General features: G+C 46.5%; 55 protein-coding genes, 1 tRNA gene and 1 pseudogene (1 of these 57 running past the window's edge). 16 read left to right on the top strand and 41 right to left on the bottom strand.

The window, feature by feature from the left end; all coding sequences use genetic code 11:
- A pseudogene (locus FOT42_RS18050) lies at positions 1-653 on the top strand (hypothetical protein); the annotation flags it as partial.
- Positions 654-1,011: 358 nt separating this feature from the next.
- Here the strand turns inward: FOT42_RS18050 and FOT42_RS06235 are convergent.
- The 15 genes from FOT42_RS06235 to mraZ form a co-directional block, all read right to left on the bottom strand.
- Positions 1,012-1,085: transfer RNA gene (locus FOT42_RS06235), tRNA-Arg, on the bottom strand.
- A gap of 11 nt (positions 1,086-1,096) precedes the next feature.
- Complete coding sequence (locus tag FOT42_RS06240) at positions 1,097-1,549, bottom strand: GatB/YqeY domain-containing protein (protein WP_151889725.1); 453 nt, start codon at positions 1,547-1,549, stop codon at positions 1,097-1,099.
- A 103-nt stretch (positions 1,550-1,652) separates the two neighbouring features.
- Complete coding sequence (gene ftsZ, locus FOT42_RS06245; RefSeq protein WP_151889726.1) at positions 1,653-3,635, bottom strand: cell division protein FtsZ; 1,983 nt, start codon at positions 3,633-3,635, stop codon at positions 1,653-1,655.
- A 29-nt stretch (positions 3,636-3,664) separates the two neighbouring features.
- Positions 3,665-4,996, bottom strand: coding sequence for a cell division protein FtsA (ftsA, locus tag FOT42_RS06250; protein WP_151889727.1), 1,332 nt, complete (start codon positions 4,994-4,996; stop codon positions 3,665-3,667).
- A gap of 3 nt (positions 4,997-4,999) precedes the next feature.
- Positions 5,000-5,719: a cell division protein FtsQ/DivIB gene (locus FOT42_RS06255; RefSeq protein WP_151889728.1), complete on the bottom strand. Its 720-nt coding sequence runs from the start codon at positions 5,717-5,719 to the stop codon at positions 5,000-5,002.
- A complete protein-coding gene (gene murC, locus FOT42_RS06260; protein WP_151889729.1) occupies positions 5,709-7,058 on the bottom strand; it encodes a UDP-N-acetylmuramate--L-alanine ligase in 1,350 nt (449 codons plus the stop codon). Before murC ends, FOT42_RS06255 begins: the two co-directional genes overlap by 11 nt.
- Positions 7,055-8,143: an undecaprenyldiphospho-muramoylpentapeptide beta-N-acetylglucosaminyltransferase gene (gene murG, locus FOT42_RS06265; protein WP_151889730.1), complete on the bottom strand. Its 1,089-nt coding sequence runs from the start codon at positions 8,141-8,143 to the stop codon at positions 7,055-7,057. The genes murC and murG overlap by 4 nt, the downstream gene beginning before the upstream one ends.
- Positions 8,130-9,335 (bottom strand): FtsW/RodA/SpoVE family cell cycle protein, encoded by a 1,206-nt coding sequence (locus FOT42_RS06270; RefSeq protein WP_151889731.1) that lies wholly within the window; start codon positions 9,333-9,335, stop codon positions 8,130-8,132. Before FOT42_RS06270 ends, murG begins: the two co-directional genes overlap by 14 nt.
- 3 nt (positions 9,336-9,338) lie before the next feature.
- Positions 9,339-10,673, bottom strand: coding sequence for a UDP-N-acetylmuramoyl-L-alanine--D-glutamate ligase (gene murD / locus FOT42_RS06275; RefSeq protein WP_151889732.1), 1,335 nt, complete (start codon positions 10,671-10,673; stop codon positions 9,339-9,341).
- Entirely contained in the window at positions 10,674-11,894 is a 1,221-nt protein-coding gene (mraY, locus tag FOT42_RS06280) for a phospho-N-acetylmuramoyl-pentapeptide-transferase (RefSeq protein ID WP_151889733.1), read from the bottom strand.
- Positions 11,895-11,982: 88 nt separating this feature from the next.
- Positions 11,983-13,446, bottom strand: coding sequence for a UDP-N-acetylmuramoyl-L-alanyl-D-glutamate--2,6-diaminopimelate ligase (locus FOT42_RS06285; protein ID WP_151889734.1), 1,464 nt, complete (start codon positions 13,444-13,446; stop codon positions 11,983-11,985).
- Positions 13,443-15,452, bottom strand: coding sequence for a penicillin-binding protein (locus FOT42_RS06290; protein ID WP_151889735.1), 2,010 nt, complete (start codon positions 15,450-15,452; stop codon positions 13,443-13,445). The genes FOT42_RS06285 and FOT42_RS06290 overlap by 4 nt, the downstream gene beginning before the upstream one ends.
- A complete protein-coding gene (locus tag FOT42_RS06295; RefSeq protein WP_108424287.1) occupies positions 15,452-15,769 on the bottom strand; it encodes an FtsL-like putative cell division protein in 318 nt (105 codons plus the stop codon). The genes FOT42_RS06290 and FOT42_RS06295 overlap by 1 nt, the downstream gene beginning before the upstream one ends.
- A 4-nt stretch (positions 15,770-15,773) precedes the next feature.
- Positions 15,774-16,676, bottom strand: coding sequence for a 16S rRNA (cytosine(1402)-N(4))-methyltransferase RsmH (gene rsmH, locus FOT42_RS06300; RefSeq protein WP_151889736.1), 903 nt, complete (start codon positions 16,674-16,676; stop codon positions 15,774-15,776).
- Entirely contained in the window at positions 16,669-17,124 is a 456-nt protein-coding gene (gene mraZ, locus FOT42_RS06305) for a division/cell wall cluster transcriptional repressor MraZ (RefSeq protein ID WP_151889737.1), read from the bottom strand. The genes rsmH and mraZ overlap by 8 nt, the downstream gene beginning before the upstream one ends.
- Before the next feature lie 266 nt (positions 17,125-17,390).
- Here mraZ and FOT42_RS06310 point away from each other — a divergent pair, with 266 nt between their 5' ends.
- The 6 genes from FOT42_RS06310 to FOT42_RS06335 all read left to right on the top strand — a co-directional run bounded on the left by FOT42_RS06310 (position 17,391) and on the right by FOT42_RS06335 (position 22,226).
- A complete protein-coding gene (locus tag FOT42_RS06310) occupies positions 17,391-18,155 on the top strand; it encodes an alpha/beta fold hydrolase (RefSeq protein ID WP_151889738.1) in 765 nt (254 codons plus the stop codon).
- Between the two features lie 109 nt (positions 18,156-18,264).
- Entirely contained in the window at positions 18,265-18,876 is a 612-nt protein-coding gene (yihA, locus tag FOT42_RS06315; protein WP_151889739.1) for a ribosome biogenesis GTP-binding protein YihA/YsxC, read from the top strand.
- 62 nt (positions 18,877-18,938) lie between these two features.
- Positions 18,939-19,805, top strand: coding sequence for an AraC family transcriptional regulator (locus tag FOT42_RS06320; RefSeq protein WP_151889740.1), 867 nt, complete (start codon positions 18,939-18,941; stop codon positions 19,803-19,805).
- A gap of 90 nt (positions 19,806-19,895) precedes the next feature.
- On the top strand, positions 19,896-20,624 hold the full coding sequence (locus FOT42_RS06325) for a pirin family protein (protein ID WP_151889741.1): 729 nt from the start codon (positions 19,896-19,898) through the stop codon (positions 20,622-20,624).
- Positions 20,625-20,766: 142 nt separating this feature from the next.
- A complete protein-coding gene (locus tag FOT42_RS06330; RefSeq protein ID WP_151889742.1) occupies positions 20,767-21,426 on the top strand; it encodes an SH3 domain-containing protein in 660 nt (219 codons plus the stop codon).
- Between the two features lie 239 nt (positions 21,427-21,665).
- Positions 21,666-22,226, top strand: coding sequence for a hypothetical protein (locus tag FOT42_RS06335; protein WP_151889743.1), 561 nt, complete (start codon positions 21,666-21,668; stop codon positions 22,224-22,226).
- Positions 22,227-22,241: 15 nt separating this feature from the next.
- On the opposite strand, the gene gldC is transcribed toward FOT42_RS06335, so the two are convergent.
- Both gldC and gldB read right to left on the bottom strand, forming a co-directional pair.
- Positions 22,242-22,577 (bottom strand): gliding motility protein GldC, encoded by a 336-nt coding sequence (gldC, locus tag FOT42_RS06340; protein ID WP_151889744.1) that lies wholly within the window; start codon positions 22,575-22,577, stop codon positions 22,242-22,244.
- A complete protein-coding gene (gene gldB / locus FOT42_RS06345) occupies positions 22,578-23,567 on the bottom strand; it encodes a gliding motility lipoprotein GldB (RefSeq protein ID WP_192938339.1) in 990 nt (329 codons plus the stop codon).
- Positions 23,568-23,633: 66 nt separating this feature from the next.
- Between gldB and nadE the strand changes: the two genes are divergently transcribed.
- A complete protein-coding gene (nadE, locus tag FOT42_RS06350) occupies positions 23,634-24,422 on the top strand; it encodes an NAD(+) synthase (protein WP_151889746.1) in 789 nt (262 codons plus the stop codon).
- A gap of 162 nt (positions 24,423-24,584) precedes the next feature.
- Complete coding sequence (locus FOT42_RS06355; RefSeq protein WP_151889747.1) at positions 24,585-25,214, top strand: response regulator; 630 nt, start codon at positions 24,585-24,587, stop codon at positions 25,212-25,214.
- 68 nt (positions 25,215-25,282) lie between these two features.
- On the opposite strand, the gene dnaG is transcribed toward FOT42_RS06355, so the two are convergent.
- Positions 25,283-27,256 carry a DNA primase gene (gene dnaG / locus FOT42_RS06360; protein WP_151889748.1) on the bottom strand — a complete coding sequence of 658 codons (1,974 nt, stop codon included), beginning with the start codon at positions 27,254-27,256 and terminating at the stop codon, positions 25,283-25,285.
- Between the two features lie 220 nt (positions 27,257-27,476).
- Between dnaG and FOT42_RS06365 the strand changes: the two genes are divergently transcribed.
- Together FOT42_RS06365 and FOT42_RS06370 are read left to right on the top strand one after the other, a co-directional pair.
- A complete protein-coding gene (locus FOT42_RS06365) occupies positions 27,477-29,237 on the top strand; it encodes a Xaa-Pro dipeptidyl-peptidase (RefSeq protein WP_417937931.1) in 1,761 nt (586 codons plus the stop codon).
- A gap of 42 nt (positions 29,238-29,279) precedes the next feature.
- Positions 29,280-29,588 (top strand): phosphoribosylpyrophosphate synthetase, encoded by a 309-nt coding sequence (locus FOT42_RS06370; RefSeq protein WP_151889750.1) that lies wholly within the window; start codon positions 29,280-29,282, stop codon positions 29,586-29,588.
- Positions 29,589-29,590: 2 nt separating this feature from the next.
- On the opposite strand, the gene FOT42_RS06375 is transcribed toward FOT42_RS06370, so the two are convergent.
- Positions 29,591-30,259 (bottom strand): 2OG-Fe(II) oxygenase, encoded by a 669-nt coding sequence (locus tag FOT42_RS06375; protein ID WP_226789816.1) that lies wholly within the window; start codon positions 30,257-30,259, stop codon positions 29,591-29,593.
- A gap of 51 nt (positions 30,260-30,310) precedes the next feature.
- Here FOT42_RS06375 and FOT42_RS06380 point away from each other — a divergent pair, with 51 nt between their 5' ends.
- Positions 30,311-30,691, top strand: a complete 381-nt coding sequence (locus FOT42_RS06380) for a 7(1) septoil knot domain-containing protein (protein WP_226789817.1) — start codon at positions 30,311-30,313, stop codon at positions 30,689-30,691.
- Between the two features lie 35 nt (positions 30,692-30,726).
- Positions 30,727-30,969: a zinc-ribbon domain-containing protein gene (locus FOT42_RS06385; RefSeq protein WP_151889751.1), complete on the top strand. Its 243-nt coding sequence runs from the start codon at positions 30,727-30,729 to the stop codon at positions 30,967-30,969.
- 56 nt (positions 30,970-31,025) lie between these two features.
- Here the strand turns inward: FOT42_RS06385 and FOT42_RS06390 are convergent, their stop codons facing one another.
- The 13 genes from FOT42_RS06390 to rsgA form a co-directional block, all read right to left on the bottom strand.
- Positions 31,026-32,096 carry a hypothetical protein gene (locus FOT42_RS06390; protein ID WP_151889752.1) on the bottom strand — a complete coding sequence of 357 codons (1,071 nt, stop codon included), beginning with the start codon at positions 32,094-32,096 and terminating at the stop codon, positions 31,026-31,028.
- Positions 32,097-32,182: 86 nt separating this feature from the next.
- Positions 32,183-32,917 (bottom strand): hypothetical protein, encoded by a 735-nt coding sequence (locus FOT42_RS06395; protein WP_151889753.1) that lies wholly within the window; start codon positions 32,915-32,917, stop codon positions 32,183-32,185.
- A gap of 10 nt (positions 32,918-32,927) precedes the next feature.
- On the bottom strand, positions 32,928-33,497 hold the full coding sequence (locus FOT42_RS06400) for an RNA polymerase sigma factor (RefSeq protein ID WP_151889754.1): 570 nt from the start codon (positions 33,495-33,497) through the stop codon (positions 32,928-32,930).
- Positions 33,498-33,608: 111 nt separating this feature from the next.
- A complete protein-coding gene (locus FOT42_RS06405; protein ID WP_151889755.1) occupies positions 33,609-34,583 on the bottom strand; it encodes a polyprenyl synthetase family protein in 975 nt (324 codons plus the stop codon).
- A 219-nt stretch (positions 34,584-34,802) separates the two neighbouring features.
- Positions 34,803-35,843, bottom strand: a complete 1,041-nt coding sequence (gene rlmN, locus FOT42_RS06410) for a dual-specificity RNA methyltransferase RlmN (protein WP_151889756.1) — start codon at positions 35,841-35,843, stop codon at positions 34,803-34,805.
- A 77-nt stretch (positions 35,844-35,920) separates the two neighbouring features.
- Positions 35,921-36,970, bottom strand: a complete 1,050-nt coding sequence (gene queA / locus FOT42_RS06415) for a tRNA preQ1(34) S-adenosylmethionine ribosyltransferase-isomerase QueA (RefSeq protein ID WP_072878487.1) — start codon at positions 36,968-36,970, stop codon at positions 35,921-35,923.
- 87 nt (positions 36,971-37,057) lie between these two features.
- Entirely contained in the window at positions 37,058-38,287 is a 1,230-nt protein-coding gene (locus FOT42_RS06420) for a 3-phosphoshikimate 1-carboxyvinyltransferase (protein WP_151889757.1), read from the bottom strand.
- Between the two features lie 69 nt (positions 38,288-38,356).
- Positions 38,357-38,683, bottom strand: a complete 327-nt coding sequence (locus FOT42_RS06425; RefSeq protein WP_108424307.1) for a nucleotide pyrophosphohydrolase — start codon at positions 38,681-38,683, stop codon at positions 38,357-38,359.
- 44 nt (positions 38,684-38,727) lie between these two features.
- Positions 38,728-40,701 carry a transglutaminase family protein gene (locus FOT42_RS06430; RefSeq protein WP_151889758.1) on the bottom strand — a complete coding sequence of 658 codons (1,974 nt, stop codon included), beginning with the start codon at positions 40,699-40,701 and terminating at the stop codon, positions 38,728-38,730.
- Positions 40,702-40,707: 6 nt separating this feature from the next.
- A complete protein-coding gene (locus FOT42_RS06435; RefSeq protein ID WP_226789818.1) occupies positions 40,708-42,660 on the bottom strand; it encodes a DUF3857 domain-containing protein in 1,953 nt (650 codons plus the stop codon).
- Positions 42,644-44,554 carry a DUF3857 domain-containing protein gene (locus FOT42_RS06440; RefSeq protein WP_151889759.1) on the bottom strand — a complete coding sequence of 637 codons (1,911 nt, stop codon included), beginning with the start codon at positions 44,552-44,554 and terminating at the stop codon, positions 42,644-42,646. The genes FOT42_RS06435 and FOT42_RS06440 overlap by 17 nt, the downstream gene beginning before the upstream one ends.
- Positions 44,555-44,631: 77 nt before the next feature.
- The gene (dtd, locus tag FOT42_RS06445) at positions 44,632-45,084 is read right to left on the bottom strand and encodes a D-aminoacyl-tRNA deacylase (RefSeq protein ID WP_151889760.1); all 453 of its coding nucleotides are present in this window, start codon (positions 45,082-45,084) and stop codon (positions 44,632-44,634) included.
- Positions 45,085-45,090: 6 nt separating this feature from the next.
- Positions 45,091-46,035 (bottom strand): ribosome small subunit-dependent GTPase A, encoded by a 945-nt coding sequence (rsgA, locus tag FOT42_RS06450; protein WP_151889761.1) that lies wholly within the window; start codon positions 46,033-46,035, stop codon positions 45,091-45,093.
- A 94-nt stretch (positions 46,036-46,129) separates the two neighbouring features.
- Here rsgA and FOT42_RS06455 point away from each other — a divergent pair, with 94 nt between their 5' ends.
- On the top strand, positions 46,130-46,570 hold the full coding sequence (locus FOT42_RS06455) for a hypothetical protein (protein WP_151889762.1): 441 nt from the start codon (positions 46,130-46,132) through the stop codon (positions 46,568-46,570).
- A 70-nt stretch (positions 46,571-46,640) separates the two neighbouring features.
- Here FOT42_RS06455 and FOT42_RS06460 read toward each other — a convergent pair whose 3' ends face one another.
- The 5 genes from FOT42_RS06460 to FOT42_RS06480 all read right to left on the bottom strand — a co-directional run bounded on the left by FOT42_RS06460 (position 46,641) and on the right by FOT42_RS06480 (position 51,416).
- Positions 46,641-47,315 (bottom strand): head GIN domain-containing protein, encoded by a 675-nt coding sequence (locus FOT42_RS06460; protein ID WP_151889763.1) that lies wholly within the window; start codon positions 47,313-47,315, stop codon positions 46,641-46,643.
- A 178-nt stretch (positions 47,316-47,493) separates the two neighbouring features.
- Positions 47,494-48,576, bottom strand: coding sequence for a bifunctional 3-deoxy-7-phosphoheptulonate synthase/chorismate mutase type II (locus tag FOT42_RS06465; protein ID WP_151889764.1), 1,083 nt, complete (start codon positions 48,574-48,576; stop codon positions 47,494-47,496).
- A gap of 8 nt (positions 48,577-48,584) precedes the next feature.
- On the bottom strand, positions 48,585-49,445 hold the full coding sequence (locus FOT42_RS06470) for a prephenate dehydrogenase (protein WP_151889765.1): 861 nt from the start codon (positions 49,443-49,445) through the stop codon (positions 48,585-48,587).
- 1 nt (position 49,446) lies between these two features.
- Positions 49,447-50,589 (bottom strand): pyridoxal phosphate-dependent aminotransferase, encoded by a 1,143-nt coding sequence (locus tag FOT42_RS06475; RefSeq protein WP_151889766.1) that lies wholly within the window; start codon positions 50,587-50,589, stop codon positions 49,447-49,449.
- Positions 50,586-51,416: a prephenate dehydratase gene (locus FOT42_RS06480; RefSeq protein WP_151889767.1), complete on the bottom strand. Its 831-nt coding sequence runs from the start codon at positions 51,414-51,416 to the stop codon at positions 50,586-50,588. Before FOT42_RS06480 ends, FOT42_RS06475 begins: the two co-directional genes overlap by 4 nt.
- A 376-nt stretch (positions 51,417-51,792) precedes the next feature.
- Between FOT42_RS06480 and gldA the strand changes: the two genes are divergently transcribed.
- Complete coding sequence (gene gldA, locus FOT42_RS06485; protein WP_151889768.1) at positions 51,793-52,686, top strand: gliding motility-associated ABC transporter ATP-binding subunit GldA; 894 nt, start codon at positions 51,793-51,795, stop codon at positions 52,684-52,686.
- An 11-nt stretch (positions 52,687-52,697) separates the two neighbouring features.
- Here the strand turns inward: gldA and FOT42_RS06490 are convergent, their stop codons facing one another.
- On the bottom strand, positions 52,698-53,099 hold the full coding sequence (locus FOT42_RS06490; RefSeq protein ID WP_151889769.1) for a group III truncated hemoglobin: 402 nt from the start codon (positions 53,097-53,099) through the stop codon (positions 52,698-52,700).
- A 130-nt stretch (positions 53,100-53,229) separates the two neighbouring features.
- Between FOT42_RS06490 and FOT42_RS06495 the strand changes: the two genes are divergently transcribed.
- Complete coding sequence (locus FOT42_RS06495; protein WP_151889770.1) at positions 53,230-54,681, top strand: pyridoxal phosphate-dependent decarboxylase family protein; 1,452 nt, start codon at positions 53,230-53,232, stop codon at positions 54,679-54,681.
- Here FOT42_RS06495 and FOT42_RS06500 read toward each other — a convergent pair.
- The 3 genes from FOT42_RS06500 to FOT42_RS06510 all read right to left on the bottom strand — a co-directional run.
- Positions 54,678-55,763 (bottom strand): serine hydrolase domain-containing protein, encoded by a 1,086-nt coding sequence (locus tag FOT42_RS06500; protein ID WP_226789819.1) that lies wholly within the window; start codon positions 55,761-55,763, stop codon positions 54,678-54,680. The genes FOT42_RS06495 and FOT42_RS06500 overlap by 4 nt on opposite strands.
- 80 nt (positions 55,764-55,843) lie before the next feature.
- Entirely contained in the window at positions 55,844-56,563 is a 720-nt protein-coding gene (locus FOT42_RS06505; protein WP_226789825.1) for a head GIN domain-containing protein, read from the bottom strand.
- Between the two features lie 125 nt (positions 56,564-56,688).
- Positions 56,689-57,671: the 3' portion of an acyloxyacyl hydrolase gene (locus FOT42_RS06510; protein WP_151889772.1), read on the bottom strand. 118 nt of this gene lie beyond the right edge of the window; the window shows 983 of its 1,101 coding nt (coding positions 119-1,101); the start codon falls outside the window, past its right edge; its stop codon occupies positions 56,689-56,691.

The following is a 57,671-nucleotide window of genomic DNA, read 5'->3' on the forward strand; positions in this document are numbered from 1 at the left end:
ATGCCAACCTCATATTCATTTTTACTAATCAATTTATTTACTTTATGAAAACAACTCTTTTAAATGTATCAAAAATGGCCCTTTATCTTTTCCTGGGCCTGAGTATTGCCCTCGTTTCTTGTTCTGGCGAAGATGGCAAGGATGGAATAGATGGCGAAATGGGACTGCAAGGACCTGCCGGGCAGGACGGTGCTGATGGTCAGGACGGGAATGCCAACGTGATTGTTTCCGATTGGATGCAGATTGTTTGGGATGATGTGAACTCCGATAACCCTCCTACTATAGGAGAAATGTACATTGAAGAAATCCCTGGAATCGATGATATGAATGCCTTCTTGGAGACTGAAGGGGTTGTTCTTGTCTATTTAAGGAGAACTAGTGGCTTTGCAACCATCACAACATTACTCCCGTATGATGATGACTTTTATTACATATATGCTTATACTTCGACTACAACAGATCCAAATTTTTTCAACAATGCATTGGTTATCAGAGGAGAATCAGTTTTTGGTGTGACCGAAATTGAAAACAATGATTCCTATATGGTGAAATACGTTGTGGTCCCAGCTAATATTGCCCAAGCCAATGATTTGACCAACAACATGCCCAAAAGCTTTGGCGAGGCCGCGACTTTGTTTGGGTTGAACCAGTAATTGTTTGTTTTTAAGTTAATATAGTTGAAGCCCGGCGGACGTTCCCATACCAAGCCCTCTTTGTCTGTCGGGTATTTTTTAGGCAATTGGAAAAAAGCAGGCAAAATGCCTGCTTTTGTTTTTGTGAATTGAGGGGGATTGCATTTCCCCGGACGTTCCGTTCTGAAAATCAAAAAGCCCCACTTACAAATTCAAGTTAACTTGATTTGACGTGAAGCCTTTTGATTTATCTGTGACCCAGGGAGCCTACCTATCGGCAGACAGGGATTCGAACCCCAACCCTCAGAGCAGAAACCTGCCTGCCGGCAGGCTGGTCTGATATTTAAAAAAGCCTGCAAAAATTTGCAGGCTTTAAGTGTGACCGCGGGAGGATTCGAACCCCCAACCCTCAGAGCCGAAATCTGATATTCTATCCAGTTGAACTACGCGGCCTTTATCTTATGTTATGAACTCAATTTTGCCTTTACGATGTTGGAAATGGTCTTCCCATCGGCCTGGCCTGCCAATTCCTTGGAGACAATGCCCATCACCTTGCCCATATCCTGCATTCCCGAAGCACCAACCGATTCAATGGTTTTGAGTACCACTTTTTCAACCTCTTCCTCGGACAGTTGTTCGGGCAGGAATTTCTCGATCACCGCCACCTGTGCAAGTTCTGGCCCGGCCAAATCTTCCCTCCCTTGTTGTTGGAAGATGGTGGCACTGTCTTTTCGCTGTTTTACCAGCTTCTGGATCAATTTCACTTCATCTTCCTCCGAAAGTTCGGCACCGGCCCCTGTTTCCGTCTTCGCCAACAAAATGGCCGATTTGATGGCACGCAATGATTCCAAGGCAACGGTATCTTTTGCCTTCATGGCTACCTTCATTTCAGTCATTACCTTTTCCTGCAAACCCATTTCCATCTATTTTGGGCTGCGAAGATAAAAAATAAACCCGAAAGTATTTCAACTTTCGGGTTCATGCTTCCATTTAAAAAATGGATGTCAATTCTAAACACTACTAATCAACATTATCGTGCAAAAATGAGTTGTTGGATCGCAACTGTAAGTCATCGTTGCTGTCCTCGCTCAAAGTGGTCCTAGAGACTTTCTGTTCTTTGGGAACATCGTTCAAATCCACGCCTTGACGCTTATAGGCTGGCTGTTTCTCAATCTCGTCTATGCTGTTCCTGTTGTTCTGGAACTTATAGTTGAAATTTTTCAGTTTTCTTCTTCGCTCATCGGCCCTATCTTTTAAAAGATCGCTGATGGAACTGTTGAAGGGATCCAAACTGTCCGTGGTTTCCTCTTTTTGGTTGGACGCCTCCATTTTCAAGGTCTTTTTCTCGAAAACGAGTTCGTTTTCCACCAATTTGGGTTCGTGGGTCTCGGCCATGGACTTCGCCCCGGTCAATTTGGTTTCCAACTCCATGTACTCTTCCAAATTATAGCGCGTCTCCCCCTGCTTATTGTATTCCAAAACAGGCTTTACCTCCACATATTCGTTCACTTTCACATCTCCAATGCCATCGTCCAAGTTGAAAGTGATCGTGTGCTCCCTTTCATTCTCTTCCTCCTCTTTTTCGCTGTGGAGGGGCATATCAAAACTCAGAGTAAACTGGTCTTCCTGCGACTTGGGAGCAACCACTTCAGGTTCCACGACCTCTATATTGTTGATAATGTTCTTGGCTTCAATGATGATAAAGTCATCCTCCACATATTCAGGGACCACTTCTTCATAAAAAACATTGAAATTCCGGATATAGCTTGTTGTGGGCACCAAATCTGGTTCTTGTATCTTGGCCTTGGGTGCAACGCGCTGCTCCACTTCCTCATCTTTCATCTCCAAAGTGTGCTTCACCACGGTAGGTTCCGGCTCTGGTTCCACCACTGGAATCTTTTCTACCCTAACTTCTTGTACCGCTGTGGCCTCGGGGGTTAAATCTTGTTGAGCGGTCTGCTCGTCCTCCAACGTATAGAATACCTTTTTGGATTCCGTGTTCACTATGTTGTCCTGCTGGTCTACATTGAAACCAGTGGCGATCACGGTGACCGCAATGGCCTCGCCCAAGCTTTCATCCTCACCCACACCCATGATGATGTTGGCGCCATGTCCCGCCTCTATCTGGATATGATCATTGATCTCCCCGATCTCATCGATGGTGATTTCCTGGGAACCGGAAACAATGAGCAACAGCACATTCTTGGCCCCATGGATCTTGTTGTCGTTCAGCAATGGGGAATCCAAAGCTTTCATGATGGCCTCGGTGGCCCTTGCGGAACCTGATGCAGCAGCAGAGCCCATGATGGCCGTTCCACTGTTGGAAAGCACGGTCTTGGCATCCCTAAGGTCAATGTTCTGTGTATAGTGATGCGTGATGACTTCTGCGATACCCCTTGCCGCAGTTGCCAACACTTCGTCCGCCTTTGAGAAGCCGGCCTTAAACCCAAGATTGCCGTACACTTCACGAAGTTTGTTGTTGTTGATCACGATGAGCGAATCCACATTTGCCCGCAATTTTTCTATCCCCAATTGTGCCTGCTTGTTACGCATGGCCCCTTCAAACTGGAACGGGATGGTAACGATGCCAACGGTAAGGATGTCCAGTTCCTTGGCCAGTTTGGCAAGAATGGGTGCGGCCCCGGTACCGGTTCCTCCCCCCATACCTGCAGTGATAAAGGCCATTTTGGTATTCTGTCCCAACATGCCCTTGATCTCTTCCATACTCTCCAAGGCAGCCTGCTCCCCAACATCGGGGTTGGCGCCTGCCCCAAGACCTTCAGTGAGGGATACCCCCAACTGGATCTTATTGGGTACAGAGCTGTTCTGTAAGGCTTGGGCATCGGTGTTGCAGATCACGAAATCCACTCCATTGATCCCTGCCTGGAACATATGGTTGATGGCGTTGCTACCGCCGCCGCCTACTCCTATTACCTTTATTACGTTGCTTTTGTTCTTGGGCAAATCAAAAGCGATGTTGTCAAATTCAGTGTTCTTGCTCATGACAGTTGTGTTTCGTTAATGGGGTTATATTATTCTGCATTGTCCAAAAAGTCCTTCAACTTCTCGGACCATTTGTCAAAAATGGATTTTCTTTCCTTATGCGAGGTCATGGTGGCTTCCGCCCCTACATGCTCCTGCTCCACCAACACCTTTTCCTCTTTTTGCACTTCTTCCTGTTGACCTACCACTTTGCCCAGGGTTTTGGACTCCAAGGCGTTCATCAACAGGCCTACCGCTGTCGCATATAACGGACTGGCAATTTCCTCATCGGAATCGCCCGCCAAATGTTCGTTGGGATAACCGATTCGGGTGTCCATCCCAGTGATATACTCCACCAATTGCTTCAAATGCTTCAATTGGCTTCCCCCACCGGTCAATACGATTCCAGCGATCAATTTTTTCTTTTGGTCCTCATGGCCATAGTTCTTGATCTCCACATAGACCTGCTCTATGATCTCCACCACTCTTGCATGGATGATCTTGGAGAGGTTCTTCAAGGTGATCTCCTTGGGCTCCCTACCCCTCAGACCTGGAATGGAGACAATCTCGTTGTCCTTGTTCTCGCCCGGCCATGCGGAACCGAATTTGATCTTCAACAGTTCGGCCTGCTTTTCGATGATGGAACAGCCTTCTTTGATGTCTTCGGTGATCACGTTGCCCCCAAAAGGGATAACGGAGGTATGGCGAATGATCCCGTCCTTGAAAATGGCAAGGTCCGTGGTTCCGCCACCTATATCGATAAGGGCAACGCCCGCTTCTTTTTCTTCCTGGCTCAGAACGGCTTCTGCAGAGGCCAAAGGCTCCAAGGTGATGTTGCCTAGGTCAAGCCCCGCGCTTTTGATACACCTTCCTATGTTTTTGATGGATGACACCTGACCGACCACTACATGGAAATTGGCTTCCAAACGGCCGCCGTACATTCCCTTGGGTTCCTTTATTTCGGACTGGCCATCCACTTTGTATTCCTGTGGCAATACATGGATAATCTCCTCACCGGGAAGCATGACCAGTTTATAGACTTGGTTGCAAAGCCTGTCCAAATCGTCATTGTTGATGACTTCCTCGGAATTTGGCCTGGTGATGTAGTCACTGTGCTGTAGGCTGCGTATGTGCTGTCCGGCAATGCCCACGACAACCGAACCTATCTTTAGGCCAGAGTTCAGTTCTGCCTGCTCCACTGCCTGTTGAATGGAGGAGATGGTCTGCGTGATGTTGTTCACCACTCCCCTGTGCACGCCCAGACTCTTGGACTTGCCCATTCCCAGAACCTCAATTTTTCCATACTCGTTCTCCCTACCAATGATCGCCACGATCTTGGTGGTTCCAATATCCAACCCAACTGAATAATTACCCTGTTCCATATCTTATATTTTGGTGCAAACCACTTGATTGTTGAACTCCAAACTTACTATTGCATAATCCTCCAAGGAATTGTCCTTGGCCGCTTTGGCATAGAAAGCCATGAAATTCTTGAACTTTGTATTTAGATTGTCCACTCCCCCCAAATTCACCACAAAGTTCTCCATGCGGAATTTGAGTTGGTAGTTTCCTTCTTCTTCAATATGTATCCCAATGACGTTTTTTCTGAGAAAATCATCTTCGTTGATATAGTTGAGGATCACATATGCGTCCTCAAGGGTCCTGCCCGTAATTTTACCCGTGATGATGGGCACCCTTGCCGAATGTTGCTTGGACAATGGCATGCGCTCTCCCAAATCATCCAAATAAAATTTGGAGACCCCTTCTACTCTTCCAATCGGTTTACGCTGAACAATCTTTGAGATAAGTTCCCCGTTTACAGTAAGATAGACTTGGGCGTTTTTCACCATATCGTTGGACAGAATTACCTCCTCTATGGTATTCAAAACTAATTGTTCTTTGGCCCTATTTTTTACGGGGCCGTAATTTTGTATTAACAATTTATTAACCGCATCCTCAGTCAAGTACAAATTGTTGTCGCCCACAAATTTAACCGAGACGTCTTCCACCTTCCTTTTTTTGCTCCGTTGATCGGCAAAACCGTAAAGTGCAATTACGGCAACCGACAGAAAAGCCAATTTGATGTAATTCCAATTAACCCGCATAAGCCAATTCTTTTTTTATTTTGGGCACTTCAAGCCCAATATCCCCTGCGCCAAGGGCCACTAAAACCCCTGTTTTGCAGTTACTCACTTCTTTTATCAGTTCCGCTTTGGGAACCAGTTTTTTATTGGGGTTGTTTATTTTCTGCAATAGCCAGGCCGATGTGATGCCTTCCATGGGTTCCTCCCGTGCCGGGTAGATTTCCAAGAGGATAACTTTATCGAACTGGGAAAGACTTCGGGCAAAATCGTCCGCAAAATCCTTGGTCCTTGAAAACAGGTGGGGCTGAAAAATCACCGTGACCTTTTCCCCGGGGTGCATCTCTCGTATGGCCTGATGCACCGCATCAATCTCAGCAGGATGATGTGCATAGTCATCGATAAAGACAAAATCCTTTTCCTTGATCTGGTACGAAAACCTTCGCTGCACCCCCTTGAACGTGGCCAAAGCTTCGGCAAGGCGGTGTGGTGGGCAACCTGTTTGCACCGCCATCGCAAAAGCAGCCAATCCATTGAGCAAATTGTGCCTACCAGGCTTGCCGAAACGGACTTGTTTCAGCACCTCGGAAGGCGTAACGAGATCAAATATGTAGGTTCCCTGTTCAATGTCAATATGTTCTATGCAAAAGTCAGAACCGTCCTCAATGCCAAAGGTGATGCCCTCCATGGGCAACCCTTTTCGGACGAACAGCTTGCCGCCGGGTTTTATCCTTCCGGCAAAATCCCGAAAGGACTGTAGCAACTCTTCATGGGTGCCATAAATGTCCAAGTGGTCGGCATCCATGCTTGTGATGCAGGCCACCGTGGGGAACAATCTCAAAAAGGAACGGTCGAACTCGTCGGCCTCCACCACGGAATACTCAGTGCCCTCCAGCACAAAATTGCTGTTGAAATCTTCCGATACCCCTCCCAAAAATGCAGTGAAGGGCAATCCACATTCTTTTAGCAAATGTGCCAAAATACATGAAGTGGTCGTTTTGCCATGGGTGCCCGCCACGGCCAAGCAATAGGAATCTTTGGTGATGATGCCCAACACTTCCGAACGCTTCTTGATCTCGAAACCGTTCGCTTTGTAGAAATTGAGTTCACCATGGGATGAGGGGACCGCAGGGGTATAGACCACCAAGGTGCCCGGCTGTTTGAACGTGTCCGGGACCGAAGCGATATCATCCTCAAAATGGACCTGGATGCCCTTTTCCTGAAGCCCATCGGTAATCGGCGTCGGGGTCTTGTCGTACCCGGCAACCGGTTTTCCGATAAAATCGAAATAACGGGCCAGAGCGGACATACCTATGCCTCCTATACCAATAAAATAGACGCTATGTATATTCTTCAGGTTCACTTCAGCAATTTTTCAATTTCATCCACTATATGTTCCGTGGCCTTGGGCATGGCCAATTTTTTGATGTTCGTTCGGAGTTGGCTTTGGAGTTCCTTCGAATCCATCAACTCAGTAAATTTTTGTTCAAATTCGGCATCCAGTTCGCTTTCCCTCAGCATGATGGCAGCTTCCTTGGACACCAGGGCATTTGCATTTTGGGTCTGATGGTCTTCGGCCACATTGGGCGATGGGATAAAAATCACCGGTTTTCCCACCAAGCAGAGCTCCGAAACCGAACCTGCCCCGGCCCTTGAAATGATGACGTCCGCAGCAGCATAGGCCAAGTCCATCCGATTGACGAAGGCCAATACCTTAACCGAATCCGAATCGTATGTTTTGTATTCCTCCACATAGAGCTTGCCACACTGCCAAAGCACTTGCAGCCCCTGCCCTTCAAAAAATTTCAATTCTTTCTGGACCAATTGGTTGATGCGCCTAGCACCCAGACTGCCTCCCAAGATCAGAACGGTCTTCTTTTTTGCATCCAAGCCAAAGAAACCGAGTGCCTCTTCCTTGCCCGATTTCTGGCCCACCAAATCCATGCGGACGGGATTGCCTGTCTTCACGATCTTTTCCTTTGGAAAAAACCGCTCCATGCCATCATACGCCACACATATTTTCTCGGCCTTTCCTGCCAATAGTTTGTTCGTGATGCCCGCAAAGGAGTTCTGCTCCTGCAGCACACATGGAATGCCCGCACTGGCCGCCATCCGCAACAATGGTCCACTGGCAAAGCCTCCCGTGCCTATGGCCACATGGGGTTTGAACTGCTTCACTATTTTTCTGGCTTCCAACAAACTGCTTATCACTTTAAAGGGAAACATGAGATTTTTCAATGTCAGTTTCCGTTGTATTCCACTTATCCACAAACCCTTGATCTCATATCCGGCCTGTGGCACTTTTTCCATCTCCATTTTATCCTTGGCCCCCACGAAAAGGAACTTGGCATCTGGATGCCTTTTCTTCAGCTCGTTGGCTATGGCCACTGCGGGATAGATATGTCCTCCCGTACCGCCCCCAGAAAGTATGAACCTATAACTGCCCACTCAATACTTCTAAAGGGTTGGTCTCATCTATGTCATAGGATTGCTCCTCCAAATTCTCTGTCTTGTTGCTCGCGCTCAACACGATGCCTATCGCCAAGCAGGTCATCCAAATGGATGTACCCCCCATACTGATCAGTGGCAATGGCTGGCCCGTTACCGGAAACAACTGCACCACGACGGCCATGTTGATGAAGGCTTGGAACACAATGGGCAGCCCAACCCCGATCACCAACAGTTTTGAAAACACCGTTTTGGCCGAGTGTGCCACTACTACGATCCGGAACAACAACAAGAGGTAAAAGAACAACAAAGCCCCTCCACCCAACAATCCATATTCTTCAATAATGATCGCAAAGATGAAATCCGAGGTACTTTGCGACAACATATTTTTCATAACGCTCTTTCCGGCCCCTTTGCCCACCACACCGCCTTCGGCGATGGCTATCTGCGCCAAGGTCAATTGGTGCAAATCGTCCTTGTCTGCCTGCTCTGGATGGATAAAGGTCTCTATCCTTGATTTCCATGTACCTGCCCTGTCCGGCAGCACCTCGGGTGCCTTGAAGAGCACGAACATGAACATACCGCCCAAAACGATTCCCGTACCCACCATGGCAAACAGGTATTTTAGTGGATACCCGCCCAAAAAGCACAGTACCAACACCATAAAACAGATGATTGCCGCCGTTGAAAAGTTTTCGGGCAAAATGAGCAGCACCACCAAGGCCGTTGGGAGCCAAAGTGGCAATATACTTTCCTTGAAAGTGATCTTGACATCCTTGATCTTGGTCAAATACCTGGCAATCCATATCATCAATACCACAGAGGCCAAAGTGGAAGTCTGGAAATTGACCCCCACAAAAGGAATCTTGATCCAGCGGTTTGCCGTGACCCCACCGATGCGGGTTTCTACTGTTAAAGTATAGGCCAATAAGATCAACACAATGGGCAGGGCAATGATGGAAAGCCCCTTAAAATAATGGGTAGGAATCTTATGGATGGCATAAATGATCCCAAAGCCCAAGAACAGGAGCACGGCATGCTTCACCAGGTGCCCAAATGTGGTCCCGTCATCGTTCACAAACACCAAATTGGTACTTGCGCTATAGACAGGCAAAAATGAGAAAAGGGCCAAAAGGGCCACTACGCCCCAGATGGCTTTATCACCTTTCAGATTTTTGAATATGGCCAACACGTTCTACAAATTTTTGATTGCTGCTTTAAATTGATCTCCCCTATCCTCATAGTTCTTGAAAAGGTCAAAACTGGCACAGGCCGGCGACAAAAGGACTGCATCGCCCCGTTCCGCCACCTTGTAGGCCACTTTTACCGCCTCCTCCATGGAATAGGTCTCCACCATCAGGTCTATCACATTGCCAAAAGACTCCTTCAACTTGGTATTGTCCATACCCAAACAGATAATGGCCTTTACCTTCTCCCTTACCAAGGGCATCAACTCCGCATAGTCGTTTCCTTTGTCCACTCCGCCCGCAATCCAAACAATGGGCTTTTTGATACCGTCCAGTGCATAGAAGGTGGCGTTGACATTGGTTGCCTTGGAATCGTTGATGTACTCCACATGGTTGATCTTCAACACTTTTTCCAACCTATGGGGCACTCCCTGAAAGGACTGGATACTCTGGCGAATGGTCTCTTTCCTGACCTTTACCAAAAGGGCGGCCATACTTGCGGCCATAGTGTTCTTTACGTTGTGCTGCCCTTCCAAGGCCAAAATATCTGTACTCATTTCCAAGGTTTTATGTTCTAATTTTATTTGTATCGTTTTATCCTCCAACCAGGCTCCTTCTTCCAGTTTTTTCTTGACCGAAAAAGGGACCAATTTGGATTGAACGGGGTTTTTCTTCAGCCAGTTTTCCATCACCTCATCATCGGCGTCATAGATCAGGTAATCGTTTTCATCCTGGTTCATGGCGATGCGGAACTTGGAGGCGATATAGTTTTCAAACTTGTACTCATATCGGTCCAAATGGTCCGGGGTGATGTTGGTGATCACGGCGATGTGTGGTTTGAAATCCACTATGCCGTCCAACTGAAAGCTGCTGATCTCCAACACATACTGATCCATATCCTTCTCGGCCACCATTTTGGCAAAGCTGTCACCAATGTTCCCTGCCATGCCCAAGTTCAGTCCACCTTTCTTCAAAAGGTGATAGGTCATCATCGTGGTCGTCGTCTTCCCGTTGCTTCCAGTGATTCCGATGAGGGTCGCATCGGTATATTTTGATGCAAACTCTATTTCCGAAATGACCGGAATACCTTTGGCAACAAGTGCCTTGACCAATGGTGCCTTATCGGGAATGCCCGGGCTTTTCATCACCACATCAGCATTCAGGATCTTGGCCTCCGTGTGATCGCCAGACTCCCATTCAATCTCAAAATGTTCAAGAACTTCTTTATATTTCTCCTTGATCTCACCTTTGTCCGAAACAAAGACCTCGAATCCTTTTTGCTTCCCCAAAATAGCGGTTCCCACACCACTTTCTCCTCCTCCAAGTATCACCAAGCGGCCCATCTATCGAATTTTTAGCGTGACAATGCTGATGATGGCCAATAAGATCCCAATGATCCAGAACCGCGTCACTATCTTGCTCTCGTGATATAATTTCTTTTGGTAATGATGGTGCAACGGCGCCATCAGGAATATACGTTTCCCTTCGCCATATTTCTTTTTGGTATGCTTGAAATACCCCACCTGCAACATCACCGACAGGGACTCTGCAAAAAAGATCCCGCAGAGTACGGGGAGCAACAGTTCTTTTCGCACCATAATGGCGATCACCGCAATGACCCCGCCGATGGTAAGGCTTCCCGTATCGCCCATAAATACTTGGGCAGGATAGGTATTGTACCATAGAAATCCGACCAAAGCCCCCACAAATGCGGCAATGAACACCACCAATTCTCCCACTCGGGGCAGGTAGAAAATGTCCAGATAATTTGAAAACTGGATATTACCGGAAACCCAGGCAAAAATGCCCAGGGTCAGCACGATAATTGCTGAGGAACCAGCCGCCAATCCATCAATTCCATCCGTTAGGTTGGCCCCATTGGAAACTGCGGTGACAATCAAAATGACCGCAGGGATGAAGATGAGCCACGCATAGTCCTCGACACCATCGCCCATCCATGAAATGAAATCGGCATAGTCCAACTCATTGTTCTTGAAAAAGGGCACATTGGTCCGGACCGCCTTGGTCTCTTCCCCAAAAACCTTTTCCACTTTGAAATCCTCGGTTATGGTCGTGGTATCTTTCTCCTTGATGGTCACCATGGGATGAAAATAGAGCGTGATGCCCACGATCAGCCCGAGGCCCACTTGCCCCATGACCTTAAACTTTCCTTTCAGTCCCTTTTTGTCTTTTTTGAATATCTTGATGTAATCATCCACAAACCCAATGACCCCCATCCAAATCGTGGTGACGATCAACAGAATCACATAGATATTCTTGATGTCGGCAAACAAGATCACGGGCAACAGGGTGGACATGATGATGATCAACCCTCCCATGGTGGGCGTTCCCGCTTTTTGTTGTTGGCCTTCCAGTCCAAGATCACGGATGCTTTCCCCGATCTGCTTTTTTTGCAGGAACACGATGATCCGCTTTCCGTATACCATTGCTATCAGAAGAGACAACATCACGGCCATGGCAGCCCTGAAGGTCAGGAACCTAAAAAGGCCCGCACCCGGCAGTTGGTATTGTTTCTCCAAAAATTCGAACAAGTAGTATAACATATTTTAGACGATAGATATTAGAATCTAGACGTTAGACTTTTTCTTTGTACTTTCCATTTCGCACTTCGCACTCCGTATTTCGAAAATCTTATTTGTTTAAACTGTTCAAAGCTTCCTTTACTTCTTTTAAATCATCAAATTCCACCCGTACACCATTGGTTTCCTGATAGGTTTCATGTCCTTTTCCCGCGACCAGGATGATGTCTTTGGCCATGGCCAATTGGCAAGCGGCCTTTATAGCCTGCTTTCTGCTCTCGATGGACAATACTTTTTTGGTGTTCTGGGCCTCCACTCCCTTTTCCATTTCCTCAATGATCGTGGCAGGTGATTCCGTTCTGGGGTTATCGGATGTAAAAATGGCCTGATCACTCATTTCGGAAGCGATATGACCCATAACCGGACGCTTAGACTTATCGCGGTCACCACCACACCCCACTACGGTGATGACCTTTTCATTTCCAGTCCTCAATGCATTGATGGTGATCAATACATTTTTTAGTGCGTCCGGCGTATGGGCATAATCAACTATTGCCGTTATTTTTTCTTTGGATATATAGTATTGGAACCTGCCATCCACGGTCTCCAATTCGCTCATCAGTCTCAGGATCTCCATTTTTTCCAATCCCAGAAGGTCGGCCACAGCATAGATGGCCAATAGGTTATAGGCATTGAAATCCCCAATGAGCTTCGTCCACAGTTCATTCTCATCCAGCTTCAACAACTGTCCATTGAACTGTCTTTCCAATATCTGGGCCCTGTAATCTGCATACGATTTTAGGGCATAGGTGTATTTTTTGGCCTTGGTGTTCTGCATCATCACCAATCCATTTTTATCATCGATGTTGACCAGGGCAAAAGCTGTCTTGGGCAAACTGTCGAACAATTTTTTCTTGGTATCGCGGTATTCCGCAAAAGTTTTGTGGTAATCCAGATGATCATGGGAGAGATTGGTAAAGACCGCTCCTGCAAAATACAGCCCTTCGGATCTTTTTTGATGGATGCCGTGCGAACTCACCTCCATGAAACAGCACTCCACACCTTCTGCGCTCATTTTTGCCAAATAATCGTTGATGGCCATGACATCTGGGGTCGTATGGCTCGCTGGATATTCCTTATTGCCCACCATAACTTTTATAGTGGAAAGAAGGCCGGCTTTATAACCCGCTTTCGTGTAGAGGTTGTACAGCAGCGTGGCTACCGTAGTCTTTCCATTGGTCCCTGTAATTCCGACCAGTTTTAGGTTTTTGGAAGGGTTTCCATAAAAATTGGATGCCATAACGGCCAAGGCACTGTTGCAATCCGGTACCTTCAAATAGGTGATGCCATTGATCAACAGTTCGGGCAGCTCTTCACAGACCACCGCTTTGGCACCTGAGTCCACCGCTTTTTGGATGTACTTATGACCATCGGTGATGGTTCCCCGAACGGCCACGAACACATCGTCCATCTCCACTTTTCTCGAATCGAAATGGATATGGTTCACCATGACGTTGGTATCCCCGCTCACCGCAGTGAGGCTCACACCATATAATATGTCCTTCAACAACTTCATGAAAGCTCCAGTACTATTTTCTTTACTTTTTTTATGTCCGTTCCTTGGTCTATGGACTGCTTCTTCACTTTTCCATTTCCGTGCACCTCCACTTCCAGTCCCAAATTTTCAAGCAAAGACACTGCATCCATCCCACTCATTCCTTTGACATTGGGCACGGTCCCAAACTTTTTCTGGGCCATGGCAAAGTATTGCTCGTACGCTTTATCCAAATCAGGGTCGTCATATTCCTTGGTTTCCACTTCATCCACCAAAGGTGAAATGGCATGTATTTTTTGTGCCATGGATTTGAAGACAGGACCTGATACGTCAGCTCCGTAATACCCCTCACTCTTGTCCGGCTCATGGATGATCACGATACAGGAATATTTGGGATTGTCCGCTGGAAAATACCCGGCAAAAGAGGAGATATAGGCCAGTTTGTCCGGGTCTTTCTCCACATAGTTCTTCTGGGTGGTCCCCGTTTTGCCTGCCATGGAAAAGTTCTTGGAGTACAGCCCGTGTCCCGTACCGTTCTTTTTTTCCACCACATCCTTCATGAGTTGCCTTACCTTGTCCACGGTTTCTTTGGAACAGATGGACGGGTTCAGCACTTCCTTGTCAAATCGTTTCACCACTTTACTGCCTTCCCTCACTTCTTTGATCAATCGGGGTTTCACCAACTCCCCGTCGTTGGCAATGGCATTGTAAAAGGCCAAGGTCTGCATGGGCGTCAACGACACTTCGTAGCCGTGGGACATCCATCCGAGGGAAATCCCCGACCAACCCTTGTCTCCCGGATAGCGGATCACAGGGTCCCCTTCCCCAATGATGGGAAGGTCCAATTTTTTGTGCAGCCCCATGTTCATCAAACGGTTCACGAATTTGGCAGGCCGCTCTTTATAATTTTCATTGATGATCTTGGCAAAAGCAGTGTTCGAGGAAACCGCAAAGGCTTCGGCGACGGAAATCTTTCCATAACCGCCCCATTTGGAATCCTTCACCACACCATCATATATCCTGTACCTTCCTTTTTCGGTATCGATGACCGTACTGGTATCCACGACCTTATCTTCCAGAGCCGCCACCAGGGACATCAATTTAAAGGTAGAACCCGGCTCGTGCGATTCCCCTACGGCATAGTTCAATTTTTCGTAGTATGTCCCATCAGAGGTGCGTCCCAGATTGGAGATGGCCTTCACCTCCCCGGTCTTGGTCTCCATGACCACGACACAACCATGGTCCGCCTTATATTTTTCAAGCTGTTTCAATAATTCGTGATGGGCAATGTCCTGAATGTTCACATCGATGGTGGACACCACGTCCAGGCCATCCTGTGGCTCCACAATATTGTCCAGACCCACGGGCTTCCATTGGCCCTTTGCTATTTTTTGCTTCAGGCGTTTTCCTTCCCTGCCCCTTAGATAGGTCTCGCCAAAGGCACCATCCAATCCCACACGGGTATAGTATCCATTTTCATCCACTTTTTCATAACCAATGCTCCTGGCCGCCATCTTACCCAAAGGGTATTCCCGTACCACACGATGGGTCTCGATGAACCCACCCTTATATGGGCCTAGGTTAAAAAGAGGGAACTGCTTTATACGAACATAACTCAGGTAATCCACGTTACGGGCCACCAGTTCGTACCTGCTCCCATTGGCCCTGGCCTTTCTGAACAATTGCCTATAATAGGAAGAAGGCCGGTTGAAAAGAATTCCCAACGAATCGGACAGTGCGGCAACATGGTTTTGGAAATTTGTTTCGGACACCGTTTGGGCATCGAACCTGATCTCGTATTTGGGAACGGACGCGGCCAATAGACTACCATCTTCGGAGTACAGGTTACCCCGATTGGGTTCTATGGTAAACATTTTTTCAGTCTGGCTCAGGGCAAGTTCCTTGTACTTTTCACCTTCCACCATCTGGATATCCACCAGCTTCACCACCACGGCAATGGCCATGACCAGAAGTCCACCTGCTACCAGGTAGAGCCTATTCATGATATTTTTTTCGGTGATTGCCACTATTCCGCTGATTTTACCACTATTTTCTTCGGTGGGTTTTCCGAAGGAACAAGTCCCTTGTCCGCCACTTCTTTCCGCAAAGTGGATTCCAGCTTGAGCTGTTGCACATTGGACCTTCCTTGAAAAAACTCACTTTTCAATTTTCTCACCTCCTCGTTCAAGGCGGCTATTTCCATTACTTTTTTATCGGCATTGTGACTGCTGGAGATCATCAATGCGGCCAAGAAAGAGGCATACAACAAAAACATCCAGTTCTTGGGAGCATCCCCGCTCACCAAAAACTTTCCTTTTAATATGTCCAGCAATCCTTTTCTCATTTTTTTATATGCGTTCCGCAATGCGGAGTTTTGCACTTCTTGCCCTGTTGTTTCGGGCTACTTCTTCTGCGGATGGCACTATGAGCCCTCCTACTTTTTTCAAAGGAACGTCGATGTTCCCATAAAAATCCTTTTTAGGTTCGCCCTCAAACCGTCCGTCGCGTATGAAACGCTTCACCAAACGGTCTTCCAGGGAGTGGTAACTGATCATGCTCAATCGCCCACCTTTTTCCAGAACTTCCGGCACTTGGAGCAAAAACTCCTTCAGCACCGCTATCTCTTGATTGACCTCGATCCGAATGGCCTGATAGATCTGGGCCAAAATCTTGTTCTCCTTCATCTTGGGCAAAAACTTGCCCAAGGTCTGTTTCAATTCTTCCGTGGTTTTGATCGGATTGACTCCCCTTGCCTCCACAATGGTCTTGGCCATGGCGTGGGCGTTTCGCAGTTCCCCATATTGGAACAGCACCGAGGCCAGATCTTCTTGGGGGTAGGAGTTGATCACCTCATAGGCCGAAAGCACATTATTCCTGTCCATACGCATGTCGAGATCTGCATTGAACCTCGTGGAGAATCCACGGGCCGCTTCATCGAACTGATGGGAGGAAACTCCGAAATCCGCCAAGATTCCATCGACTTTCCGAATACCATAGAACTTTAGATATTGCTTGAGGTAGCGAAAATTCTGGTTGATCAATTGGAACCTGTCATCATGCAATGCATTTTGCAGGGCATCCTCATCTTGATCAAATGCGAACAGCTTTCCGCCCTCGCCCAATCGTTTCAATATTTCACTGGAGTGCCCTCCACCACCAAAGGTGACGTCCACATACACCCCGTCTGGCTTTATGTCCAATCCGTCCACCGACTCTTGCAACAGTACCGGATTGTGATATGCATCATTCATCGTCATCAAAGATCTCTTCGGCCAAATCCGCATAATCCTTCTCCCCTTCAGCCAAGACTTTCTCATACTTGTCCTTGTCCCAAATCTCTATCTTGTCAAAAACAGCGTTGAGCACTACTTCCTTATCGATTCCTGCAAAATCCACGAGGTTCTTGGGTATCTGCAACCTTCCAGAATCCCCATCGATGGCGACTTCCTTCATCCCGGCCACAAAATTTCTCACAAAAGCATCGTACTTGCGGTTGATTTTGCTCTTCTTCATCACCTTTTGCATCAGCACATCGAACTGTTGTTTGGGATACAGCTCCAGGCACTGCTGAAAAACCGACCTCTTGATAACGAACCCTTCTTTCAGGACAGGCAATAGCTGATTCTTCAAGGAAATGGGCAGCAATACCCTTCCTTTTGAATCCGCTTTGCAATCATGTTGTCCTATGATATGGGTCACTAGAAATCAATTGGTTACTTAATACAACTCAAATATATAGATTTTATTTCCACATTTCTCCACTTAACACCACTTTTGTTAATAAATTCACCACTTTTAGACCAAAAACCAACTTTTGGACCGGGCAAACACTCCCCGTGAATATGCTCCTCTACTTCACAAATCTTGGGGAAACCGAAAAAACTTGTCCCCCATGCACCAAAAACCTGAATTCTTTGTAACATGAAATGCCTATATTTGCCCCTCTTACTACCAACTGACTATTAATGGAAGAGCATTTAATTGAGGATGGCAAATACAGATATATAGAAAAGGGCGAGGGAACCCCCATGATCATCCTGCACGGACTCATGGGTGGGCTCAGTAATTTTCAAGGCGTATCTGACTATTTCCCCTCCAAGGGCTACAAGGTCTTGATCCCCGAGCTCCCCATTTACGACATGCCCATTCTAAAAACCACCGTAAAGAACTTTGCCAAGTTTCTGGAAGGCTTCATCGAGGCCAAAGGATTGAAGGATGTCATTCTTCTGGGCAATTCCCTTGGTGGACATATTGGTCTCTTGCACACCAAAATGTTCCCCGAAATGGTCAAGGCACTCGTCATCACCGGAAGCTCCGGGCTCTATGAAAGTGCCATGGGCGACGGTTATCCGAAGCGTGGTGATTATGAGTTCATCAAGAAAAAGGCGCAGGATGTCTTTTACGATCCCGAAGTGGCCACCAAAGAAATTGTGGACGAGGTGTTTGCCACGGTGAACGACAGGATGAAGTTGGTAAAGACCCTTGCCATTGCCAAAAGCGCCATCCGCCATAACATGTCCAAGGACCTGCCACACATGAAGACCCCCACGTGCATCATTTGGGGCGAGAACGATACGGTGACCCCTCCCAATGTGGCCAAGGAGTTCCACGAACTTTTGCCGGATTCCGACCTCTACTGGATCGAGAAATGCGGCCATGCACCCATGATGGAGCACCCCGAGGATTTTAACCGCATTCTTGACGCTTGGTTGAAGAAGCGCAATTTTTGACATCAAAGACGTAAGACAAAAGAGCCAAGAGACAAGACCAAAAGCTTAGTAAATAGGTTCCTTGTCTGTAATTCTTGTATCTTGTTTACCATATATTATTCCGATACGCATGAAGATTTCTTCCGCCGAATTCATAATGAGCAATTCCAATGTGACCAAATGCCCCAATGAGCCTTTGCCGGAGTATGCCTTCATTGGACGGTCCAACGTGGGAAAATCGTCCCTCATCAATATGCTCGTGGACAGAAAGGGATTGGCCAAGACTTCTGGCAGACCGGGCAAAACACAACTCATCAACCATTTCAAGATCAACAACAATTGGTTTTTGGTGGATTTGCCAGGATATGGTTATGCAAGGGTGTCCAAAAAGGACAAGAACACCTTTCAGAAATACATCACCGAATATTTTCAAAAACGGAAGCAATTGGTCTGTGGCTTTGTCCTTGTGGACATCCGGCACGACCCGCAACCCATTGACCTTGAGTTCATGGAGTGGCTGGGAACCAATCAGATCCCGTTTGCCATCATCTTCACCAAAGCGGACAAACTAAAACCCGGAACCATTGAAAGGCAAGCGGAGGCCTATCTACAGAAATTAAGGGAAGGTGCATGGGAGGAGGCTCCCCCACATTTCACCACTTCATCCAGCAACCGGATGGGCAAGGATGAACTTTTGGAGTTCATAGATGGCATCAACCAACAATTTTTCTCGAATAAATGATCCCGGCATAAATCCAAAGGATTTATTTTTTTAATGCGTATTTTCCATACAATTTAGGGACCATGGATGTAGTGAAGACTTACCATAATGTGAACAAGGCCGATGGTTCGCTCAGTTTTGGCATTTCCAGGATGGAGGATATCCATAAAAAAAGGAAAGGTCTGGCCGATGAGCCCCACCGACATGACTATTACACCATTCTTGTGGTCAAAAAAGGAAAGGGTGTCCATTTGGTCGATTTCAAGACGCATCCCATTGCCGAAAACCAGGTTTTTTTCATCAGTCCCGGTCAGGTACACCAACTCAAGGAAGAAACGAGCTCCTTTGGCTATTCCATTGTTTTCTCTGCACAGTTCCTCGCCATGAACCATATTATGGTGGATTTCATAGACGACATCAACCTGTTCAATGATTTTGGCAACACCCCGCCCTTGATGGTCAGCGAACCGGAAATGGACCGCATCCTATCCTACGCCTCGGAAATGGAATTTTATTACCGGTCCCAAGACACTTATAAGTTTGAGGCCATCGGCGCTTTGCTCAAACTGCTGTTGATCGCTTGTCACAACCTGTGTTCGTTGACCCAACTGGATTCCCAGACCATGGAGGTCGGTGCCGTTCTGGTACGCAACTTCAAACAACTGGTGAACGAAAAGTTCAAGACTTGGCACCATACCTCCGCCTATGCCGATGCGCTGCACATCACCCCCGACCATCTGAACCGTGTGGTGAAATCCCTCACCGGAAAGACATCCAAGGAGCACATCCAGAGCAGGATCACCATTGCCGCCAAACGATTGCTGTATTTTTCGGCCCTCTCCCAAAAAGAGATCGCTTTTGAACTCGGCTTTTCGGAACCAGCGAACTTCAGTGCTTTTTTCAAGTCCTGCACGGGTGTTTCCCCGAGCAAGTTCAAAGAATTGGCCTGATATCGGATTTTCATAAGTCCCTCCCGTGTTTTCATATCTCCAAAACCCCTTGCTTGCCCGACCTTTGTAGGGAACAAAAAAACAAGACATATGAAGACCGTATTGCACAAAGCTGACACGAGAGGGCATGCCGACCATGGCTGGCTCAACAGTCATCATACATTCAGTTTCGCAGCCTATCAAAACCCAGAACGGATGCATTTTGGGGTACTCCGCGTACTAAATGATGACCAAGTGGCCCCGGGCAAGGGGTTTGGCTCCCATCCCCATGACAACATGGAGATCATTTCCATTCCTTTGGAAGGGGACTTGGAACACAAGGACAGTATGGGCAATGTGACCACCATAAAGGAAGGGGACGTACAGGTGATGAGTGCCGGTACTGGCATCTTCCACAGTGAATACAATAAGAACGATGACAAGGAGGTGAAGTTCCTACAGATCTGGGTGTTCCCCAACAAACGAAATGTGGAACCCCGTTATGATCAGATTTCCATAAGGGACATTGAGAAAAAGAATGCTTTTTACCAAGTACTCTCCCCAAACCCTGATGATGAAGGTGTGTGGGTGCACCAAGATGCCTGGTTCCATTTGGGCAAGTTTGAAACTGGCGCTACGGATACCTATACGATCAAGAAAGAAGGAAATGGGGTCTATGTCTTTGTACTGGAAGGAACTGTGGAGATTCATGGACAGCAACTTGAAAAACGTGATGGTCTTGGACTTTGGGAAACGGATTCTTTCGAGCTGAAATCCCGTACGGACAGTAGGGTGTTGCTCATGGAAGTGCCAATGGGCCTTGGCAGCATTGGACGTTGATTTTTTTTGAGATGATTCATAGACACAATAGCCCCGATCGGGGCTATTGTGTCTATTTTTTTGATGCCTACAGACTTTGTTGGCCATCAATTTCAAAATCATCACGATTTATGTGTATTTTAGAATTCCCAAATCTTTCAGTATGATGCGAAACATTTTTTTTCCTTTGTTTTGTTTGTTATCGGTACATCTTATGGCCCAAGACGAACTTTATCCCCCAGCAATAGAGATTTCCGATCCTACATTATCCAAGTTTTTGACCGAACTCACCCTGGCCGTTGGCAAGAAGGACAAAGATTTTATCCTGAGTCATATGGACCCCAACGTTTTGAGCAGTTTCGGGGGCAATGGAGGGATAGATGAATTTAAGGAGTATTGGGATTTTGAAAAAGAGCACACAACATTCTGGGACGAACTTGAAAATATTCTTTTGATCGGTGGGGCCAAATATGAGGATGGCTCTGGAAGTTATAGCATTCCCTATACATTCAGCGATTGGCCCAATGAGTTTGATGCCTTTGAACATTATCTAATCTTGGGCACCCATGTGAACGTTAGAAGCGCACCCAGTGCAGAGAACTCCAAAGTATTGGGCCAACTCAGCTACCGAATTGTCAAATTGAATCAAAGTCCACAAGATAATTCGGAGAGTGAAAGTCAATGGTTCAACATCAGCACAATAGATGGTAAGTTGACCGGTTACGTACATGGAAAGTATCTTGTCTCTCCAGTGGGGTATAGGATGGTATTGACCAAATCCACAAAAGGTTGGGTCATATCCAGTTTTGTGGCAGGTGATTAAACTGTCCATTCCCATAGAAGCTCCCATCGGGCTTTTTTATTGGTGAAACCTTCATCCGTCAATTGAAAACGGGCATTGGTCAATTCAACGGTCTGGCTTTGTCCCCATTTCCTTTTCTTTGGATATCAGAATCATTAGCGATGAGCCGGTCTGCCCGAAATGTATTTTACCACTTTACCATATTCGTTTCCATAGTGGCAACTACCCATTGCTCATCCACCCATCCCAAAATGAGCAACATGGATACAACTGGCAAAGAAATCAGCCACCATGGAAAGCAAGGCATTGTACAAATGGCCAAGTCTCTCATCCTGGAGAACAGCAACGAAAAAGTACCGGATAGTTATGATGCCCGAGTGTTCGCCAATGACAGTTCAGTGATTGTCCTATTTGACCTGCCCATCCATTTTGCGGCCAAGAACACTGCCTTTTATTATGGTTCCACCGTTGATGTGATATCCAAAACCTTTAGCTATAGCCCCATCGTAAACACAAAGACCCAAATGGATGCTTACGAGCACCTACCTTTTTACAAACCATCCAAAGAGGACATGAAAACCATTGAATTTGTACTGGGCGGGACCACATCGTTCAAAAAACATAGGGAAACCTTGAGCGCTAGGAATGAAAGCATCACCGTCATCGAAACCGACACCTTATATAGAGTCCAGGTCATATCTCAATCCCAAAGCAGTCAATACAATGTGGATAAACGCACAGGAATCCCTTCGGAACATCGACACCGACATATCAAAACCGAATCGCTTTCGGAACAGGGTTATTTGGAGATCATAAAATGACCACTTGTTCCGGAACTACTTTTTCAGCTCCAGTTTTTCAGCAAAATAATCACAAAAGTCCTTCATGGTCGCTGTCATTTTATCGTCTTGCGTGGCCTTCATGAAGGTATCGGCCATGGTCACCAAGGTCTGATGGAAGAAAATCTTCATCTCGTCCACCGGCATATCCTTGGTCCAAAGGTCTATTTTGAGGGATTCCTTGTTCTTGCTGTCCCAAACGGACAACATCATGGCCTTTGCATCTTCCTCTTGCACACCACCATCTTGGGCGGACCATTTCAATTCTTCAGGGACCCGGTTCTCATCAAGTCCCACTGTCAATTTTATTTCTGAAGTATGTACTACCGCCATTTACTTTCTTGGTTTATAGTTTGATTCTTTCAGGATCTCATCCGCCGGCATATCCAAAAGCTGTCGGAGGCCCACCTCATTTTTTTCCATGAAGGCCCTAACGATCTGCCAACCCATATATCTGCCCAGCCTTCCTGGGGATTCATTGTCCAGTTCCAGTCCAAATTTGGAAAAGGGTGCAGGGTCCAAAAACTTTCGGTCAAGTTGGGAGTCCGTACTGTAGAGCAGGTCCCGTTCCACAAAATACTTCCACATCTGTTCCTCGTTTGCGATGGCCCAGTCCATTTCTTCCTGGGTATAGCCTATTTTTTGGGCATCGGTATTATGGGGAAGCAACCTATCCTTTATGTACAGTTCCTTGCCATAATGCACCATCCTCGAAAGAAAAGTCCGGTTTCTGGGATAGGTAAGCACGCTTTTGGAAAAAGCACTGGCCACATCGGAAACCAAAAATTGCTTGTCCAGACCGGCCGATATGTATCGCTGTATGCCTTCATAAAAACGGTGGTCCGGCCCCAAATAATTATCCAGACCTATCAATAAAAGATCATCCGTCAATATAATACGGTCCTCGTACCTCACATCAGAAATGAGCGTGACCACTTTAGGCACTTCAAACTCCGGGAAATAATATTTAATGTGCTGAAAAAGGGATTCCAATGACTCGGCTTCCTCCCCAAAACTCCCAAAGGCCTTGTCCACCTCCTCAGATAGTTCAATCTGAAGGGTATCGGACAATTTTGCCTCCCAAATGCTATCGGGAAATTGTTCAGGAAAGAGGTATGGATATTTTTCCTTCAAAAGGGGAATGCCCTCCGGGGTTGTATTGGCAAACTCGCGATCAAATCTAGAAATGTGAAGTTCAACGGGAACCTTGGCAATCTCCTGTTCTGCCTTATCCGTTTTTTTACAAGAGAAAAGTGAAAGAAAAATCCATAAAACCAAACACAAAGGTGCCAGTTTCGCAAAGTATTTGAACAACCTCTTCATTTTTATGGGCGCAGGGTTTAAATTTACAGGGAACAAAGGTAATTTATTGAAAACAAAAAGTAAGATATGCAAACAGAAAAGGTAATAGCCCATATTGTGGATTGGCTGAAAGCGTATGCCACCAATGCCAAATGCAAAGGTTTTGTAATCGGGGTTTCAGGAGGAATCGATTCTGCTGTTACTTCAACGCTTTGCGCCAAGACCGGGCTGGACCTCTTGTGTTTGGAGATGCCGATACACCAAGGCCAGAGCCAGGTCACCCGTGCCGACCGCCATATCGATTGGTTGATGGAAAATTTCCCGAACGTGTCCCGACAGCCTGTGGACCTCACTCCTGTGTTCGACAGTCTTGTGGCGGCTTTTCCCAAAGTGCAGAATGAAGAGGAACGCTTGATGTCACTCGCCAATACCAGGGCCCGATTGCGGATGACCACGCTCTACTATTTTGCAGCCCTGAATGGGTATCTTGTAGCTGGAACAGGGAACAAAGTAGAGGATTTTGGCGTCGGTTTCTATACCAAATATGGGGATGGAGGGGTGGACCTTAGCCCCATAGCGGACTTGGTGAAGACCGAAGTGTATGAAGTCGGAAGGGTACTGGGTGTCAACCAAGACATTATGGAAGCCGCGCCCACCGATGGCCTTTGGGGAGACAGTAGAACGGATGAAGACCAGATAGGTGCATCCTACCCTGAATTGGAGTGGGCGATGAAAATGGATGGGGCAGGAAAAACGATGGACGATTTCTCTGACAGGGAAAAGGAAGTATTCGCAATCTATAAAAGGTACAATACTGCAAACAAGCATAAGATGGTTCCTATCCCTATCTGTGAGGTTCCGGCGCACTTGAAATGACCTTTTGACGCAGAAATCCCAGTTTAAGACGAAAAAAACCATAGAAAAACTATGGTTTTAAGAAAAAAAATACAATTTTACGCCATCAAATTATTATCTTGCCCGCTATACCGTGCAGGTAATCAGTCACTAACTAACAAAAAAAACTAAACTCAAAACCGAATGATAAAGGTATTGATCGCTGACAACCATCCTGTAGTAAGGCTTGGTATTAAACAGGTGCTTGAATCTAGCTCAGATATTGAAATCATTGCAGACGTCTCCACTACATCAGAGCTTTTTGAAACATTGAAAAAAATGACCCCGGACGTGGTCATTTTGGAAATGGATATCCCAGAAATCAACGGGATTGCCACTCTAAGAAAGATGAAATTGGAATTCCCTGACATCAAAACCCTGATGTACAGTGGTCAATCAGAAGATGTGTATGCCCTGAGCACCATCCGTGCCGGAGCTTACGGCTATCTATCCAAAACTGCTGACCTGGATTACATCATTTCTGCGGTGAGAAAAGTGAGCGACGGCAACATGTTCATCACCAATGAGCTGGCCCAACGATTGGCCTTTGACGAAGGCACCCAAAAACCACGAAGGTTCTTCAGAAAACTGTCTTCAAGGGAAGTGGAGGTACTGAAACTTCTGGCCAGTGGAAAAAGGAACAAGGAAGTCGCCGAAGGACTCAATTTGAACGAAAAAACAGTGAGCACCTACAAGGCCCGTTTGATGAAAAAATTGAATGTGGACAACTTGGTGGATCTGTTGCAACAGGCAAAGGCCCTGGAACTCTATTGAAAATACCCAACCAAACCAACTAAAGTAAGTCCCGGACAGTTTTCACTTTCCGGGATTTTTTTATCCCATCACGAAAGGACCCGGTTCAGTTTTGCATTCAACAACTTGTTCAATTGCAGGTAGTTGACTATTTCTTCCAAAATTTCAGTGTGGTCCCCGTTGCTCTCCTGCGTCTTTTCCTGTAGTTTCTGGATACGGTTCTTGATCAAATTGCACCTTAGGGTAAGAATGGTTTCCCCCACCAACTGGGCCACGCCCAATTTCTTCTCTTTCGGATAGATTTCCCGGCGTTCCCAATCGTGCAATACATACTGCTCTTCCTCCATTAAAATGGACGACACCTCTGGCACCACATCCTGGTCCAGTTCGGCCAAAAAAGTGTTCAACGAGAATTCCTCGTTCTCGTTCAGGTTCTCTATCAATTTGTAATAGATGTTCTTGAACTGTCCGTTGGTGAGTTCAATCTCATCCTCCTGAAGGTCCAAAAAAACCTTTTCATATACCTTTGCCTCAACAATTTCAGGTTCCAGAACCAATTCCCCAGACTCATTTTCCTTGAGCACCAAGTCTTCAAACTCCTGTTTTTGGTTTCCGTACAGCAACAGCACTTCAATGATCTTGCGCTCCAGCTCATACTGTACATCCACCTTTTCGACCACAGTGTCATTTTTGACCACCTCAAAGGCTTTCTGCTCCTGTTTGATCTTCTTGGAGGCATCGACCATTCCTTTTTTATCGATTTGGGCCAAAGTGTTGTAAAGTACTTCCTCCGAAATCTGCATGATCTTGGCGCATTCCTGCACGTAGATCTCTTTTTGGATACGGTCAGGTATCTTACTGATACTGTTCACGATATCCCTTACCGTATCTGCCCTTTTGATGGGGTCGTTGGCTGCCTCCTTAGCCAGCAAAGATGTTTTGAACTGGATAAAATCCTTCGCATTTCCCTCCAAATAGAGCACTAGGTCCTCGTACGTATTGTTCTTGGCAAAACTATCGGGGTCCTCACCTTCGGGAAAGGTGCACACCTTAACGTTCATTCCCTGCTCCAAGATCAGGTCGATACCACGGAGCGAGGCACGCAATCCGGCCGCATCCCCATCAAAAAGCACCGTGATGTTCTTCGTGAGCCTGTTGATCAACCGTATCTGTTCCGGGGTCAGGGCCGTACCACTGGAAGAGACCACGTTCTCCACGCCCTTCTGGTACATTTGGATGACATCGGTGTAGCCTTCCACCAAATAACAATTATCCTCCTTCGCAATGGCCTGCTTGGCAAAATAGATGCCATAGAGCACCTTGCTTTTATGGTAGATATCGCTTTCGGGCGAATTGAGGTACTTGGCGGCTTTTTTATCATTGACCAGAATCCTTCCGCCAAAACCCAACACCCTTCCACTCATGGAATGGATGGGAAACATGACCCTTCCCTTGAAACGATCGAACCGTTTTACCTCTCCACTTGTTTGTTCCTTGACAATGGTAAGCCCTGTCTTTTCCAAAAACTCCAATTGGTAGCCTTGGTCCAAAACAGTTTGGGTATAGGCCTCCCACTCGTCCAAGCTATATCCGAGCCCAAATTTTTTGATGGTCTCATCAGTAAATCCACGCTCTTTGAAATAGCTTAGGCCAATGGCCTTTCCCGGTCCCGACTCCCAGAGGGTCTGTGCAAAATATTTTTGTGCATGTTCGGAGACCAGATACATGCTTTCCCGTTCGTTGGCCTGCTCCTTTTCCTCGCTGGTCTGCTCCGTCTCCTCTATCTCGATGTTGTACTTTTTGGCCAAGTATTTGATCGCTTCGGGATAGGTAAAATGCTCGTGCTCCATCAAAAAGGCCACCACATTGCCTCCTTTTCCACTACTGAAATCCTTCCAGATCTGCTTGACAGGGGATACCATAAAACTCGGGGTGCGCTCGTCCGTAAAAGGACTGAGCCCCTTGAAATTGGACCCCGATTTCTTCAACTGCACAAAATCCCCGATCACCTCCTCCAATCGGGCGGTCTCATATACTTGGTCTATGGTGGTTTTTGAAATCAAGGACGATGCTTTGAAATAGCTGTTAAAGGTAAATAAAAACAAAGATTTGGTGAATCTGGTACCAACATTCCCCTTCAAGATTTCTTATCTTAGAAGTCCAATACTCATTATCCGCTTGGGATATTAAAAATATAGGGGACATATGACACATCAAAGATTACAAAAGTTAGCCATTTTGGCAATTTGTTCATTAGGAATAGTTTTCAATACGTATTCCCAAATGGCCGAGAAAGCAGCACCGATCTATGAAAATGGGGAGGCCCAGGTAGTGGAAGCTTTTTCCGACCCAAGCAAATGGATACGCCACGATCTATGGGTGGAAACGGAGTTTGATTCCGATGGGGACGGAAAATTGGATCGGATGCATGTGGATGTGACCCGCCCGGAGCAGACCGAGACCGAAGGCCTAAAACTTCCCGTCGTTTATGAGTCCAGCCCCTACTATGCCGGCACGGCAGGATTGGCCGATGGAATGCTGTGGGACGTGAAACATGAACTTGGTGAAGCTGGACAACCCCGAAACCACCCTGAAGTGACCCGGATAGGGGAACGCCCCATCATCTCCAATTCCCAAATACATACATGGGTGCCCCGCGGATATGTGGTGGTACATTCCTCTTCGCCCGGCACAGGGCTTTCGGATGGATCGCCTACTGTAGGGGGCGACAATGAGTCCCTTGCCCCAAAGGCAGTTATCGACTGGTTGTGCGGTAGGGCAAAAGGTTATACCGAACGTGATGGCAATACAGAAGTGAAAGCCTATTGGTCCACGGGCAAGGTGGGCATGACGGGGACTTCGTATAATGGCACCCTGCCCTTGGCCGCTGCCACCACGGGCGTGGAGGGATTGGAAGCCATCATCCCCATTGCCCCGAACACTTCGTACTACCATTACTATCGTTCCAATGGACTGGTTCGTTCTCCCGGAGGGTATTTGGGTGAGGACATTGATGTACTCTATGATTTCATCCACAGTGGTGACGAATCCAAAAGGGCTAGGAACAACAAGGTGATCCGCGACACGGAGATGAAGAACGGGCAGGACCGTATCACTGGGGATTATAACGATTTCTGGGCCGGACGGGACTACCTCAACGACATGGGACCCATGAAGGCCGCGCTGTTGATGTCGCATGGGTTCAACGACTGGAACGTAATGCCCGAACACAGCTACCGTATTTATGATAAGGCCCGTGAGAAAGGATTACCGGTTCAGATCTATTACCATCAAAATGGACACGGTGGCCCACCTCCCATTTCAATGATGAACCGCTGGTTCACCAAATACTTGCACGGCGTTGACAATGGAGTGGAAAACGACCCAAAGGCCTGGATTGTTCGGGAAGATGACAAAATGGAAAGCCCGACATCCTATGAGGACTATCCCAATCCGAAAGCATCGGATGTCACCTTATTTTTGACCAAAGGGGCACCGGAAAAAGGACAGCTCTCCACTTCCAAACCGCAAAAACAGGGAACGGAAACTTTGGTGGACAACTATTCCTTTTCGGGATCCAGTTTGGCGCAGGCCGAGATGACCAACCATAGGTTGATCTATGTAACCCCTCCCCTTTCTGAGGATGTACACATTTCGGGCATCCCAAAAATCAAGATCAAATTGGCGAGCAGCAAGCCTGCCGCCAATCTTTCAGTATGGTTGGTGTCCTTACCTTGGAGCGAAGGCCGCAACACCAAGATCACGGACAACATCATTACCCGGGGATGGGCAGACCCCCAAAACCACAAATCCCTTACCGAAAGTGAGCCTTTGGTACCGAACAAGTTCTATGAAATGGAGTTTGGACTGATGCCAGATGACCAGATTATCCCAAAGGGACGGCAAATTGGCCTGATGATATTTTCCAGTGACAAGGAATTTACCCTGTGGCCCGAACCGGGCACGGAACTGACCGTGGACTTGGACGGAACACAGCTCGTTCTCCCTGTGGTGGGAGGAAAAATTCCGATTACAAGTCCTTAAAACCGGAACAATGATTAAGAATTAACAAAACACTTGAAAACAATGGACAAACACAATTTTGACACGCTTTCCGAAGCCATAAACACCTTGACCCAAGAAGGGTACGAAGAAGATTTTGAAGCAGGGGACAACTGCATCAAAGCACTATATTCCAAAAAGGAGTATCAGCCCGACGCACTGAAAATTGTCAACAGCTACCGATTTGAAGGGATGACCAACCCCGAGGACCAAGCCACCGTGTTCACCATAGAGGCCACTGATGGCACCAAGGGCACCATGGTAATGTCCTACAGTGCGGAACACAACCAAAATGAAGAGCTTATCAAAAAAATTCCTTTTACAAAGGATTGATTTTATCCAAAAAACTGGCCCAAGGCAGAAGGTTGATAGAGCAACCAACCCGTCAAGCTGAACCGACTTTTGTGTGCTTTGAGCACTGCATGGGGCACTTCGGCACTTTTGAACATCACACATCTCGCCGCCAAAGGGTCCACCAAAAAACTGGAACCGTCCTTTTCAAAGATTTCCAGTTCCCCGCCATCCCCTCTTTGCCAACCCTGATTAAGGTAAATCACGACGGAGATCATCCGGTTGTTCCTGCGCTCAAATTGATCCAAATGTTTATCGTAATGCCCGCCCGAAGGGTAATGTGCCAAATGGAACTCGTATCCCGAAAGACTGAGGTAGCAATATCGGTTGAACATCTGTATGGTCTCATCCACCAATCCCCAGTACGTCTTTAGGTGACTGTCCCTTTCCCTATCCAACCAATAGGTGAAATCGCCCCTGATCTTGCTGTTGATCTGCTTTTCGGTGTCGGCACCTATCCCCGCCTCATTGAACTTGGGCAGCATGTCCAGAAAAAAAGACCTGATCTCGGCATAGAGTTCATCCCGAAGAAAATGGTCAATGATCACGTAATCTTTACTGGAGAGGTCATCCATCCAAGACAACCAATCTTCCAAACTGTGGTAGGTTTCCAATGGTTCAAAATGTGTGCGAATGTAGAGAATATTCAACAATGAACCACTGTTTTTCTTATTTTGGACATGCTCAACCTACATCGATATATCATGGCATCAATTTTGTCCCAATCATTTCATTATGAAAAACATACTCCCCATTCTTATCCTTACCCTCCTTCCCCTGCCCTTTCGGCGCAACGTGTTTTTGAAGTGGATGCCGACTATAAGGCCGATTACTTGGTCTTTGAGGTGGATAGCGAATACAAAGCAGACCTTCTTGTCCACAAAGTGGACCGGGAATACAAAGCGAAATACAATAAGGGCCTATGGTTTTTTACGGACAGGGATTACAAGGCAGATTTTGAGATTTTCTTTGTGGATCGAGAATACAAAGCGGACCTTACAGTGTTCTTCGTGGACCGGGATCATAAAGCGGGCTGGAGAAACGATGCCAAAAGACTGGCACTCGAATTCCCAGTTTTGGAATGATCCCAAGCTGTATCTTTGCACCCAAATCGAAACGTATGATCCTTTTCTTCGGAAGCAGACCTGGAAAAAAAGAGACCAAAACCTTAAAAAATGTCAGCTGTCAGCATTGTCACCAACGCGACACACTGACCGCAGTTTCCCAACCCAATCATGCCCATCTGTTCTGGATACCGGTTTTTACCCTCAACACGATCCGCTATGCGGAATGCTCCCACTGCAAGCGCGTTTACTACAAGGAAGAGTTTACACCTGAAATGGAACGGGCCCTATCGTCCTAACAAAAAAAAGCACAGCCCGGATACCCGAACTGTGCCCACATTCAAAATTGTTTCGGTCATATATCGAACCGAAGGCCCAAGGAAATATTGTTCTGTTTGATGTCCGCATCCGTAAAAATGGGGTTCAGATCGTACTTGACGTATAGCAACACCCCATCAAACCCCATATAACCACTCACTCCATAGATCAGGTCGCTGGTATTGTAGTCCCGTTTGAGCTTGTCCTTGACATCTTCCCCATCCCTGCTGTACTTCAGTTTTTGACGGCTCCCCAAATTGAAACCTCCATATCCTCCCAAACCTATCCTGAACTGATCTCGGATGGAATATCGGATGGTGCGTTCCGTTTTCCGCAATCGCGAAGGCCCAAATTCAAAATGTACAGGGAAGACCAAGTTGTCCATTCGCAGTTTGGATTTGTCCAAGTCGTATTCGAACTCTTCCAAAACGGTCTGGTCACCATTTTTGACAAAAATCTGGTTGTCCTTTGGTTTCAGACCGTTGAACTGGAACGAAAACCCATAGTTGAACCGCAGCCAGTTTGAATTTTCAAAAACCCGGGTACGCCACTGCCAACCCATTTCAAAAAATCGGCTTCCACCAATTTTGTACGGGGAATCGTCCAACGACTGCCCCTCTATCAGGGCGTTGTTTAGACCAATGGCCATGACAAAGTCAGAATAGGTCCGTCTGTCATATTTGATGTCCTTTTTCCACCGGTTTGAATTGAACCAGACCGCAGGTTTTCCATCGATCATGATGCCGATATGCGTCCGGTCGTTGTCCAAGGTATCCAGTTCGGACAGGGTAAGCACTTGGCCTTCGTTACGCTCCAAAAGGGAGATTTTATTATCCACAATGGCCACTCTGTTTTCAATATTGAGGGCCCTGCGCTTGGCCACTTCTTCCTTTAAGATTTTTGCTTCTGCTTCGGAAATGTCGCCCCGCTCCAAACGTCTATTGATGTCCTTGACCTCCACTTTCAAGGCTTCTTTTTCCTGTTCCACGATACGCTCCCTTTCGATCTTTAGAGCCTTGATTTCCTTTTCATAGTCTTCCTGCCCCAAGATTTGATGGGAAACCAGCAGAAATACCAGTGTCGCTAAATAAAATGTAATTGTTCTCATGATTGTTTCTGGATTATAGCCTTCCTTGTCCCTGCCCAAATTGCTTGGGCAGGAAGAGAAAGGTATTTTGATTGATGAATAAAATTTTAATTGTTTCGGTCGGCCACGGCGGTGCGCAGTTTGAAATATCCTTCCTTGAGTGCATCGAATATCTGGTCCCTGAACGACTCGTCCAGTTCGTCCTCCACTTCGGCGAGCAAGCTCATGGCGTCCACAGATCCATTCTTAGGGAACAACCTGTCGGCCATGATCTGTTTCTGGGCCTGCCGGAGCAAAGAGTCCACCTCGGCATCCGAGACGCCTTTGTTCAAGCCTTCCATATGCTGCACTTGGGCCACTACCTCCTCCACTTTCTGCGTGATCAATGCATCCGGCTCTTTGATGAACTTGTCCTGTTCCACTTGTTTTGTTTCCTCTTGCGCCAAAACCGGTTGCGAAATGGGAAGCTCGTCGGCAAAACCCTTTGGGTTTTCCTCGGTCATCGGTTCCAGGTCGCTGTTGGCCACCTTGGTTTCCTCTTGTACCGGAAATGTTTTGGTAAGCTCCTGTTGAGGGGATTGGGTTTTGCTTTCCATATCGATCGTGTCCACTTTTTCTTCCGCGACTTGGATTTCCGGGATGGTTCCCCCTTTGTCCACAAACAATAGGGACAGTAGCAAAATGCCCACAAAGCTGGCCGCAACGGCATAGAGTTGCCATTTGCTACTTTTCTTCTTGGGTTCTGAATCCAATTGCGACGCAATTTTATCCCAAGCCCCGGATGAAGGAGCTATGGTTCGCTCCTCCAGTTTTTCCTTGATATGCTTTTCCAATTTGTCCATATCCTATCTTTTATTTGCCCAATTTTGTTTTGGGCGACATTCCTTTTAAAGTCAAGTTTTCCTGAAGCATCTTTCTTGCCTTGAACAGCTGCGATTTGGAGGTCCCTTCCGAGATCTCCAGCATTTCGGCTATCTCTTGGTGGCCATACCCCTCTATGGCATGGAGCAGAAAGACCGTCTTGTAGCCTTCCGGAAGCGAATCGATGAGCTGCTGCACATATTCCACATCCAACAATCCACCACCGCTCACCGTTTCTTTGGGTTGGGCATCAAAAACTTCATCGTCATAGACCACAAACTGTTTTTTCCGCAGATGGGAAATGCTCTCCCTCACCATAATGGTCCTTATCCAACCCTCAAAACTTCCCTTGTGCGCAAATGTGTCCAGGTTTTTGAACACTTTCATGAAACCATTGATCATCACGTCCTCCGCAAAATGTACATCTTTGATGTATTGTCTACAGACCCCCAACATTTTTGGTGCATACTTCCCATACAGTACCTTTTGGGCCTGCTGGTCGCCCTTCACGGCCTTTTTTATCAATTGGCCCTCATTGTAATATAGCGATATGATCTTCAAAAGTTTGGTTTCAACAAGTGGTTCTATTTAGATAGACGGATAATTGGTAATAGGAGTTGCCTGAAAAAATAAATTTTTTCATTCAAAATTGAAAATCAGTTATTTACAATTTTATTTTTTTCGGTCAACCACATAGTTGACCATCAACGTGAGGGCACTTTTGTATTCGGAATCGGGGTAATTGTCCAAGATAGCGAGGGCCTCATCCTTAAATTCCAACATTTTGGCCACGGCATATTCCAACCCGCCCATTTCCTTGACATAGGCGATGACCTCCTTTACCCTTTTCTTGTTCTTGTTGTGGTTTTTGATGGAATTGATCAGCCATTTCTTTTTTTCCTTATCGCTCTGGTTCAAAGCATAGATCAAGGGAAGGGTCATCTTTTGCTCTTTGATGTCGATGCCCGTAGGTTTCCCGATCTGTTCGGCACCATAATCAAAAAGGTCATCCTTTATCTGGAAGGCCATACCGCAGAGTTCCCCGAACTTTCTAAAGATCTCCACCTCTTCGGAATCGGGGCGGACAGAACAGGCACCCATACTGCAACAGGCCGCAATGAGGGTCGCTGTTTTTTGACGGATGATGTCATAATAAACTTCTTCGGTGATGTCGAGAAGACGTGCCTTTTCAATCTGCAACAATTCCCCTTCGCTCATATCCCGAACGGCATTGGAAATGATATGGAGCAAATCGTAGTCCTTGCTTTCCAAAGAGACCAAAAGGCCTTTCGAAAAAAGGAAATCGCCCACCAAAACGGCAATTTTGTTCTTCCAAAGGGCATTGATGGAGAAAAATCCCCTTCGTTTATTGCTATCGTCCACCACATCGTCATGGACCAGGCTGGCCGTGTGGATCAATTCGATGATGGAGGCCCCGGTATAGGTCCTTTCGTTCACCTCGCCGTTCAGCAATTTTGCGGTAAGAAAGACGAACATGGGCCGCATCTGCTTCCCTTTTCTGTTGACAATATAGTAAGTGATCCTATTGAACAATGCCACCTTGGACGACATGGATTTGAGGAATTTTTCCTCAAAAAGTTCCATTTCATCCTCTATGGGTTCCCTGATCTGAGATACTATTTTCAACAACGGTTTGGTGCGTTTGATTTTGAAGCCTTAAAAGTAGGGAAAATGAAAGAGTTGGTATAAAGATGCGCAAAGATTTAAGGTCGATGGGCAAAAGTATCGATGATTTGAGGGAGTTTAGGGTTTAGGGAAGGAACAAATTATTCTGGTTACTTGGTTATTGGGTTATTGGGATTTGGAGTTTGCGGGTTTACTGCTCCCGACTCCCGACTTCTAAAACTAACTTTTATTGGCCAACTGCCCACATGCGGCATCGATATCCTTTCCTCTGGACCTGCGAACGGTAACCGTAATGCCATTGCTCTCCAAAATGCTTTGGTACATTTCGACCGCATCAGCATTTGCTTGTTGAAACTCACCATCGTCTATGGGGTTGTACTCGATCAAATTGACCTTGGATGGGGCAAACTTGCAAAACCTGACCAGTGCATCGGCTGCCTCTCTGGTGTCGTTTATGCCTCTCCAAACCACATATTCGTAGGTAATCCTATTTTTGGTCTTACTGTACCAATATTCCAATGCTTCACGAAGATCTTTCAAAGGGAAGGTGGCATTGAAGGGCATGATGGAGGTCCGCACCTCATCGATGGCGGAATGCAGGGATACCGCCAAACGGAACTTGACTTCCTCATCGGCCATTTTCTTGATCATCTTGGGCACCCCGGAAGTGGATACGGTGATCCGCCTTGGCGACATGCCCAATCCTTCGGGCGAAGTTATCATTTCAATGGCCTTGAGCACGTTGTTGTAGTTCATCAGGGGTTCGCCCATGCCCATGAACACAATATTGCTCAGGGGACGGTCAAAATAGAGCCTGCTCTCGTTGTCTATGGCCACCACCTGATCATAGATCTCATCGGGGTTCAGGTTACGCATCCGTTTCATGCGGGCTGTAGCACAAAACCTACAGTCCAAACTGCACCCGACCTGACTGGAAACGCATGCAGTGGTACGCGTCTCGGTCGGAATCAAAACAGATTCCACCACAAGTCCATCGTGCAAGCGCACCGCATTTTTGATGGTGCCATCGGAGCTGCGCTGCATTTGGTCCACCCGTATGTGGTTGATCACGAAGTTATCTTCCAACATTTGGCGGGTCTCCTTGGAAACATTGGTCATGGCATCAAAGGTATGGGCCGATTTCTGCCAAAGCCATTCATAGACTTGGTTGCCCCGAAAGGCCTTGTCCCCATGCTCCACAAAGAACTGCCGAAGCTGTTCCTTGGTCAATGCCCGTATGTCCTTCTTTTTGGTTTCCACAGGATAAAGATAATCAAGAAAAAATCCCGCTGGTCGTGGAACCGAACGGGATTCTATGGTTTGTTCGTTTTATTCAGTTATAGGATCAACATCGCATCTCCGTAGGAGTAGAAGCGATATCCTTCCAAAATGGCCTGTTTGTAGGCTTTTTTGATAAGGTCATGACCTGCAAATGCGGATACCATCATCAACAGTGTTGATTTTGGCAAATGGAAATTGGTGACCATACAATTGGCAATGCTGAAATCGTATGGAGGGAAGATGAACTTGTTGGTCCATCCTTCATAAGTGTTCAGGGTATGTTCAGATGATACGGCACTTTCAAGCCCCCTCATCACCGTGGTACCCACGGCACAGACCCTTTTTTTCTTGACTTTGGCCCTGTTCACAATTTCTGTTGCCTTTTCATCGATGACCAGCTCCTCACTGTCCATTTTGTGTTTGGAAAGGTCCTCTACCTCTACCGGGTTAAAGGTTCCCAAGCCCACGTGCAGGGTCACTTCGGCAAAATCGATGCCCTTTATCTCCAAGCGCTTCAACAAATGTTTTGAAAAGTGCAATCCTGCAGTCGGTGCCGCTACTGCTCCTTCATGCTTTGCATAAATGGTCTGGTAACGCTCCTCATCTTCGGGCTCCACATTCCTTTTGATGTATTTGGGAAGCGGTGTTTCCCCCAATTCTCTTAGTTTTCTCCTAAAATCGGTATAGGAACCGTCATAAAGAAAACGAAGGGTCCTTCCTCTGGATGTGGTGTTGTCGATCACTTCGGCCACCAGACTCTCATCATCGCCAAAATAGAGCTTGTTCCCAATCCTTATCTTTCTGGCCGGGTCCACCAAAACGTCCCAAAGACGTTGTTCCTGGTTCAATTCCCGAAGCAAGAACACCTCGATACGGGCCCCTGTTTTTTCCTTGTTTCCAAACAGTCTTGCAGGGAATACCTTGGTATTGTTCAGGACCATCACATCTCCTTCATCAAAATATTCGATAAGGTCCTTGAACATTCTATGTTCGATTTTTCCAGAATCCCTATGAATCACCATCAGTTTGGATTCATCCCTGTTTTCAGCGGGGTATTCGGCCAATAGTTCCTTGGGCAATTCAAAATTGAAGTTGGATAATTTCATCTAGACTTTTTTTGGATTTTTTTAAAGAGGGGCAAATATACGACCTCGTGATAGCGGATGTCAAGTAATTTGATGATTAAATGTCGGTTACATTTCGGATACGCCAAATCCGAGGGTCTTGAGATCCTTCCAAAAATCAGGATAGGATTTGGAGACCACTCCCGCATCGTTGACGATCAAATCGGTCTTTAGGGCCAACGGGCCGAAAGCCATCGCCATCCGGTGGTCGTTGTAGGTGTCCACATCCACACCCGATTTGATGCTGCTGATGGGTTGCAGGGTAAGGCTCTCGCTATCGATTGCCACTTTTGCGCCAAATTTGGACATTTCGGTCTGTAGTGCGGCCAAACGATCGGTTTCCTTGATCGGAAGCGTGTGAAGTCCTGTGAGATGACAACCCATACCCAATCCCAAACAGGTCACTGCAATGGTCTGTGCAATGTCCGGAGCATTGGAAAGGTCATAAGAGACATTTTCCTGTCTGCTCTCCTCGGTTTTTTCCAAGGTAATCTGATTGTCCGAAAAAGTGGTGGTTATGCCAAAGTCCGTGTAGATCTTGCTCAGCACACTATCGCCTTGAAGGGAATTTTGTTTATAGGAAGACAACTTGATCTTGGTCCCCACCTCACATAGGGCGGCAATACTATAAAAGTAACTGGCAGAGCTCCAATCTGATTCCACCACCAACTTCGTGTCCATGACCTTTTCCTTGGGATCCACCTTGATTTTGTTTCCTTCAAAAATGAAATCGACCCCGATCTGTTCCAATAGGCCCAAAGTCATTTTGATATAGGGCACGGAAGTTATCTTGCCCACGAGCTCCAGTTCCAGTCCGTTCTCCAAACTTGGGGCAATCAGCAAAAGTGCCGAAATATATTGGCTGCTGATGTTGGCCGGAAGCGAAACTTGGGACTTGGTCAACTTTTTTCCCGAGATCTTCAATGGCGGATAGCCTTCTTGCTTGACGTATTGGATGTCAGCACCAAGGGATCGCAACGCCTCTACCAAGACCTGGATGGGCCGTTCCTGCATGCGTTGAGATCCTGTGAGCACCACTTCCTTGTTGGGCTGCGAGGCAAAATAGGCCGTCAGGAACCGCATGGCCGTACCGGCATGGTGGATGTCCACCTCGCCAGAAGAAATCTGGAGTCCCTTTTGCATGACCTCGCCATCATCCGAAATGGATAGGTTCTCTATGCTGATATTGGGAAAAAGTGCCCGTAGCAGCAAAGAGCGGTTGGTCTCACTTTTGGAGCCCGTGACCTGTATTGTTTTTTGGATGTTTTTAGTGGAGGGTGCGGAAAGCTGGAGTCTCAATGTTCTATGGTTTGATTCAAACTTCAAAACTAGAAAAAACAGCCCTAATGTTCCCTTTGGGACACAACTTTATTTGAGCTTTTTGTTATTTTGATGCCGGTCGTGGTCGCGTTTGGTCTTCAGGTCCAATTTTTTGTCGAAGGCCTTTTGAAGATCGATGCCTGTTTGGTTGGCCAAACACAGTACCACAAAGACCACATCGGCCAGTTCCTCGCCCAGGTCCTTGGCCTTATCCGATTCCTTTTCGCTCTGCTCGCCGTACCTGCGTGCAATGATCCGGGCCACCTCCCCCACTTCCTCAGTGAGCTGCGCCATGTTGGTGAGTTCGTTGAAGTAACGGACCCCATGGTTTTGGATCCATTCATCAACAGCTTTTTGTGCGTTTGCTATGTCCACCGTTTCAATTTTAAGATTTGACCACAAAGGTAAGGACAAGCAGCTTATTCCTTTTCCAAAACGAGGTAACTATTGTTCTGTGTGGTCACCGCATTTTCAAAAAACTCCTTAACATAGGCATATCCCGCACTTGTATATTGTGTCGAGCGGAGCTGTAGGCTGAACTGGACCATCACCTGGCCCTGGGATTCACTGCAATTGAACCGCATAACGCCACTGTTTTCAGGCAGGCCCAGATTGATGGGTTTAGGTAGCTCCTTGACCTTGTAGCCATTGGGGATCTTAATGTTCGCATAATACATGTAGGATCTTAAATATCCAAAGTCCACTGGATAATTGCGGGTCTCTGATGTAAATGGGTTGCTCTTAAAGAAATGGATGAGGAAGGTATTGAAGAAAAGGTTCTTGTTTTGGCCCAACCCTTCCATTTCGAAGGAAAAGTTTTCCACCAATTTCCTATCATCGGACTGCAGGGAATCCACTTCATAGGATTTGATAAAAATGTCCCCATTGGAGCTATCCTCTATCTTATCCAGATATTCATCTTCGGATAGCGAGGCCAAACGCTCTCTTTTAAAGAAAGCTTCGTACCCGGTTGTTATCTCTTGAAAGTTACCCGACACCAAACTGTTTTCAGGATCCAACGACATCTCTATCCTTACTGTCTTCATATTGGGTTCTACGGGGACAATGTCGTACCAATAGCTCTCCTCGTCCAAATCCATCACCCTTCCATGATAATTCAGGCAGCGATAGGGCAACATCCCGAAGGGCAATTGCTTTTCCGTTGCGTCCAATAAGTAGGTGGTCCCATCTATCTCCGTCTTTGCAATGAGGTAATTGAAATCCGACATGACGGGATGGGATCTTTTGGGAAGCCCATTATCGCGGGTGGAGAGTACCATCATATCAGTATCTATCCCGGCCGCATTGAGCAGGTTGATCAAGGTAATGTTAATTTCCGCAACGTTGCCTTTATGTTCATCAAACGCCTGTTTTACGCGGTTGTCCAAAAAAATACCATATTTCCCGTTCCAAACGTAATGGTCCTTTACAAACTGATAAATCCGTTTTGCGCGTTCCAGAGGATCTCCTGGACCACTGATCAGGTCAACCGGGATGTTCCGTTCAAAAAAGTTGACCTTTTTGAGCTGTCGCCCAATGTCATTATCGGTCTTGAACTCTTTGTCCACATCCTTCCATGATTTGGTATATCTTTCCTTGGTGCCATCAAACCGAAGAAGCTCCGATAACTCGAACTCCAAGCTGGAGCGATAATTGCTTGGCGACAACATATATTCCTCTCCCTCCTTAAATGCAGGGACATCTTTCATCACATATTTCAAAACTTCACAATCGGCACTTTCCGTGGCGCGAGGTATCGAAAAGCAGCTCTTTTTTATCGTCGCCTCATTGACGTCCAGGGCAATTTCCCCTATCAAGGCCCTATTGTACTTATAATTTCCAGGAATTTTGGCATTGTACTCGGTGTAGACCTTCGGAATTGCCTCTTGGAACTTCCAACCAGTGAGATTGAAGAAAAAAGGGGACTGTATCTCATAGGAATATTCAAGAATGGAGCCTTCCTGCACGTCTGGAAAGGTAAATTTCTTTACGGACCATCTTTCGCTCACGTCCGTGTCGTAAACATTTTCTTTCCTCAGGCTATGCTTTACCACTCCATTGTGGGTAAGTGCCCTTATGTCATTTACAATTTCCTTTGATTTGTCCGAACGGTAATAGGGTATGGTGATATCGGCTTCATCCAGTCCTTGCTTGTCCAAGATTTTCTTCTTGGCATGGTACTTTTTGATCAACCAAACATAATTGCCCCTGACCTCAAAATAATTTTCCCCCTTTTCGTACAGGTAAACTGCATGGGCCGTGGTATCCTTTGCATAGGTGGTAAACGCTTGTTCACTAGCCGAGAGCAGCCCAAACTCCACTTTTTTCTGCCCCATCAGTAGCGTTCCATGGAACAACACCGAAAGCACGAAGATTCTCCGAATAGACTTCATATGGGTTTAGATCTTGGCCAAGATTATTTTTTCGGATTCCTTTTCCACCACTTGTCGGTAAAACTCTTTTAGGTTTAGATAATAATGAGGCGGGAAAACTGGGGTATTCATTTCAATTTCGACCCTGACCGATATCTTGTCCTGCATTGAGGAGATATTGTAAGTGAACTTGCCCAGACTTTCCGGAAGTACCATGCTAATGGGTTCAGGAAGATGTTCCACCTTATAACCTTCGGGGATATTGATGGTGATCATATGCCTATCTTGCCAAGGAAAACCATAATCCACAGGAAACTCCCTTGTTTCAGCTTTGAACGGGTTCTCTTGGACGGCAAAGTGGAACAGGGGTGAAAAATAGATCTTACCCCCTATGGTCTCATAAGCATCTTCCTTATAAAATTCATAATCCTGCATAATGGGTTTCTCAAGGTCAAAGTTGTTTTTCAGCTCATACCCATTTATCTCTACATCACCATTCTCTTTCTCCAGATCCGAAAGAAAGCTTTCCTCGGTACCGCCATTGTATAGGTTCCTGAACAAAAAGGCATTGTTTTTGGTGAACTGCTGCCTGAACTTGGCCGTAATGGCACCATCATCGGTCAAATCCACATTCATCATGATAATGTCCGACGATTTTTCTTTGGGCATCAGGTCTATGATGTCGGAATTGCCGTCTTCCGAGATGATCCTGCCAAACCAATTCAGGGCCCTGGTGGGTAAAACATCGATTGCTGTGAAGCTGTTTGTGGCATCGAGCAGATGATATCCGTCCCCTATCTTGGCCGCTGCCACCACATAGTTGAACCCTTCCAGGGTAGGGAAAATCGGCACACCATGGTCCCGTGTACTTACCAAAACGGGATAGGCCTTTACATTGGCATGGTTGAGCATGGATATCAACATCAGATTGATATCGGCACTGCTGCCCACCCCATCCTTGAATGCTTTCCTTGTTCCTTCATTGGAGCCAACTCCCAAATACGAGTTCCATTTCACTTTTTGCTTTACAAATGACAAAACCTTGCCCATTCTTGCATACGGGTCTGAGGTGCCTGCCAAAACAGCATCCAATTCTTCTTCAAAATAATTCTTCCTTTTGAGCTCATCCCCGAAGGAACTACTGCGGTATATGGTCTTTACGACATCTTCCCAGGTTTTGGAATAGGATTCGTACATGGAACCAGGAACTTCCAAGGATACAATCTCAAATTTTATTCCTGCTCTATAGTTTGCGATGTTGGACACAAAGATCTCATCCTTTAGGGCGGGTATGTTTTCCAGGTCAAAGGTCAACTCCGTGACATTTGTCCCGATGGTATGGTCTGTAAACTCCCTGACCGAAGGCCTGAAGGAAAGAAATCCCTTGGTTCTTTGGTTGAACTTGAAATATTCCAAAATCCGCATTTCGGCTTCCAGTTTCTTAATGGGTATACCGTGCTGAAAAACAAATTCATCTATGCTCTGCACGAACGGAGAGGTTATCCTGTACTCAAATTCCACCACAGAACCCTCCTTCACATTGGGCATGGTGAACTTTACTTGGTTCAGGTTCTTGGACTGTTCTGTCTTGAATATATCTTTTTTGTCCAATTTGGTCTCCACAATTTCACCATCTTCCAGGGTATAGGTATATCCTTTAATGGAGGATACCCCTTCATCTGCACTACCAGATTCATAGAGGTTGATGATTTCGCTGGCGTAGTCAAACCCATCCTTGTCGTAAATCTTTATTCTATTATGGATTTCCGTGATAAGTCTCAAGCCTGTGGATTTATTGTAGGTATAATATGTGGTCCTTTTTTTCAAGAGGTATGCTGCCGATGCCGAAGAATCGCCAGGGTACACTTTTTCTTGAAGCTCTTCCATGGAAACTTTTCCAAACTTGAAATCCTGCGCATGGCCGCTCCCTAGCACCAACAGTGCTACTATCAGATGTATTGATTTAATCTTGAGGTTCATTTTTTAGAAGTATTTTTTGGTTGTCCATTTTAGCTACCGATCTTAAAAAAGACCTAAATTCATCGTAGGATTCCTTGGGGTACTCGCCCGCTTTTAAAAGCAGCGTTCTTTTATACACCAGTTCCCTATCATTTTTTTTCTCCACCCCGGCACCGTAACTCCCAAATTCGGTTTCCAGATTCACCTTCTCGGGCAATTCGCCAAACTGGAAGTTTTCAGGTATCTCGATCAAGGTCTCATCTTGATCATAAAAACCCCTCTGCACCGTAAAAGGCAACTTTCTGGTTCTGTACCTAGGAGGCACATAGGTGTTGTTGTTGAAGGCGTTCAAGATGAGCAGGTAATCATTTCCATTCTTGGAAACATAGTTCCTGGCACTTAAATTCACGGTTTCGGTGAAGGAAACTTCTTCCTTGTCGTTCTTAAAGGAATAATCCTTGACCTCCAAGCCGTTCACATTGTCCCAAAAGTCCTTATAATATTTGTTGATGTCGTCCTTCGAACTCCGTTCCAACACAAAACGGTTATCGTATTGTGTGCCTTTGGTTTCGATGGCCACTTGGGCATCAATGGAAAGGTTGTCCAATATTTTGTAATTCGCCTTTATGTACTGTGCATTGTCATTGTCCAAATAGGAAGCCGTCCTCACCAGTTCACCACCATCCGGGGTCACCACCAAAACCATCCTGTCGTCCGTAAAGTCGCCAATGAACCCAAAGGGATGGATCTGTGAGGTACAGTCCACCCAATAATATTGGTCTTTATAAGGAATGGCCAAAATGACATGGTTCCCTTGAAGCAAATCGGGAAAATCCGCTTCAAAATCAACCTTGGTCCGCCCCGACTCCACCACGGTATAGTAGGATTGGACCCCTACCGCCCCCAGCAATGCCTTGGTGTAATTGGTGAGCCCCTTGCAGTCCCCATACTTTACCTTGTCCACTTCAATGGCACTTATGGGCTGTAGTCCCCCGATTCCAATTTGCACACTTATATATCTGGTATTGTCCTGTACATATTTGTAGATCACCTTGGCCTTTTCCAGATCATCATCTATCCCTTTGACCAAATCCCTGGCCTTGGAGATGGTACTTTCCTCCAACTGGTCCCTTCCCGACAAAAGCTCGTTCTGGATCCATTCCCCCAAACCCTTCCAATCGGTCACTTCCGCATCAATCCCCTTGTAATGGAACTTGGTCAAACGGACGGACAATCTTGGTGAAAAGGTTTGAAAAGGTGGACTAAGGCCTTCCTCGGCAAAGGCCGGAATGCTTGAAGAGGTGTAGCTCACCATTGTAGGGGATTCCTCTTTTTGAAAGTCGATTTCCTGAAGATTTTCCTCCTTGATGATGGGTTTTAAATCAGGGGATGGATACGTAATGGTATAGCTGCTTTTCTGGACACTCACCCCATAGCCCGACACAAAGTACCACTGTGGTATCATCCCCGTATCGGAGGTCTCGATTTCATAGGTGAATTCAACTGTATGGGGATATTGTACAGGGACATAGTCATGGTACAACAACCTGTCGTCCAAGTAAAGGGAAAAACCATCAGCGGCGGCGATGTCCTTGAAATCACGCTTTTTTATCTGCTCGAGCTCATTCCCGAAGGCATCATAAATCGTAGCCTCTATCTTCTTTATTTTTTTATCATCATCGTAAAACACCCTGGCCGTGGCATGCTCATCACCCGATTTGTTCAACACCGTCACAATTTGTTTGACCTGATAGGTCATCTGGTTGATGGAATTGACCTGGATATCCAATTGGTCCAATCGGATGACCGCATCGGCGTTCTCCAGAAGCTCTTTGGGTATGGAACTTATACTATAGTCTTGGGAAAAGGAAAAACTGCACCACAAGAGTGCGGAAAGTATGGCAAGAAATCTCATTAAGCAATTCGGTTAGGTTTGGTTGGCTAAAGTGCTTGATTTCTTACAAAATATATAACTTTTTCGACAAAAAACAATTATTCTTTGTTTTTGGTGTCCATTGTAATGGTCACAGGGCCATCATTCAACAGTTCCACTTTCATATCTGCACCAAATATTCCGGTCCCGACTTTCTTGCCCAGAACCTGTTCCATCTTTTGGACAAATGCCTCATAAATGGGGATGGCCACATCGGGTTTTGATGCCTTGATGTAAGATGGTCTATTGCCTTTTTTGGTCTGGGCATGCAGGGTAAATTGGCTTACCACGATGACATCCCCACCCAGGTCCATGACGGAACGGTTCATCACCCCATGTTCATCATTGAATATGCGAAGATTGGTGATTTTTTGGGACAACCATTCCGTATCCTCCTTACCATCGGCGTCCTCGATGCCCAACAGTACCAACAAACCCTGACCGATGGCTGAAACCACCAGTCCATCCACAGTCACACTTGCCCTCGAAACCCTTTGGATCACTGCCCTCATCTGTCTTTATCTGTAATTGTCCGTTCTATAGTTTTCTTCCTCGCCGGTCAGCATCTGCACATAGCTACGGTATCTGCTCCAGGCCACCTCATCTTTTTCCAAGGCCTCCTTCACGGCACATTTGGGTTCGTCCAAATGCAGGCAATTGTTGAACTTGCATTGGGATTTCAATTGGAAGAACTCGGGGAAATAATCCCCAATCTCATCCTGTTCCATATCCACGATACCAAATCCTTTGATTCCGGGAGTGTCTACAATCCTTGCCCCAAAAGAGAGGTCGTACATTTCTGCAAAGGTGGTGGTATGCTGTCCTTGCAAGTGCTGTTCGGAGATTTCGGCCGTCTTCAGGTGCAGTCCCTTTTCCAGGGCGTTCACCAAGGTGGACTTGCCCACCCCAGAGTGTCCTGAAAACATGCTGGTCCTGTCCTTCATCAATTCTTTTACCTTATCCACATTTTTTCCACTCCTAGCGGCTATCGGTATGCATTGGTACCCGATCTTAGTGTACAGATCCATCAAATAGGCCACCTCTGTCTTTTCATCCTCATTGTAGGTATCCATTTTGTTGAACAGGAGCACAACGGGAATGTCATAGGCTTCAGCGGTCACCAAAAATCGATCAATGAAACTTGTAAAAGTGGGCGGGTTGTTCAGGGTCACCAATAAAAACACCTGATCTAGGTTGGAAGCGATGATATGGGTCTGTTTGGACAGCTTTACCGATTTTCGAATGATGTAGTTTTTCCGCTCCAAGATTTCGGAAATGACCCCGACCGATTCATCGCCCAAGTCTTCCAACTCAAAAACCACCTGGTCCCCAACAGCTACGGGGTTGGTACTTTTGATATCCTGGGTCCGGAACTTGCCCTTTATCCTACATTCATAAAAAACACCATCCTCCGCCTTCACGGTGTACCAGCTTCCTGTTGATTTATAAACAGTTCCGTTCACGATTTGTTCATATTTTCATTGCAAAGAAACGACAATCCTTCTTCTTGTGCGCATATCTTTGTTAACAGTTTTAACAATCAACAATCTATCAATCATGAAAAATTTCGTTTTTATCGCAGTGATGACCCTAGCTGCCGCGTTCAGCGCGAACGCACAACAGTACAAGGTAATTACCAGTGTGGAATCCATCGTTCCCAACGGTCTTGGCCGATCTAGGATCATCAATGCCCTCGAGGACAAGGATTACAAGGAATACACCAGCGTACAGACCGAAGAGGACAACACAAGGAACAAGGCCGACAGGGGCGACATCCGTGTGAAGAACTTTGAGGAGACCAAACTGTTGAACTTCTACAACTTGGGAGGTATCCGTTTTCAGAACATTGCGGCCAACGATGCCCTGATCACTTCTATGATCAACGACATGATCACCAACGGATGGGAACTGGCCTTCGTGGTGAGCGGTGTGGAAAGTGAAGGCGGAAAAGGCGATGGACAAGGTATCTTCATCACCCGTTACATCTTCAAGAAGTAATAAGCCAAAAGACCAAAAGAAAAAGCCCGCCTTGGATATCCAAGGCGGGCTTTCTGTTTCATTTCATTATTCAATCCACTATGTGGACCCTTCCGCCCACAAAAGTTTTTTTATGGACCGTTTTGGGCTGTCCGTACACGTTCACGTCTCCACCTGCCCTCACATTGATGTCCACGACCTCTGAGGCAAAGACATCCGCTTCACCACCTGCCGAGATTTTGATATCGGTGTTTGCCGTCCGAAGATCGCGACCGTCAAAAATTCCACCGGTGTTCAACACTACGGTCTGGTTCTTGGCCAATCCGGAGGCCTCCACTATACCTCCCGTGACCGCACGGATATCGGCATAATCCACGTCCATCCCGATATGGATCTTGGCTCCTTCCTGTGCCCGGAGCTCAATTTTGCTCTTCTGCACCATTTCGTTGCAAGTGATCTGCGCCCCTTCGTTGCCATCGATCACGTCCAAGTTGGTATAGTACACCTCTATCATGGTGTCCTCGCCCTGGAATTTTTTATCCAATTGCATGCGGAGTTTCAACACACCTTTCTTGTTGGCCCAGGTAATATCATCCACATTCCACCCCTTGATCATGATCCTGTTCTCATCGGATTGTATCAGGTTCACCTCGATCAGGTCAAAGACCTTGATCTCGTTAAATTCCCCCACCTCAGTATCTATGATCCGCTGGGCGAATGTCAATAAAGGTAGTAATAGAAGACCCCATGTGTATAGTTTTTTCATCGGAATAAAAATTTATAGGTTACTGTAAATAAATACTTTATTGTTTGAAAGTGTTCGTTTTCACTCCATAAAGATGAGCTGCATTTCCATTTGTTACAGTTCCAAACAAAAAAACTATCTGCAATCTTGGAAAATACCAAGCCACAGATAGTTTTATAATGGTCCAGAAAAAATCAGCCTATGCGTTGATGATCTTTTCCTGGTGGTTGATGGATTCTTGGTGGATGGCCTTGAACATCTTCAAGATGAACTCCTCGCTCAATCCCCTCTGCTCTCCTTCCAGGATCATATTGCCCAAAATGGCGTTCCAACGGTTGCTTTGCAATACGGCAACGTTCTTTTGCTTTTTGAGCTCACCGATGCCGTCGGAAACCTTCATCCGTTTCCCGAGCAGGTCGATCAATTGGTTGTCCAACACATCGATCTGCGCCCTTAGGTTGCTCAATTTGCTGTTGTACTCAGCCTCTTCGTCGGTTTCTTTTCGTATGCGGAGATCTTTCATGATCTGTACCAATCGTTTAGGGGTCACTTGCTGTGCAGCATCGCTCCAGGCATTGTCCGGATCGTGGTGGGTCTCGATCATCAACCCGTCAAAGTTCAGGTCCAAAGCCGTTTGTGATACGTCAAAGATCATGTCACGCTTTCCGGTAATATGGCTCGGGTCGTTGATGATGGGCAGGTCGGGGAACTTCGTTTGAAGCTCGATGGCCAACTGCCATTCGGGAATGTTTCGGTACTTGGTCTTCTCATAAGTGGAAAAGCCTCGGTGGATCACCCCCAATTTCTTGATATTGGCCGTATGCAGACGCTCCACAGCACCCAGCCATAAGGATAGGTCCGGGTTGACGGGGTTCTTCACCAATACGATCTTATCGGTACCTTCAAGGGCATCCGCAATTTCCTGGATGATGAACGGGCTCACGGTAGATCGCGCACCGATCCACAACAGGTCCACATCGTATTCCAATGCAAGGTCCACATGGGCCCTATTGGCCACCTCGGTAGCGGTCTTCAATCCGGTTTCCTCTTTCACCTTCTGCAACCATTTCAATCCTATGGCTCCCACTCCCTCAAAATTTCCAGGGCGCGTTCTGGGTTTCCAGATCCCGGCACGGTAGTAGCTCACATCGGTATCCTTCAGTTCGTGTGCGATCTTCAGTACCTGATCTTCTGTCTCGGCACTGCATGGCCCGGCTATTACCAATGGATGTGACAGGTTCATATCATCCAACCATTTCCTCATTTCCTTTTTGTTTTCCATAATGCTTCCTATTTTTTTGTAAGTGGAATTCCTTTTAGTATTTGTTTTATTTTATTGGTATTGCTCATTTCCAGATGGACATTTTCAAAATCGTTGTCCATGATCAATTGTTTGAAGGTGGTCAGGTTTTGGATATACTCCTCCAAGGTCTCCACCACATTGTCCTTGTTCTGCTCAAATATGGGGGTCCACATATCGGGCGAACTTTTGGCCAATCGGACCGTGCTCTCAAAACCACTTCCCGCCATGTCAAAAATATCACGCTCATTTTTTTCTTTCTCAATAACCGTCTTTCCCAACATAAATGAGCTGATGTGTGATAAATGGGATACATAGGCGATATGTTTGTCATGTGCCACGGGGTTCATGTACCGGATTCGCATTCCCATTTCCTGAAAAATGGCCAAAGCCCTTTCCTGTAGTTTGAATGCTGTTTTCTCTACCTCACAAATGATCATCGTCTTTTCAGCATACAGTCCTTCCAAGGCGGCCGATGGTCCTGAAAACTCGGTCCCCGCAATGGGGTGGCAGGCCATGAAGTTCCTTCGCTTGGGATGGTCTGCTACACTTTCGCAGATCAACCGTTTGGTGGAACCCGCATCCATCACTACAGTTTCGTCCCCCACCGAATCCAAAATCTTGGGCAGTTCAGTGACCAGAACATTGACAGGGATACTCACATACACCATATCCGCAGTCTCCAAGGAACCATAACTTCCCTTTTCATCAATGATCCCAAGTGAGATGGCCTCTTCCAAATGGGCCTCATTCTTGTCCACACCAATGATATTGGCATGGGGATGCATTTTTTTTACATCCTTGGCGAACGACCCCCCAATCAATCCTATTCCTATTACGACTACGTCCATGCTAAAATCTTTCTATGGCTTCCTTGATTTTTTCTTCTTTTACACAGAGGGAAAATCGAATGTATCCTTCACCATTGCTGCCAAAGATGGTACCTGGCGCAATGAAAATGTCCTTCTCATACAACACCTTATCGATGAACGCTTCGGAAGAAAGTGAACGTTCGGGGAGTTTGCACCAAACGAACATGCCCACGGCATTTCGGTCGTATTCACAGCCCAGTTTATCCGCCAATTGGAACATCAGCTCCCTTCTTTTCGTGTACACTTTATCCAATTCCTCAAACCATTCGGGGCCACTTTGAAGGGCGGCAACCGCACCTTTCTGAATACCGTAGAACATACCCGAATCCATATTGCTCTTCACCTTGAGCACAGCGTTGATGTGCTCCGTACTGCCCAATACCATCCCCACACGCCAGCCGGCCATGTTGAAGGTCTTGCTGAGACTGTTCAGTTCCAAGGTGCATTCCTTTGCCCCATCGATGGCCAGAATACTCATCGGATCTTTGGACAATACAAAACTGTATGGATTGTCATTGACCAGCAAAATATTGTTCGCTTTGGCAAAATCCACCAAAGATTCCAGTTGATCCATCGTTGCTGTGGCCCCCGTGGGCATGTGTGGGTAGCTGACCCACATCAATTTCACTTTGGAGAGGTCTTTTTTGGACAGTTCTTCCAAATTGGGGAACCAACCATTTTCCAAATTCAGGTCATAGGTCACCGGAACAGCTTCAACCAAATTGGTCACGGAAGCATATGTTGGGTAGCCCGGATTGGGCAACAACACTTCGTCCCCCACGTTCAAGAACGCCATGCTGATGTGCATGATGCCTTCCTTGGAGCCCATCAAGGGCAATATTTCGGTGGAGGGATCAACGGCAACCCCAAATTTTTGTTGGTAAAAATCGGCAATGGCCTTTCTGAGCTCTGGGAGTCCCTGATAGCTTTGGTATTGGTGTGCGCCTGCATCGGCAATGCAGTCCCTCAACGTTTCCATCACCTTTGGTGATGGCGCCAAGTCGGGACTTCCAATGCCCATGTTGATGATGGGCCTTCCTTGGTCCATCAATCCCCTTACTTCCCGCAACTTTTTGGAGAAGTAATATTCCTGCACACTGTGTAGCCTGTCCGCTGTAATCATATCAACAATGCGTTTTTATATTCACCCAAGACCGTAAAATCCTCAGCCATGATCTCTAGCAGGGATTTTGCCTTGGAAAAGTGGTCATACTCTTCAAAGGTCACATCCACAAAAAAAGCATATTTCCATGGAGTCTCGATCACCGGGAGGGACTGTATCTTGGTCAGGTTCATGTTGCAATCGCTCATCACGTTCAGTACCGTGGCCAAGCTCCCCCTTTTGTGATCGGTCATAAAACGCAACGACGCTTTATTGATTTCTTCCTTGGGCAGGACCTTGTTCTGCTTTTTAAGAATGATGAAACGCGTGGCATTGTTCTTTATGGTCTGAATTTCAGGGGCAATAATATCCAAATCATAGAGATCGGCAGCCATTTTTGGAGCAATTGCAGCAATATTAGCCAATCTGCCTTCTTTAATACGTTTGGCCGTCTCGGCGGTATCCACACTTTCCACCAATTTGATGTGCGGATGGTCCTTGAAGAACTCCTTGCACTGCAACAAGGCCATAGGGTGCGAGTGGACTTCCTTTACGTCTTCCATGGTAGTTCCCTTCAGCACCATAAGGTTGTGATGGATGCTCAGATAATGTTCCCCGATCACATGTATTTTGTTATGATACACCAGGTTATAATTCGGGATAATGGAACCCGCGATGGAATTTTCAATGGCCATGATGCCTTTGTCCGCAGTCCCATCCAACAGGTGGTCGATGATGGCATCAAAGGTCATGCATTCCAATAACTCAATGTCATCCCCAAAAAAATCCTTTGCGACCTGATGGTGGTTGGATCCCTTGATTCCCTGTATGGCTATTTTTAAACCCATGGCAAAAAAAAAGCCCCGATTTGTATCGGGACTTCATGTATTGGTTATACTTTAAACGTATCTACAACAGTCCCGTACCTCTCTTAAAAAAGAAGTAAAAATAAAAACCGTTCCAGAAATACGTGTTTGTCATTTCGATGTAAATTCCCGGCTAATTTAGGTATTCAATCCGAAAATGACGATCATTCATAAATTTTTTTTGATTTTTTTTGAAAAAGCCAATTTCATTGCAAATTGTATCCAAGAAAACGCCCTTTTTTTGAGAATTCATTTCCCATTGCGATTTGAACTCGCCAGAAGTTTCCACATTTCAGGCCAAACAAAGGAATGGATTGAAACATCTAAAAGTGTATTTTTGGTTTCCAAACCCAATTGAATGTCCATCATCGTAAAGAACATCACCAAGACCTTTGGTCAGCAAAAAGCTCTGAACAATGTTTCCTTCTCCATTAAAAAAGGGGAGATTGTTGGTTTTTTGGGTCCCAATGGGGCAGGAAAGTCGACCATGATGCGGATTTTGACCACCTACTACAAAGCGGACAGCGGTGATGCCGCAGTGAACGGACATGATGTGCTCACAGCCGAAAGGGCCGTTCAGGAAAGTATTGGTTACCTACCAGAACACAACCCCCTTTATTTGGAAATGTATGTAAAGGAATATTTGGCCTTCAACGCAGATGTGTACAAGGTTCCAAAATCAAAGATCGAGGAAGTGATCGAGCAGACCGGGCTCACCCCGGAAGCCCACAAAAAAATAGGCCAGTTATCCAAAGGATACCGCCAGCGCGTGGGTTTGGCCGCTGCCCTTCTCCACGATCCGGAAGTACTGATCTTGGATGAGCCCACCACGGGACTTGATCCCAACCAATTGATCGAGATACGAAAAATGATACGCAATATCGGAAAGGAAAAGACGATCCTGTTGTCCACACACATCATGAAGGAAGTGGAAGCCGTTTGCGACAGGGTCATCATCATCAACAAAGGACAACTGGTGGCCGACAAAAAACTGGAGGAACTGCGTGAAGCGGAAGAACAGATCATCGAAGTGGAGTTCGATTACCGGGTGGAGGAACAATTGCTGCAACAGCTGCCCCACGTGTCCAAGGTGACCAACACTGGCGGTTTTGTATATGAGATCATGTTCAGCACCTCTACGGACATGCGACCTGCCGTTTTCGATTTTGCCCACGACAACCAGTTGAAAACGCTCCAATTGAGCCGAAAAAACAAAAACCTGGAGAGTCTTTTTACCGAACTTACCCGTTAATTTTTGGGATATTAGAGAACCCCGTCCCGCTTTCGCTGTTCATATATCGCAATGAACATTCGGACACTGATATTTCTGGCCCGTTGTTTCGCTTTTTCAGCATTTGGACCTCTAAAATGAGCGTCCAGTGTGGCAAACCAATGCCTGAGCCATATCCCAAAATGATAATTTTCAATGGTCCTGCCCATATCGCTGTCCAAATCAGCATGCACCTGAAGCGGGTTTCCGTTGTATTTTTGGACGAAGAACAGGTTCATCTCCCAAAAATCGGTCAACTTTTCCATGTGTTTGGGCCAATCGGTGATTGTTTCATTGAAAAAATGGCCAATTTCCGCATCAGCACGTACTTTTTCATAAAAGCGGTGCACCAATACTAAGATGTCCTTTCTGTTCGCTATATCCTGTTTTCCCATAATAAAAAATGTGCAGGGCGGTTCCATTGGCAAAGGTAGCATTACTCGCCCTAAAAACAGATTTCTGGTCTTTTCCAGTTTCCAGCCATTCCAAATATGATATTTTTGCAGTCCAACAGAAACAGACCCCATGAAGAAGAACACTGCGAGATTGGAACTTTCCAAAGAGGAGATGCAAAAATATGGTTACCAGATCGTGGATGCGATTGTGGAGCACCACCATACCCAACACCAAAAATTTCCCGTGGCATGGGGTTCGCGGGAGGAAATGGACCATCTTTTTTTGGAAGAGGCCCCAGAAGCGGGCATGGAAGCCTCCAAGGTTTTGGATTTTGTGTTGGAAAAAGTGATGACCAATAGTGCCAATATGGCCCACCCAAGGTCGTTCTCCTTTGTGCCCGGTCCCAGCAACTATGTCAGCGTTATGGCCGATGCACTTGCCACTGGCTACAATATCTTTTCTGGGGGATGGTCGGCTTCCCCAGCTGCCGCAGAACTGGAGATCGTGACCATTCAATGGCTGTTGAAGATCTTTGGTTTTCCCGGAAAAAAGGGAGGTGGAATTTTCACCAGTGGCGGTTCCATGGCGAACTTGACGGCAGTGGTAACGGCCCGAAGGATCAAATGTGGGGACGATTTTTCCAAAGCGGTCATCTACCTGTCCGATCAGGCCCACTCCTCCAACATCAAGGCCATTCGGGTGCTGGGCTTCAAAAAGGAACAGATCCGGATCATCCCCACCGACAATGAGTTCAAGTTTGCGCTGAACAAACTCAAAAACTGTATTGCCAAGGATCGATTGGAAGGTCTGCAACCCTTTTGCTTGATCGCTTCTGCCGGAACCACCAACACGGGCACCGTTGACCCGCTGTCCGAGCTGGCAAAAATCTGCAAGAAGGAAGATATTTGGTTCCATATCGATGGTGCTTATGGCGGTGCAGCCATATTGTCCGTCAAGGGCAAACAGCTGTTGAAAGGCATTGAAAAGGCGGATTCCCTGACCGTTGATCCACACAAATGGTTCTATCAGCCGTATGAAATGGGCTGTTTGTTGGTACGGAACCACAAAAACCTCAGCCACACCTTCACCGAAAAACCGGAGTATCTCCGTGATATCGAAGGGAACACCTCGGAGATCAATTTTTACGACCATGGCATCCAACTCACCCGAAGGTTCAGGGCACTCAAGTTCTACATGTCCCTAAAAACCTTTGGTCTCAAGGAATTCAGGGATGCCGTCACCTACAACATTGACCTAGCCGAAGAGGTGGAAAATCTGTTGCGGGGCAGCAAAAGTTGGGAAGTCGTCTTTCCGGCAACCTTGGCCGTGATCAATTTCAGGTACAACCCCATCAAGCAAAACTATAACGAGAAAGAACTGGACGAGATCAATCAGTACATTTCAAAACATGTGGTGGACTCCCGGAAGGCATTGTTGGTCACGACCCTGCTCCATGGACAGGTGGTGCTGCGCATGTGCCTCATCAACCCCAGGACCAGCTTGGAGGATGTGACCGAAACCCTTGATCTTTGCAAAAAATTTGCTTTGGAGAAAGAGGAGCTGATGGCGGGCAAGGTCTAATCCCTTTCCCCTACAATGGACGAAATGGCCATATCCAGTTGCTCTTGCACCTTCGGGTCGGTGCAATTGATCAATATGGAAATCACTTTTTCTTCCTTCGGATACACAAAAAAGTTGGTGTACGCACCAACGCTATTGCCCACATGACCCACAAAATCCCTACCATTGGCATCTTGGCTCACCTGAAAACCCAGACCATAGTACGTAGGCTTTCTATGTACCATTTGTGTGGTCAATAACTGTTCGTAAGTTCCCTTTTTGAGCAGTTTTCCCTCTAAAATAGCCTGTCCCATATGGGCAATATCGTTACTGGTGGATAAAAATCCGCCACCTGCCAATTTGTAGGCATTGTCCACGTCCATCGATTTCTTGAAACATAAGGAACTTTTGGTATAGAATTGTGCCATGTCGCTGATTGCAATCGAACTGACATCCGCATCTTGAGGTGAAAAGGTACTTCGCATCCCTAAAGGGATGAACACTTTTTCCCGTACGTATTTTTGAAACGGGACTCCACTGGCCTCTTGCATGGCCAATGACAACAACACAAAGTCAAAACTGTTGTACAGATACCCCTTTCCCGGTTCGAAGACCAAGGGGTCGTGCTGGAAAATACCGATGCTATCCTTGATGGAAAAGCCCTGGTTCAGTGCGAATTCCTTGCCGCGGTATCCCCTGATCCCGGCCGTATGGCTTGCCAATTGGCGTAATGTGAAATCATGGTCCTTTTTTGGGTAATACGGGACATACCCATAAAATGAGGCGTCCAACTCCACAAGCCCCTCTTCCATCATCTTCCCCAAGGCCAATCCCGTGATGCACTTGGAGATACTGGCTATCCTAAAGACTGTTTGTTTGGGGTCAACAGGAATTTTTCGTTCCAGATCGGCCCGGCCATATCCTTTTTGCAACAGCACTTGGCCTTTCTCCAATATGGTAACAGCCAAGCCGGGCACTTTGTTTTCGGCCACGAGGTTGTGAAAAAGGGCATCTGCCTTTTCCAGACCATGGAGTCCCTCCAAAGACCTCACTTTGGGTGCAAAGGAGAACAAACGCTTGATAAAGGGAACAAATCTGCCCAAAATGTCATGTTTTAGCTATCCGAAAAGTACTGAGAAAACTTGGGAGTTCCTGAAGTTTTGCGTTCGTTATGGACGCACATCTATTCTTGAAAGATCAAACGGCCATTGAACAGTTCTTCCACGTCCACTTCCGAAGGGCGATTGACGCTGATCACATCCCCGGTGCCACGAATGACCCCGCTCAACCGTTGCTGCGGATTTACAAAAATATCGTTGGACCCCCTATGGTTGATGGTCACGTTTTGCGAGATCAAATCCTCCGCTTCGATTCTGGAATCACCAGCGGCGACGGTGACATTGAAATTTTCCGTAGTTCCCTGCAGTTTGAAATATGCTATCCCATTGACCACAATCCTGACCGATGTGGCATTCAGGTTCAGGTCAAAGGAACCATCGGTGGTCTCGGTCTCTGGATTTGTATAGCTTTCTGATATTAGGGAGATACTTGGATAGTCTAAAACCCCATCACTTGTTATCGGTAATCCCGTGCTGCTCCGAATTTCGGTGATATTCGGTGAGGTGACATATAGCGTGGTCAATCCATATTCCCGAACATAATTGCAACTGTTTTCGTTCCGCAAGATCAAACGGCCATCTTCAACCACGGCGGAAACATCGTTCAGTAGGTATTCGCCTGTTTCAATTTCCACCCTTTGTTCATCTCCTTGTTTCAGAACCACATTCAGGTTCTCAAAAACAGTAATGGTCGTGAAGGCAGGAACATCAATGGGTCGACGGACCATATCACCTGCATTCTGAAAACAATCGGGCACGTTTTCGCCGTTGCAGGAAATCAGCATCAGAAAAGCAATGAACACAAAGCACCTTGCGAAAGCTCCTTCGACTGCGCTCAGGATGACATTTCTCGCGGTGGCATTTTTGATTATCATTTGATTTCTAATTTCTAACATCTCAAATCTCAATTCTATAATCTTACACCAATTCCAAATTCCAAGGCCTCTGCTTTGGCCCCGTGCGATTTTAAGGTGACCGCTCCGAACACCTTGTCTCCAAAATACCGTTTCAACCCTACCCGGTTGTACATTCGTCCTTCAAAGTCGAACGGATAGTACACATAATATCCCAGTTGGGCCACCACACTCAATTTGTTCACGAAGAGTTCGTGTCCCAAAAATACCCCTACCCTTTTGTAATCGGTATCGGGGGCCACATCCAATTCGGGAAAAGAGGTGGACTGGTAACGGATCAATTCCTTCAGAAAGTTGGAAAAGAAAACATCGGTCCCCAACTGAATGGCACTCCGATTTCCCAAACGCTTATCGGCATAAGCTGAAACAATGGCAAAGCCATATCGCCCCATATCGATCACATCACTCTCGTTGGCTCCACCGCGGAGCACCAAATTATAGCGAATGGGCTCCTTTATTTTTTCCTTTTCTTTCGGTTCTATATATTCAATGGTGGTATCCTGGTCAAAATCGTAGGTCAGGCCAAAATTAAAGGCCATGGTGTTGGTGGATGTGTTGGGGGCCTTGAAATTGGCATTGGAGTAATGAATGAGCGAAATCCCTGCCTTGAATCCCAATCCCGCCACAATATTTTCCTTGTGGTAATTGAACATCACCATGGTGGAACTCAATAGATGGCTGCCATAGGCATTGTTCCTGAAATTTTCATTTTTGTCGTAGGGATTGGTGTTGTAGGCCACTCCCTGGCCAATCCGAAGCTGAAGGTTTCTCTTTAAAAAGTAAAAGTTGTAATGGGCATACAGCCCAAAATGTTCGCCAAGGGTAGGATTGTTCATATCCTGGTACACAAAGGAAAAGCCGGTATCGGGGTAGCCAAGGGCTGCCTCCCAATCCTCATGTCCAAAACGCTTGCGGTTGAATCCCAAAATGACACCCCCGGGATGGTTCGTGATCAGGTGGGAAATATCCGTATTGTGCA

Origin of the sequence: Flagellimonas hadalis, from assembly GCF_007785775.2 — a bacterium.
GTDB classification, from domain to species: domain Bacteria; phylum Bacteroidota; class Bacteroidia; order Flavobacteriales; family Flavobacteriaceae; genus Flagellimonas; species Flagellimonas hadalis.

Bases quoted from the DNA above. Each gene is read 5' to 3' on its own strand.
- FOT42_RS06240 (WP_151889725.1), bottom strand. From the start codon at position 1,549: ATGGGTTTGCAGGAAAAGGTAATGACTGAAATGAAGGTAGCCATGAAG.
- ftsZ (WP_151889726.1), bottom strand. From the start codon at position 3,635: ATGAGCAAGAACACTGAATTTGACAACATCGCTTTTGATTTGCCCAAG.
- ftsA (WP_151889727.1), bottom strand. From the start codon at position 4,996: ATGGAACAGGGTAATTATTCAGTTGGGTTGGATATTGGAACCACCAAG.
- FOT42_RS06255 (WP_151889728.1), bottom strand. From the start codon at position 5,719: ATGCGGGTTAATTGGAATTACATCAAATTGGCTTTTCTGTCGGTTGCC.
- murD (WP_151889732.1), bottom strand. From the start codon at position 10,673: ATGGGCCGCTTGGTGATACTTGGAGGAGGAGAAAGTGGTGTGGGAACC.
- mraY (WP_151889733.1), bottom strand. From the start codon at position 11,894: ATGTTATACTACTTGTTCGAATTTTTGGAGAAACAATACCAACTGCCG.
- FOT42_RS06285 (WP_151889734.1), bottom strand. From the start codon at position 13,446: ATGAAGTTGTTGAAGGACATATTATATGGTGTGAGCCTCACTGCGGTG.
- FOT42_RS06295 (WP_108424287.1), bottom strand. From the start codon at position 15,769: ATGAGAAAAGGATTGCTGGACATATTAAAAGGAAAGTTTTTGGTGAGC.
- rsmH (WP_151889736.1), bottom strand. From the start codon at position 16,676: ATGAATGATGCATATCACAATCCGGTACTGTTGCAAGAGTCGGTGGAC.
- FOT42_RS06310 (WP_151889738.1), top strand. From the start codon at position 17,391: ATGGAAGAGCATTTAATTGAGGATGGCAAATACAGATATATAGAAAAG.
- yihA (WP_151889739.1), top strand. From the start codon at position 18,265: ATGAAGATTTCTTCCGCCGAATTCATAATGAGCAATTCCAATGTGACC.
- FOT42_RS06320 (WP_151889740.1), top strand. From the start codon at position 18,939: ATGGATGTAGTGAAGACTTACCATAATGTGAACAAGGCCGATGGTTCG.
- FOT42_RS06325 (WP_151889741.1), top strand. From the start codon at position 19,896: ATGAAGACCGTATTGCACAAAGCTGACACGAGAGGGCATGCCGACCAT.
- FOT42_RS06330 (WP_151889742.1), top strand. From the start codon at position 20,767: ATGATGCGAAACATTTTTTTTCCTTTGTTTTGTTTGTTATCGGTACAT.
- FOT42_RS06335 (WP_151889743.1), top strand. From the start codon at position 21,666: ATGGATACAACTGGCAAAGAAATCAGCCACCATGGAAAGCAAGGCATT.
- gldC (WP_151889744.1), bottom strand. From the start codon at position 22,577: ATGGCGGTAGTACATACTTCAGAAATAAAATTGACAGTGGGACTTGAT.
- gldB (WP_192938339.1), bottom strand. From the start codon at position 23,567: ATGAAGAGGTTGTTCAAATACTTTGCGAAACTGGCACCTTTGTGTTTG.
- nadE (WP_151889746.1), top strand. From the start codon at position 23,634: ATGCAAACAGAAAAGGTAATAGCCCATATTGTGGATTGGCTGAAAGCG.
- FOT42_RS06355 (WP_151889747.1), top strand. From the start codon at position 24,585: ATGATAAAGGTATTGATCGCTGACAACCATCCTGTAGTAAGGCTTGGT.
- FOT42_RS06365 (WP_417937931.1), top strand. From the start codon at position 27,477: ATGGCCGAGAAAGCAGCACCGATCTATGAAAATGGGGAGGCCCAGGTA.
- FOT42_RS06370 (WP_151889750.1), top strand. From the start codon at position 29,280: ATGGACAAACACAATTTTGACACGCTTTCCGAAGCCATAAACACCTTG.
- FOT42_RS06380 (WP_226789817.1), top strand. From the start codon at position 30,311: ATGGCATCAATTTTGTCCCAATCATTTCATTATGAAAAACATACTCCC.
- FOT42_RS06385 (WP_151889751.1), top strand. From the start codon at position 30,727: ATGATCCTTTTCTTCGGAAGCAGACCTGGAAAAAAAGAGACCAAAACC.
- FOT42_RS06390 (WP_151889752.1), bottom strand. From the start codon at position 32,096: ATGAGAACAATTACATTTTATTTAGCGACACTGGTATTTCTGCTGGTT.
- FOT42_RS06395 (WP_151889753.1), bottom strand. From the start codon at position 32,917: ATGGACAAATTGGAAAAGCATATCAAGGAAAAACTGGAGGAGCGAACC.
- queA (WP_072878487.1), bottom strand. From the start codon at position 36,970: ATGAAATTATCCAACTTCAATTTTGAATTGCCCAAGGAACTATTGGCC.
- FOT42_RS06430 (WP_151889758.1), bottom strand. From the start codon at position 40,701: ATGAAGTCTATTCGGAGAATCTTCGTGCTTTCGGTGTTGTTCCATGGA.
- FOT42_RS06435 (WP_226789818.1), bottom strand. From the start codon at position 42,660: ATGAACCTCAAGATTAAATCAATACATCTGATAGTAGCACTGTTGGTG.
- FOT42_RS06440 (WP_151889759.1), bottom strand. From the start codon at position 44,554: ATGAGATTTCTTGCCATACTTTCCGCACTCTTGTGGTGCAGTTTTTCC.
- dtd (WP_151889760.1), bottom strand. From the start codon at position 45,084: ATGAGGGCAGTGATCCAAAGGGTTTCGAGGGCAAGTGTGACTGTGGAT.
- FOT42_RS06455 (WP_151889762.1), top strand. From the start codon at position 46,130: ATGAAAAATTTCGTTTTTATCGCAGTGATGACCCTAGCTGCCGCGTTC.
- FOT42_RS06460 (WP_151889763.1), bottom strand. From the start codon at position 47,315: ATGAAAAAACTATACACATGGGGTCTTCTATTACTACCTTTATTGACA.
- FOT42_RS06465 (WP_151889764.1), bottom strand. From the start codon at position 48,576: ATGGAAAACAAAAAGGAAATGAGGAAATGGTTGGATGATATGAACCTG.
- FOT42_RS06470 (WP_151889765.1), bottom strand. From the start codon at position 49,445: ATGGACGTAGTCGTAATAGGAATAGGATTGATTGGGGGGTCGTTCGCC.
- FOT42_RS06475 (WP_151889766.1), bottom strand. From the start codon at position 50,589: ATGATTACAGCGGACAGGCTACACAGTGTGCAGGAATATTACTTCTCC.
- FOT42_RS06480 (WP_151889767.1), bottom strand. From the start codon at position 51,416: ATGGGTTTAAAAATAGCCATACAGGGAATCAAGGGATCCAACCACCAT.
- gldA (WP_151889768.1), top strand. From the start codon at position 51,793: ATGTCCATCATCGTAAAGAACATCACCAAGACCTTTGGTCAGCAAAAA.
- FOT42_RS06490 (WP_151889769.1), bottom strand. From the start codon at position 53,099: ATGGGAAAACAGGATATAGCGAACAGAAAGGACATCTTAGTATTGGTG.
- FOT42_RS06495 (WP_151889770.1), top strand. From the start codon at position 53,230: ATGAAGAAGAACACTGCGAGATTGGAACTTTCCAAAGAGGAGATGCAA.
- FOT42_RS06505 (WP_226789825.1), bottom strand. From the start codon at position 56,563: ATGCTGATTTCCTGCAACGGCGAAAACGTGCCCGATTGTTTTCAGAAT.